Source organism: Type-D symbiont of Plautia stali (assembly GCF_001485335.1).
GTDB classification, from domain to species: Bacteria; Pseudomonadota; Gammaproteobacteria; order Enterobacterales; family Enterobacteriaceae; genus Pantoea; species Pantoea vagans_C.
In genome coordinates this window covers 57,672-115,150 of record NZ_BBOC01000002.1, presented here as the reverse complement: position 1 = coordinate 115,150, position 57,479 = coordinate 57,672, and the positions used below count along the sequence as shown (strand labels likewise).

The 57,479-nt window shown below is 53.0% G+C and carries 50 protein-coding genes, 1 tRNA gene, 4 pseudogenes and 1 riboswitch (2 of these 56 cut by a window edge); of the genes and pseudogenes, 24 read left to right on the top strand and 31 right to left on the bottom strand.

Annotation, left to right across the window (positions count from 1 at the left end):
* The 5 genes from PSSD_RS01265 to PSSD_RS01245 all read right to left on the bottom strand — a co-directional run.
* Window positions 1-2,023: the 5' portion of a virulence factor SrfB gene (locus tag PSSD_RS01265; protein WP_058968869.1), read on the bottom strand. The gene continues 1,046 nt to the left of window position 1, outside the view; 2,023 of the gene's 3,069 nt are visible here — the first part of the coding sequence; its start codon is at window positions 2,021-2,023; its stop codon lies beyond the left edge, outside the window.
* A 17-nt stretch (window positions 2,024-2,040) separates the two neighbouring features.
* The gene (locus tag PSSD_RS01260; protein WP_058968863.1) at window positions 2,041-3,531 is read right to left on the bottom strand and encodes an SrfA family protein; all 1,491 of its coding nucleotides are present in this window, start codon (window positions 3,529-3,531) and stop codon (window positions 2,041-2,043) included.
* A 49-nt stretch (window positions 3,532-3,580) separates the two neighbouring features.
* Window positions 3,581-4,720, bottom strand: a complete 1,140-nt coding sequence (locus tag PSSD_RS01255; protein WP_058968860.1) for a tellurite resistance domain protein — start codon at window positions 4,718-4,720, stop codon at window positions 3,581-3,583.
* 85 nt (window positions 4,721-4,805) lie between these two features.
* Complete coding sequence (locus PSSD_RS01250) at window positions 4,806-5,288, bottom strand: hypothetical protein (protein WP_058968858.1); 483 nt, start codon at window positions 5,286-5,288, stop codon at window positions 4,806-4,808.
* 91 nt (window positions 5,289-5,379) lie between these two features.
* The gene (locus PSSD_RS01245; protein ID WP_058968856.1) at window positions 5,380-6,120 is read right to left on the bottom strand and encodes a hypothetical protein; all 741 of its coding nucleotides are present in this window, start codon (window positions 6,118-6,120) and stop codon (window positions 5,380-5,382) included.
* Window positions 6,121-6,969: 849 nt separating this feature from the next.
* On the opposite strand from PSSD_RS01245, the gene PSSD_RS01240 reads away from it, so the two are divergent.
* A complete protein-coding gene (locus PSSD_RS01240; protein ID WP_058968944.1) occupies window positions 6,970-7,674 on the top strand; it encodes an MgtC/SapB family protein in 705 nt (234 codons plus the stop codon).
* Window positions 7,675-7,958: 284 nt separating this feature from the next.
* Here PSSD_RS01240 and PSSD_RS01235 read toward each other — a convergent pair whose 3' ends face one another.
* Window positions 7,959-8,669: a hypothetical protein gene (locus PSSD_RS01235; protein WP_058968853.1), complete on the bottom strand. Its 711-nt coding sequence runs from the start codon at window positions 8,667-8,669 to the stop codon at window positions 7,959-7,961.
* A gap of 68 nt (window positions 8,670-8,737) precedes the next feature.
* Between PSSD_RS01235 and PSSD_RS27310 the strand changes: the two genes are divergently transcribed.
* Window positions 8,738-8,989: a hypothetical protein gene (locus tag PSSD_RS27310; protein WP_064511434.1), complete on the top strand. Its 252-nt coding sequence runs from the start codon at window positions 8,738-8,740 to the stop codon at window positions 8,987-8,989.
* Between the two features lie 271 nt (window positions 8,990-9,260).
* Here the strand turns inward: PSSD_RS27310 and PSSD_RS27685 are convergent, their stop codons facing one another.
* The 6 genes and pseudogenes from PSSD_RS27685 to PSSD_RS01210 form a co-directional block, all read right to left on the bottom strand.
* Entirely contained in the window at window positions 9,261-9,419 is a 159-nt protein-coding gene (locus PSSD_RS27685) for a hypothetical protein (RefSeq protein WP_167347648.1), read from the bottom strand.
* Window positions 9,420-9,756: 337 nt separating this feature from the next.
* Window positions 9,757-10,236 (bottom strand): Hcp family type VI secretion system effector, encoded by a 480-nt coding sequence (locus PSSD_RS01225; protein WP_058968847.1) that lies wholly within the window; start codon window positions 10,234-10,236, stop codon window positions 9,757-9,759.
* A gap of 212 nt (window positions 10,237-10,448) precedes the next feature.
* On the bottom strand, window positions 10,449-11,123 hold the full coding sequence (locus PSSD_RS01220; RefSeq protein ID WP_058968844.1) for a hypothetical protein: 675 nt from the start codon (window positions 11,121-11,123) through the stop codon (window positions 10,449-10,451).
* Window positions 11,124-11,793: 670 nt separating this feature from the next.
* A pseudogene (locus PSSD_RS28035) lies at window positions 11,794-11,981 on the bottom strand (nuclease); the annotation flags it as partial.
* Between the two features lie 129 nt (window positions 11,982-12,110).
* Window positions 12,111-12,186, bottom strand: a tRNA-Ile gene (locus PSSD_RS01215).
* Between the two features lie 201 nt (window positions 12,187-12,387).
* On the bottom strand, window positions 12,388-13,170 hold the full coding sequence (locus PSSD_RS01210) for an SDR family NAD(P)-dependent oxidoreductase (protein WP_058968841.1): 783 nt from the start codon (window positions 13,168-13,170) through the stop codon (window positions 12,388-12,390).
* A 135-nt stretch (window positions 13,171-13,305) separates the two neighbouring features.
* Here PSSD_RS01210 and PSSD_RS01205 point away from each other — a divergent pair, with 135 nt between their 5' ends.
* From PSSD_RS01205 to PSSD_RS01195, 3 genes are all read left to right on the top strand, one after another.
* Window positions 13,306-13,893, top strand: coding sequence for a TetR/AcrR family transcriptional regulator (locus PSSD_RS01205; protein WP_058968837.1), 588 nt, complete (start codon window positions 13,306-13,308; stop codon window positions 13,891-13,893).
* On the top strand, window positions 13,890-14,405 hold the full coding sequence (mug, locus tag PSSD_RS01200) for a G/U mismatch-specific DNA glycosylase (protein ID WP_058968834.1): 516 nt from the start codon (window positions 13,890-13,892) through the stop codon (window positions 14,403-14,405). Before PSSD_RS01205 ends, mug begins: the two co-directional genes overlap by 4 nt.
* Before the next feature lie 84 nt (window positions 14,406-14,489).
* Complete coding sequence (locus PSSD_RS01195) at window positions 14,490-15,251, top strand: substrate-binding domain-containing protein (protein ID WP_064511433.1); 762 nt, start codon at window positions 14,490-14,492, stop codon at window positions 15,249-15,251.
* A gap of 48 nt (window positions 15,252-15,299) precedes the next feature.
* Here PSSD_RS01195 and rpoD read toward each other — a convergent pair whose 3' ends face one another.
* The 3 genes from rpoD to rpsU all read right to left on the bottom strand — a co-directional run bounded on the left by rpoD (window position 15,300) and on the right by rpsU (window position 19,580).
* Window positions 15,300-17,144 (bottom strand): RNA polymerase sigma factor RpoD, encoded by a 1,845-nt coding sequence (rpoD, locus tag PSSD_RS01190; RefSeq protein ID WP_039328543.1) that lies wholly within the window; start codon window positions 17,142-17,144, stop codon window positions 15,300-15,302.
* A gap of 356 nt (window positions 17,145-17,500) precedes the next feature.
* Window positions 17,501-19,246 carry a DNA primase gene (gene dnaG, locus PSSD_RS01185; protein WP_058968830.1) on the bottom strand — a complete coding sequence of 582 codons (1,746 nt, stop codon included), beginning with the start codon at window positions 19,244-19,246 and terminating at the stop codon, window positions 17,501-17,503.
* Window positions 19,247-19,364: 118 nt separating this feature from the next.
* Window positions 19,365-19,580, bottom strand: a complete 216-nt coding sequence (gene rpsU, locus PSSD_RS01180; RefSeq protein ID WP_001144069.1) for a 30S ribosomal protein S21 — start codon at window positions 19,578-19,580, stop codon at window positions 19,365-19,367.
* Window positions 19,581-19,859: 279 nt separating this feature from the next.
* Here rpsU and tsaD point away from each other — a divergent pair, with 279 nt between their 5' ends.
* Window positions 19,860-20,873 carry a tRNA (adenosine(37)-N6)-threonylcarbamoyltransferase complex transferase subunit TsaD gene (gene tsaD / locus PSSD_RS01175; RefSeq protein ID WP_039328546.1) on the top strand — a complete coding sequence of 338 codons (1,014 nt, stop codon included), beginning with the start codon at window positions 19,860-19,862 and terminating at the stop codon, window positions 20,871-20,873.
* 29 nt (window positions 20,874-20,902) lie between these two features.
* Here tsaD and plsY read toward each other — a convergent pair whose 3' ends face one another.
* Window positions 20,903-21,502, bottom strand: coding sequence for a glycerol-3-phosphate 1-O-acyltransferase PlsY (plsY, locus tag PSSD_RS01170; RefSeq protein ID WP_039328547.1), 600 nt, complete (start codon window positions 21,500-21,502; stop codon window positions 20,903-20,905).
* A gap of 107 nt (window positions 21,503-21,609) precedes the next feature.
* On the opposite strand from plsY, the gene folB reads away from it, so the two are divergent.
* Both folB and bacA read left to right on the top strand, forming a co-directional pair.
* Window positions 21,610-21,969: a bifunctional dihydroneopterin aldolase/7,8-dihydroneopterin epimerase gene (gene folB / locus PSSD_RS01165; protein ID WP_034828354.1), complete on the top strand. Its 360-nt coding sequence runs from the start codon at window positions 21,610-21,612 to the stop codon at window positions 21,967-21,969.
* A gap of 191 nt (window positions 21,970-22,160) precedes the next feature.
* The gene (gene bacA, locus PSSD_RS01160) at window positions 22,161-22,979 is read left to right on the top strand and encodes an undecaprenyl-diphosphate phosphatase (RefSeq protein WP_038644661.1); all 819 of its coding nucleotides are present in this window, start codon (window positions 22,161-22,163) and stop codon (window positions 22,977-22,979) included.
* 17 nt (window positions 22,980-22,996) lie between these two features.
* On the opposite strand, the pseudogene PSSD_RS01155 reads toward bacA, so the two are convergent.
* Both PSSD_RS01155 and PSSD_RS01150 read right to left on the bottom strand, forming a co-directional pair.
* Window positions 22,997-24,228: pseudogene (locus PSSD_RS01155) on the bottom strand (multifunctional CCA addition/repair protein).
* 141 nt (window positions 24,229-24,369) lie between these two features.
* Window positions 24,370-24,993, bottom strand: coding sequence for a TIGR04211 family SH3 domain-containing protein (locus tag PSSD_RS01150; RefSeq protein WP_039328553.1), 624 nt, complete (start codon window positions 24,991-24,993; stop codon window positions 24,370-24,372).
* 204 nt (window positions 24,994-25,197) lie between these two features.
* Here PSSD_RS01150 and PSSD_RS01145 point away from each other — a divergent pair, with 204 nt between their 5' ends.
* From PSSD_RS01145 to hldE, 3 genes are all read left to right on the top strand, one after another.
* Window positions 25,198-26,508, top strand: a complete 1,311-nt coding sequence (locus PSSD_RS01145; RefSeq protein ID WP_058968826.1) for a CYTH domain-containing protein — start codon at window positions 25,198-25,200, stop codon at window positions 26,506-26,508.
* Window positions 26,509-26,539: 31 nt separating this feature from the next.
* A complete protein-coding gene (glnE, locus tag PSSD_RS01140; RefSeq protein WP_058968823.1) occupies window positions 26,540-29,395 on the top strand; it encodes a bifunctional [glutamate--ammonia ligase]-adenylyl-L-tyrosine phosphorylase/[glutamate--ammonia-ligase] adenylyltransferase in 2,856 nt (951 codons plus the stop codon).
* Window positions 29,396-29,577: 182 nt separating this feature from the next.
* Complete coding sequence (gene hldE, locus PSSD_RS01135; RefSeq protein ID WP_058968819.1) at window positions 29,578-31,002, top strand: bifunctional D-glycero-beta-D-manno-heptose-7-phosphate kinase/D-glycero-beta-D-manno-heptose 1-phosphate adenylyltransferase HldE; 1,425 nt, start codon at window positions 29,578-29,580, stop codon at window positions 31,000-31,002.
* A gap of 197 nt (window positions 31,003-31,199) precedes the next feature.
* On the opposite strand, the pseudogene ubiK reads toward hldE, so the two are convergent.
* Window positions 31,200-31,504, bottom strand: a pseudogene (ubiK, locus tag PSSD_RS01130) (ubiquinone biosynthesis accessory factor UbiK).
* 171 nt (window positions 31,505-31,675) lie between these two features.
* A riboswitch (FMN riboswitch) is annotated at window positions 31,676-31,825 on the top strand.
* Window positions 31,826-31,935: 110 nt separating this feature from the next.
* On the opposite strand from ubiK, the gene ribB reads away from it, so the two are divergent.
* Window positions 31,936-32,592 carry a 3,4-dihydroxy-2-butanone-4-phosphate synthase gene (ribB, locus tag PSSD_RS01125; RefSeq protein WP_058968813.1) on the top strand — a complete coding sequence of 219 codons (657 nt, stop codon included), beginning with the start codon at window positions 31,936-31,938 and terminating at the stop codon, window positions 32,590-32,592.
* 264 nt (window positions 32,593-32,856) lie between these two features.
* A complete protein-coding gene (gene ygiD / locus PSSD_RS01120) occupies window positions 32,857-33,642 on the top strand; it encodes a 4,5-DOPA-extradiol-dioxygenase (RefSeq protein WP_058968810.1) in 786 nt (261 codons plus the stop codon).
* A gap of 37 nt (window positions 33,643-33,679) precedes the next feature.
* On the opposite strand, the gene PSSD_RS01115 is transcribed toward ygiD, so the two are convergent.
* The 3 genes from PSSD_RS01115 to tolC all read right to left on the bottom strand — a co-directional run bounded on the left by PSSD_RS01115 (window position 33,680) and on the right by tolC (window position 37,284).
* Window positions 33,680-34,843, bottom strand: coding sequence for a glutathionylspermidine synthase family protein (locus PSSD_RS01115; protein WP_058968807.1), 1,164 nt, complete (start codon window positions 34,841-34,843; stop codon window positions 33,680-33,682).
* 8 nt (window positions 34,844-34,851) lie between these two features.
* Window positions 34,852-35,544, bottom strand: coding sequence for a DUF1190 family protein (locus tag PSSD_RS01110; protein ID WP_058968804.1), 693 nt, complete (start codon window positions 35,542-35,544; stop codon window positions 34,852-34,854).
* 267 nt (window positions 35,545-35,811) lie between these two features.
* Entirely contained in the window at window positions 35,812-37,284 is a 1,473-nt protein-coding gene (gene tolC, locus PSSD_RS01105) for an outer membrane channel protein TolC (protein WP_039328571.1), read from the bottom strand.
* A gap of 212 nt (window positions 37,285-37,496) precedes the next feature.
* Between tolC and nudF the strand changes: the two are divergent.
* From nudF to parE, 5 genes and pseudogenes are all read left to right on the top strand, one after another.
* Window positions 37,497-38,131 (top strand): annotated as a pseudogene (gene nudF, locus PSSD_RS01100) (ADP-ribose diphosphatase).
* Complete coding sequence (locus PSSD_RS01095) at window positions 38,128-38,553, top strand: DUF1249 family protein (protein WP_058968800.1); 426 nt, start codon at window positions 38,128-38,130, stop codon at window positions 38,551-38,553. The pseudogene nudF and the gene PSSD_RS01095 overlap by 4 nt, the downstream one beginning before the upstream one ends.
* Before the next feature lie 30 nt (window positions 38,554-38,583).
* Window positions 38,584-39,411: a 3',5'-cyclic-AMP phosphodiesterase gene (gene cpdA / locus PSSD_RS01090; protein ID WP_058968798.1), complete on the top strand. Its 828-nt coding sequence runs from the start codon at window positions 38,584-38,586 to the stop codon at window positions 39,409-39,411.
* A gap of 3 nt (window positions 39,412-39,414) precedes the next feature.
* Window positions 39,415-39,996 carry an esterase YqiA gene (yqiA, locus tag PSSD_RS01085; RefSeq protein ID WP_039328578.1) on the top strand — a complete coding sequence of 194 codons (582 nt, stop codon included), beginning with the start codon at window positions 39,415-39,417 and terminating at the stop codon, window positions 39,994-39,996.
* A gap of 47 nt (window positions 39,997-40,043) precedes the next feature.
* Window positions 40,044-41,939, top strand: a complete 1,896-nt coding sequence (gene parE / locus PSSD_RS01080; protein ID WP_039328580.1) for a DNA topoisomerase IV subunit B — start codon at window positions 40,044-40,046, stop codon at window positions 41,937-41,939.
* A 39-nt stretch (window positions 41,940-41,978) separates the two neighbouring features.
* On the opposite strand, the gene PSSD_RS01075 is transcribed toward parE, so the two are convergent.
* Window positions 41,979-42,878: a LysR family transcriptional regulator gene (locus PSSD_RS01075; RefSeq protein WP_058968795.1), complete on the bottom strand. Its 900-nt coding sequence runs from the start codon at window positions 42,876-42,878 to the stop codon at window positions 41,979-41,981.
* Between the two features lie 538 nt (window positions 42,879-43,416).
* Between PSSD_RS01075 and PSSD_RS01070 the strand changes: the two genes are divergently transcribed.
* The 3 genes from PSSD_RS01070 (at window position 43,417) to PSSD_RS01060 (ending at window position 47,235) form a co-directional block, all read left to right on the top strand.
* Window positions 43,417-44,724 (top strand): MFS transporter, encoded by a 1,308-nt coding sequence (locus PSSD_RS01070; protein ID WP_058968792.1) that lies wholly within the window; start codon window positions 43,417-43,419, stop codon window positions 44,722-44,724.
* A 27-nt stretch (window positions 44,725-44,751) separates the two neighbouring features.
* The gene (locus PSSD_RS01065; protein ID WP_039328587.1) at window positions 44,752-46,221 is read left to right on the top strand and encodes an amidase; all 1,470 of its coding nucleotides are present in this window, start codon (window positions 44,752-44,754) and stop codon (window positions 46,219-46,221) included.
* Window positions 46,222-46,335: 114 nt separating this feature from the next.
* A complete protein-coding gene (locus PSSD_RS01060; RefSeq protein WP_039328618.1) occupies window positions 46,336-47,235 on the top strand; it encodes a LysR substrate-binding domain-containing protein in 900 nt (299 codons plus the stop codon).
* A 36-nt stretch (window positions 47,236-47,271) separates the two neighbouring features.
* On the opposite strand, the gene PSSD_RS01055 is transcribed toward PSSD_RS01060, so the two are convergent.
* Entirely contained in the window at window positions 47,272-47,580 is a 309-nt protein-coding gene (locus PSSD_RS01055) for a putative quinol monooxygenase (RefSeq protein WP_039328588.1), read from the bottom strand.
* Between the two features lie 31 nt (window positions 47,581-47,611).
* Window positions 47,612-48,193 carry an NAD(P)H-dependent oxidoreductase gene (locus PSSD_RS01050; protein WP_039328590.1) on the bottom strand — a complete coding sequence of 194 codons (582 nt, stop codon included), beginning with the start codon at window positions 48,191-48,193 and terminating at the stop codon, window positions 47,612-47,614.
* 163 nt (window positions 48,194-48,356) lie between these two features.
* Here PSSD_RS01050 and PSSD_RS01045 point away from each other — a divergent pair, with 163 nt between their 5' ends.
* The gene (locus PSSD_RS01045; protein WP_039328592.1) at window positions 48,357-49,121 is read left to right on the top strand and encodes a transporter substrate-binding domain-containing protein; all 765 of its coding nucleotides are present in this window, start codon (window positions 48,357-48,359) and stop codon (window positions 49,119-49,121) included.
* A 154-nt stretch (window positions 49,122-49,275) separates the two neighbouring features.
* Here the strand turns inward: PSSD_RS01045 and PSSD_RS01040 are convergent, their stop codons facing one another.
* The 6 genes from PSSD_RS01040 to PSSD_RS01015 all read right to left on the bottom strand — a co-directional run bounded on the left by PSSD_RS01040 (window position 49,276) and on the right by PSSD_RS01015 (window position 54,694).
* Complete coding sequence (locus tag PSSD_RS01040; RefSeq protein WP_058968789.1) at window positions 49,276-50,139, bottom strand: ketose-bisphosphate aldolase; 864 nt, start codon at window positions 50,137-50,139, stop codon at window positions 49,276-49,278.
* 201 nt (window positions 50,140-50,340) lie between these two features.
* Window positions 50,341-51,192 (bottom strand): class II fructose-bisphosphate aldolase, encoded by an 852-nt coding sequence (locus PSSD_RS01035; RefSeq protein WP_058968785.1) that lies wholly within the window; start codon window positions 51,190-51,192, stop codon window positions 50,341-50,343.
* A gap of 9 nt (window positions 51,193-51,201) precedes the next feature.
* Window positions 51,202-52,293, bottom strand: coding sequence for a PTS fructose transporter subunit IIC (locus PSSD_RS01030; protein ID WP_039328598.1), 1,092 nt, complete (start codon window positions 52,291-52,293; stop codon window positions 51,202-51,204).
* Between the two features lie 11 nt (window positions 52,294-52,304).
* Window positions 52,305-52,619, bottom strand: coding sequence for a PTS fructose transporter subunit IIB (locus PSSD_RS01025; RefSeq protein ID WP_039328600.1), 315 nt, complete (start codon window positions 52,617-52,619; stop codon window positions 52,305-52,307).
* Window positions 52,620-52,642: 23 nt separating this feature from the next.
* Window positions 52,643-53,113 (bottom strand): PTS sugar transporter subunit IIA, encoded by a 471-nt coding sequence (locus PSSD_RS01020; protein WP_039328602.1) that lies wholly within the window; start codon window positions 53,111-53,113, stop codon window positions 52,643-52,645.
* 18 nt (window positions 53,114-53,131) lie between these two features.
* Entirely contained in the window at window positions 53,132-54,694 is a 1,563-nt protein-coding gene (locus PSSD_RS01015; protein ID WP_039328603.1) for a BglG family transcription antiterminator, read from the bottom strand.
* 410 nt (window positions 54,695-55,104) lie between these two features.
* On the opposite strand from PSSD_RS01015, the gene parC reads away from it, so the two are divergent.
* Together parC and PSSD_RS01005 are read left to right on the top strand one after the other, a co-directional pair.
* Window positions 55,105-57,378 carry a DNA topoisomerase IV subunit A gene (parC, locus tag PSSD_RS01010; RefSeq protein ID WP_039328604.1) on the top strand — a complete coding sequence of 758 codons (2,274 nt, stop codon included), beginning with the start codon at window positions 55,105-55,107 and terminating at the stop codon, window positions 57,376-57,378.
* Between the two features lie 38 nt (window positions 57,379-57,416).
* A protein-coding gene (locus PSSD_RS01005) for a 1-acylglycerol-3-phosphate O-acyltransferase (protein WP_039328606.1) crosses the window boundary here: on the top strand, window positions 57,417-57,479 show its beginning. 675 nt of this gene lie beyond the right edge of the window; only the first 63 of its 738 coding nucleotides appear in the window; the start codon lies at window positions 57,417-57,419; the stop codon falls past the right edge of the window.

The following is a 57,479-nucleotide window of genomic DNA, read 5'->3' as shown; positions in this document are numbered from 1 at the left end:
GCACAAACAGCTGCAAACTGAGTTGCTGGCGCAATACTGCTTCTGCGGCACTGATATTTTGTGAACCGCACAAGTGAGACATCAGTGTTTCGACCGAGCGAACACCTGCTTCACGCAGCGACAGCTCAAAAGCCGGTAGGACGTAGCACTGAATCACATCAAGCAGAATGTCATCGCCAGCGATTTTGAAGCTGTCGCGAAAACGCTGGTGGGGGATGATATGCACGTTTGCGCCACCGCCGGACACACCATTACGATCCAGACGATAGTCAGTAATGACCAAGTCGGTTGTGCCGCCACCAATATCAATAGACGCAATCGTGAGCGTCTCGCGATCCTGGCGATCTGGACGTCCTAGCGTATTGAAAAATACTTCAGGGTGGCCGGCAAAGTTCTGATTGATCTCCGTGTAGAGATAAACCAGTTGAGCACAGGAGGCTTCATCCCACTCTACGCGGATTTTAGGCAGCGGGATCCTGATGCTGCTTTTGCTGTGCTCTGCCTGCTCATCTTCATAGGGATCATTCTCACCCGTGTGCCAGCGCAGAGATTTCCACACTAAACCGACGGCCTGGCGCATTCGAGTATCAAGGATGCAGCGTTCCGCCATCGGCATGCCTGGCGGAACCGTCAAAATGATATGACGAAGCTGGCGCGGGAGACCGGCATGGCCTTCACGAATGCGCTGCTCAGGGCTGTTGATCTGGCTGATGGCCTGGGTCAAGACCTCGGCTAACATGAAGGTCATCAGGGAACTGCGTGAGTAGCGAGGCGTGAAGACCGGGATGCGATCCATCTCATCTTCAATGGTGTGAAGCGCTTCGCCTTTCTCATCGATGAGATTCGCAAACGGGGCGGCAGTGGCAAGCGGGTTGCTCTCCTGCGCCGAGCTGTTATTGAAGCGCCAGCCCTGACCATAGAACTTTTCGTCCCACAGATACCGTTTTGGGCTGGATAAGCCAGTGGAACCTTCACTTCCACGACGGCGTGACGCTAAACGGCTGGCTTCGCCGCCAATACGGGCGATGGTTGGCCACTGAAACGCGTCGTGGCGGCCACTGCGTACTGAGTAAAGATCTTTGCCAAAAAACGCCTGCGCAAATTCGACCTTGCTTTCAAAGGGTTCGGTATAGATGTGTTCAGGCGAACTCAGATCCCGAAGTTTGAGCACATAGTTGTGCATCAACCCGGATCCTGACTGCCCGTGATCTTCAATTAAGATGCCGCAGGTACGGGAATTACCGACATCAAGAATCAGATCGACAGGGATCGGTTTAATGGCATTCACTTCCCGATTGGCGATGACCTTAAACTGCGGTAGTGCGATGACCGGTTCCGTTTCGGTCTGCAAACCTTCCAGCGGAACCGCCATCAAGGAGAGCAGATTGAGATAATGCGCCAGCGGATAGTGCTGGGCGATCTCATCCTCACGCTCGTCGATATCTTTGCCCTTGCTGGCCTCTTTAAAGATATCGACCAGCCAGTCTTTGACCCAATCCTGAGTTAAATACCAGTTGAGTGCGTAAGTGGCCGTGGCCACCGCAAAGGTCGCGCCCGCATTGACATCCTCATGATTCGGGCTGAGATCAGCTGCTGACTGTTGTTTGGCCATGATGCGGGTATCAATGGCTACCGTCATACGGTGACTATGGCCATCCATATCAGGTTCAGGCAGCTTAACGATGCGGAACCGGGCCCAGTTGAGCGGCCCTTCCTGATAGATATTGGGCAAACTAAAGCGGAACAGGGGAAGCGGCAACCATACGCTGTCCAGCATTTTCAGGCTCTGCTCAACGGGAATATCGTATTGGCTTTTGGCTTTCTCAATATTGTCAGGCGTCGGCTGATAGAAGTAGTAATCGCGCGGCTCGTTATAGATCAAACGGGTAAGAACGCCATTGGCGAGTTTGACAAACTCTCCAGCGGGCAGACGTTTGAGGTTTAACCCGAAATCCATAAACTGAATTCCGGAGTCTCCGACCAGGGTGATCTGGCGATCAAAAGAAACAATCTCAGGCAACATAATTTATTCGTCCCTGTTTAAGAATGGGGTTGCAGCATACGGATGGGGAACGTTTTATCCCCGTCATTGCTACCGACACAATCGGTGTGGCCAGAAGCGGGAGATTTGCACGCTATGGTCGGGCCGATAAAGTTTGAGTCATCGCTACATTTCATCTGCTCAGGATTGGTAATGCTGAGCGCGCCTTTTTGCACACTCCCTGCCGCTGCGCCGGTGCAGATTACGCCATTGGACTGACGAACACTGACGGTCCCCTTGCCTTGGTCAAAGTTGTATTGCAACTGCAGAGGTTTACCGGTGAATTTATCCTGGATGCCTCCGTTAACCCGCCATTGCCCATTAAGAAACTGCGCGGGGCCATCAGGTAACGCGGCAGGAAGCGTCAGTGGATCACCCTGCACGGCCTTGACCGGCGGAGCCGCTACTGCTGGGTTCTGCGGTTCACTGTTGGGTGCCTCTGGTACGGTGGCGGGCACAGTATCCGCTGCAGGTTCCGTTGCGGGCAGGGCAGGGTTAACAGGCGCTTCTGGCTGCGCGTTGGCGCCAGCGGTGTCAGTCGCCGCCGGTCCTTCTTCAATCTGCGAGCCCGTACTGTCCAGAGCCGGAGGTGTTTCAGCAGAACCTGCGGCGGGAGCCCTGTTGGCAGGGTCTACTTCACCGGTTTTAACCGGGGTATTAACGGCTGTAGCGGCAGAAGGATTGACCGCCACCGCCGGGCTATTCCCTGCATCGTTGACGGTTAGGCTGTGATGACCATCCCCCGATAATTTAGGCAAACCTGGAAGTGAAAGTGACGGAACACAGCCACGCAGCAATCCCAGAATCAGCGCGAGTGAGAGTAAAGCGACTAACAGCCAGAGTAACCAACGCCAGCTCCATCTCCTGCGCTGGGTGTGTGTCACCGTTTCAATGGTATGAGTCGGCGTGGATAGCGGCTGAGCCAAAGGTTGAGTGACGGGGTGGGTGACAGGAGCCACCTGCGTGTGCACAGACGCTGGCACTGAGCCGGGTTGCAACCAATGCATCGGGTTGCGCTGCTCGCCAGTGGGGTGAACAAAACCCCAGAACGTGATCACCAATGTCCCATTCACTAAATAGAGGAACTCATTATCTGGAAAGCTAACAGCTGATGTTAATAACTGCGCAAATACCTGCCGGTCACCGCCCGCATTGCTGCTTTCGGTATTCAACATCTTTTCGCTTAAAGCTTGCACTGACATCTGGAATTCGGTGAATTGCTGACGGGCTGAGGCACGCTCACTTTCCGTCGCTCCGCTCCAGGGAATCACATCGCCAGCAAAACTGCTGTACCAGTCCGTACGATCGCCACCTTGTTCATTTTGCGGAATGGCAAGATGACGGGCTAAATCACGGCCTGCATCAAGGCGATAGATGGCCTCACGCAATTGAAAGGCCATTTTGAATACGGGATAACCGGTTTCACCCAGCGCTTTAAACGAAGAGTTGTTCCCGGTGCGTAACAGTGGTCCCTGAATCGAATTTCGCATTGTCTAAACCTTTTAGGGCTGCTAATTAACGTGAGTCATTGGGCGGTGATTAATTTTTGCTGGCACCCGGCGTCCATTCAAAATTCCAGCCGTAATGCTTAGCCAATGACTTACGATCGGGGAAGAAGCTGTTGAGCCGCTCGACATGGAGGTCACCGTCAACGTTCTTTAATCGTGCAATTGCCGCTACTTCTTGACGTTCATCACCATTCACTAACGTTGAGGTGATTGGCGGCTGGTCTGGAACAGACAGGGTGATGGTGGCATTGAGTCCCTGCCAGTTATTCGCGCCGCCATAGATGAAGCTGTAAATCAGCACTTCATCAATCTCCTGCCATTGACTGCCGTTGATGAAGAGCCATTCCCCATCTTTATTGCCGCCGTCGCGTAGATCTGCTTGCAATAACATGAACGGGGGCTTGTCGTAGTCACCAAGGAATTTACTGAGTGCTTCTACGCCACCGTTTTTGCCATTTTTCAATCGAACGAAAGCGGCGACATCCAGGTCTACCGGCTGTTTATTTGGGCCCTGTTGCCAGGTTAAATTGACTTTGATTTGGCCAAAATCCTTGGTTTTGGCCAGATTAACGCTGGGGTTTTCCTGCGTTAATTGGGTCTTTTTCGGCGGGGTGTCGGTCACCGCAGCAGGTATTTCGCGTTGCGTGGGCAGACTGGCTGGTACGCGGTTGTGATACCACCACCATGCCACAGCCAGTAATAGCAATAACAGCAGCAAGAGCAGCCATGGCAGTAATCTCCGCCCTTGTGCGGCCGGTGTTATCTCTGCGGGTGTGTGCTGGACTGGAATAGCCCAATTGATTAATACCGGTTCCCCGCCAACGCCATAGCACGCCAAAGTCTGGGAATGGGTGAGCAACGTTTGCAGTGCTTGCGCTGGCTTTGTTTCTCCACGCGCGGCAAGTTGTTCAATCAAGCTGGCAACCGTATCTTGATACTGCTGACGCTTGAACTGAATCTGGGTTTGTTCAGCATCGCTCAGCGCTGACAGCGGCGTGGCAAGACCCTGGCGTGCTGTCCACCATTCCAGATTCCCTTCTGCGCTGCGACGCGCTGTTGCATACAACAGTGCGAGAGCAGGGGGAAGATAACGGTGGATAAGGGCAACCGTTTCTTCGTAGTTGGTGAGCGTTGCCTCATCAATTGGCGCTGATCTTGTTAATCGTTGCATGGCCCAGATTCATTTTTGGTTTTATTAGCTGTAAACGCTGATTGGCTATGTGGCGAGCGCAGAATCCCGCCACCTCAGAAACGGTTTATTGAATTGAGTTAGCCTGCTCCAGCACTTTAATCCTGTCTTTGGCGGCAGCGATTTTCTTCTCAATATCGGCAACGTCGTTGGCACTGCTAGCTTGTTGCGACTGTTTCTGGAGCTGTTCCAGTTGCGTAATTTCTTGCTGGCGCTGCTGATTATTGAATTTGCCCGATTTAAGCTTTTTCAGGGTCTGCGCCAGATCAGAACGTGCTGCTTTTAATCGCGTTTGTTCATCTGCCAGTTTCTGACTGGATGCTTGTTCCCTGATTTCGGTATCTGCCAGATTTTGTTGAGCAATTTTATTGTCACGCTGGCTTTGCAGCACATGGCGTTCTTGATCGTCGACTTTTTGTCTGTAGCCACCAGAGGTGGTGCAACTCAATTTGGTGAGAAAGCTGGGGTCTTGAGCATGCAAATCACAGTCTTGGGGAGAGGTGGCGCATCCGGCCAGGAGCAGTGAAGCAAGTAAAACGTAACGTCTCATGAAGGCATCCATGTATTCATAAAGCTGAACAGAATGTTGTATGCAGCTAAGATGTTAAAACAGGGCCGATAATAGTATCGGCCCGTCATTATTAACCCAGTGAAATAGCCTGGCGTTGGCTGTATAAACCATCCGTCTCAGATTCCAGTACGGTAATCTGATTATTGAGATCGTTATATTCAGTCTTAAGTTTGGCCAGCTGAGCTTTGTCATTCGCATTGTTGGTGGTTTGGCCACCGATTGCGACTTTATAACCGTCGCTTTTTTCTTTCATGACTTTAATTTTGTCTTTCATCACGCTGACGTTGGCGTCAACCTGGGCCAGTTCTTTTTTAGCACTGGCTTTATCAAACCCAGCCTTGTCTTTCTGGATGCTAATTTGGGTTAATGTTGCACTGTTATCATGGATGACTGCCTTCATGGCTGCGGTGGTTTTCGCAATATCGGCCGTATCTTTGTTGATGTCTTTATCCATTGCCTGCAAGCGATCGGCAGTGGTGGCGTAATCTTTTTTCAGATTATCCAGGTAGTAGTTTGCCGCTACACCGGCAGCGCATCCTGCAGCACCGCCCACAGCAGCACCCACCAGGGCTTTTTTACCATTTCCTGCCAGGGCACCGGTCAAAGCACCTAACCCTGCGCCCGCCAAGGCTCCCATACCACAACCCTGCGCGGCTGAACTGCTAAATAATTGGGATTGTTCACCGCTGGTCAGTCGTGGATCAGGTTTGGTACCTGACAAGAGAGAGCTCCCGGTATTGGCACAACCACCTAACAGCAGGGTGAGAGAAACAAGGAGACAGGTTGTACTGCGTTTAAACGTATTCGCCATTATTTTATCCTTAAAATATCGAATGGAGCAGAGCGAAGTCAGTGTGCTGTCCATCGACACTATTGCTGTTATTAATTTTAACGTTAGGACTGGTTATTGCTTCCCAGCATAAATCTTAATAAAAAACCACTACCATAAATCGCAGCAGGTTGTTGAACCTGTTCCTGCTTTAAATCATCAAATCGATGTGGAAACCACGGGTTTTAACGAGTCTTAATAGACATCGGCAGACTGAATCAAATATTTAGTGCGAAAGAGTGAAATTTATGGCTTTGGAACAAGAAATCACCTGACCGGATCGCTGATCATCGCATAAGCGCAATTTCTGTGGCTAAATCTGTAAAAAGTTAAATGCCATATCCATTATTCCGCGCCTTAAGCTATCCGATTGACACTAATAAATACATGACAAAATCATTAATGTTTCTTAACTCTAGTGGGGGTTCATCCCCTTGAAAGGTGTGGAATCTATCTTGCCACTGGATCAGCTTCATAAAGGGGAGGCCAGCTCAGCGCGCTGGGTGCCGCTGGCGCTATTGCATAAACCATTAATCAATAAAAGCGCAACTGGGTAGCATTCCACCAGTATGAGGGATACAATCCCGGCGAATTTTTACCCATGAGGATAAAAGCCTTGGACACCTGTCCCGAACGATTACAAAAGGTCCCTGCGGTAAGATAGCCCTCTACGCTGTCTTAACCGTGCGTTAAGACGGTGGATTTCCTTCCTGAATCTCCCCCTCTTTGTTGGCGTGATGCTGCTGAATTTCAGCGGTAATGGCACCGGCTGTAATCCATTTATTACCCCCTGATGTTCCGCCAGCCTGAAGCGGCGGAGTGAGGTTTATGATGGATTGGAAAATCTTTTTACTGCGCGTCACTGTCGCGCTGGTTCTGGGCGCGCTGATTGGCAGCGAACGCCAGCTTCGCCAACGTATGACCGGTTTGCGCACTAATGCGCTGGTCAGCACTGGCGCGTGTTTATTTGTATTGATGACGCAAAGCGTACCCGGCATCGCCACCGATGCCTCACGCGTGGCGGCCTATGTGGTCTCCGGTATCGGCTTTCTTGGCGGCGGCGTAATCATGCGTGATGGGCTCAACGTACGCGGACTGAATACCGCCGCAACCCTGTGGTGCACCGCCGCCGTGGGCGTGTTGTGCAGCATGGGATTGCTACTGGAAGCGGCAATCGGCTGCATGGTGATCCTCTGTGCCAACATTCTGCTGCGCGATTTGGCGCAAGGGATCAATCGCCAAAGCCTGGTGCCTGCTGAAGAGGTGGTACAGCACTACAAAGTGCAGATCATCTGTCTGGCGCAGGATGAAGTGCAGGTGCGCAGCCTGATGCTGCACAGCCTCGGCGGCAGCGGTTTGCGTCTGCAATCACTGCACAGCGAGGATATGGATCCGCCACATCGCATGGAGGTGAACGCGGAAGTATTGGGGAAACCGAGCATGACAGATCAGCTGGAAAATCTGGTGGGTAGGATCAGTCTGGAGAAGGGCGTGAGTTCGGTGCGGTGGCAGGTTTGTGGGATGGAAGGGGAGTGATGGGTTGCGATACGATTTCGTTTCCTCTCCTCTAGGTGTGGGGGAAGCTCTATCATTGATGACTTGGTTCGGAAGTTAAAATCGAGTGCTGACAGATGGTATTGAAAATATTCAATACCATCTGTTGTATTTGATGTATATGAAGGAAACAAAGATCACCCAAGATAGACTCAGAAACGCAGCATAATTTGGAATGAATCGTATGAATATGTAGATGCCTGCCACAATGGCTGCGAGGGGGATAAGATAGATAAATGACTGAATTAACCACAAAAGTGCTCTCTTCATCTTTTCAAAATCTCGTATAAAGCACCTGCAATTTTCTCTTCATTGTTATCACCTGATTTCACCTGATAGATGATTTCAGACATTTGTGGTGCAATGAGAAAGTAAAGCATTTCAATATTTTCTCTTGATAGGGCTTGATAGTATGCAGGATCTTGAAATTTTAATTGATTGGCTGCTGAGGCAGCTGTCTGTGCCTTGGCGTAAAGCGTAGCGCCATTAACAAACCATGTGGAAAATGAGTTAACGAGCTTGATATGCTTATTCTTAAAATCGGCGCTACCGAGCACCAAATTGGCAATCGTGAGTGATAGGGCCAATTTGCTGGATTTAGTTGAAGCGTGTTCTGCTGCTATCCCTAACATTTTTTGGATATGAGAGACGAGATTATTGCTTTTTTGGTCACCAAGCTTTGTGAAGGTCTTACGAAAATATATTTCGACCATATCTAATGCTACGTCTTTCCTTTTATAGATCTCACCTAACGCTAGAACTAACCTTTTGTCCTCTCTCCAGGTATCACGGCATGAGCTACGATAATATTCATTAGGGACAAAGCAGGATCCATAGTTGGTGAGCCGCTGAGCACCCATCTTGAACATATCTACAGTGGATAGCTGATCGGCATAGATCTGGTTTAATGAGTGAGTTAATGCTACCGCTAGCTGCTTATTGGACTGCATCTTCAGCTGTAAATAGGTCTGTGACATACCTTCGCTCCATGATGTATCCTTTACTCAATTTTTGATCATGTTCATTAGTAAGGGCAAGAAAGAAGATGAAAAAGGCCAAAAAAACCTTAATTTATGCATTGGTTGTTATTATTTATATTCTAATTATACCGGAGATCATTCTTCGTTCCTTTACTTCTGAACAGCTTGCTCTTCTGAGTGATTTCACTAGCTTAGGAGGTATAGTCAATCCTCTGCTTTCGCTGCTTGTATGTTTTGTCATTTTCTCTGTTGTGTTGGCAATCATTACGCTCTATGGGATAAGAAGATTTATATTAGGGGTGGATAATCCTGGGTAAAAATAAATTTTTTCATGCATTCTCTGATGTAATAGTAGGTTATTTTATTTATTCTTAGTAAATAAAATAACGGCATGTTATTGGGTTGTTCGATAAAAAAGCAGGAGCAGTTTGGTCAATATGATATGTTGGTAGCACGTTACGATGGATAGCTCACACCAGTGAGGAGGGAACTATCAGTTGATGAATGGGTAAAGACCCTTAAGAACTGAATATTTGGATACATAGCTGTGAACCGCTATTCGAGTGGGTGATGATGATATTTACCGAATTAGCGAGCTAAACCGATAGCTTTTGCCTTAACTTTGTACTGCTCAAGATTTTGCTCAATTCTCTGTACAGCTTCACCCGTTTCAATAGCCGTTGAACTAGCTACAGAGCGGTAGATTTTTTGTTTGGTGATTTTAGCGCTGGTGGCTCGACTTTGCATTATTTTATTCTCGCTGTGCTTAACGTGATTTTTATGGGCCGAGAGTGAGCTTACTTGATAGCTTATCAGAAGATGTTTGTCGAAAGATATCCCACCTTCGCGTGACTGCCGGGAAATGTAATTGGGCAAAGATATTACTAACATCGAGGGGTATTAATCAACGGGGAGCAGGTCACCCTGCGTGTTAGGGCGCATCTCGGCATAGGCATTGCCGAACATCAGAAAATCTAAGGTGAATTCGCTGAACTCCTGGTGACTCATGAGCGGGCGACCACGCCAACGTCAAGCTTGTTTCTGACGTCGCGCGGCTGAACAACGCTAGGTGATGGCTATTATATTAAGCGATCATTCGCTCGTTCCAACCATCTTTAAACTGAATATTCCCCTCAACATACTTCCATGTGATTGTTTCATAACGGATCTCGATATTTTCCATATGTGTACTTGCTATGCCTGAGGGAACCAGGGATGGGGTAATACTGGTGATTTTTACGTTTTCCAGCACAATGTTAAAGTATTCTATTTCGATTCCGGATTCGTTAATTCTGTACATTTTTATTGTTGCTGATTTAAGCGTTCTTCCTTGGCAAAGATCGCGAAATAATAAAGGTGTTGTCTGATCAAATTCTTTCTGGAACACAATCGGTGCGTGGAGTCGAGTTGCGGTTAGTCTTCCAGTATTCCTATCAGTTGGAATTGTGATGTTATGCGTTAGAGTGCGAATTTCTATTGAGCCAAGTCGCGTGGGTATCAGGCATCCACCAACGATAGGTGAACCGTTTTCATCTTTTAGCCATAAATGAGCTGGAGTTGACATAATTAAGTTCCTTTTATTTTTAACGAGGGCGGTTAAACCAGATAACAAACGCAAAGGTCAGAATTATAAAAATACCTGTTGCCTGTAGTGCGTAGGTGCGGAAGTACGTTACTGCAATAACTCCGAATGCAAGAATAAAAATAAGCGGGATGTAGCCCCAAAAAAATATGATGCCTGAGTTTTTAACCATTTCTTGAAAAAATTCCGCATGCCTACTTCACCATATTAATTATTGCTTCGGTAATGTCACTATCAAATGCTTGAGCTTTCATAAAAGTAGGCTCGACGAGGAAATACATCATTTCGAGACTTTGCATGTGAAGGGCATTATAATACATCGGTGCTTGCAGCCTAAGTCGTTCAGCACTATCAGCAGCTTGTTGTACTATGCCATACAGCCCAAGCCCGGTAGCCGTCAGTGCAGCGGCCTTACCTGTCCAGGCGACGATGGATGAGTTAAAGCCTATGCCAAGGCAGACAGTGGTTGTTATTCCAATGACAAAAGCCTGGTTGTTTAGTGTGCTGGCGGAGATGATCACGCCTGCTTTTAATAAACCAGAATTGATTGCTGCAAGTTGTTCGCGTGTTTTGAATCTGAAAATCTCTTCAAAATAGATGTGAACCAGTCTGTAGATAATGTCACGCCTTTTGACAACTTCGGCAATGCCATCAAGAAAGCGCAGATCTTCTTCTTTTAGCTTTGCACACACATCTTGATAATTATCGGTGAAGCATGATGTATAGTACATCAAACGTGTTGCACCGTCGCCAATTTTGCTGGCTTGCTGAAGAGCTTGGTCTTTGACGCCTGCCAGGGCTTTTTCAAGCTGTGACGCCATCAACTCGTCGGCTTTAATGCCTGTGAGTATCGAATCACTGTGATACATGCTGTTTCCTTACGTTTAGAAATCATCCCTTTGCGTTATTAATATGTATACATTCTAGTTGTAAGGTCAATTGAGCAGGTTTAGAACCTTTCAAATCTGTGTAGAGGTACACATTCGTTGTATAAGTGACGATACTGAATGTATCCATATGAGCTGGTTTGAGTCGTTTGGGCGAGTATGAAGCGTTTTGTAAAAGGGCTATTTTGGGGAGTTCTGTATGAGATAGCCCACCATTAAGATGGGCTGGGATACTTAGTCTTGGAGCTAGGTTCTAGCTCTTACTTCCTGCATGTTCATTCCGTGATGAAAACGCTGATGCCCACACATCCAGCATGAGCAGAAGCATGGAGTATGGTAAGCCTTGCCGATACTGGCGACTGTCACCCCTTCAGGCCAGCTGTAGGCTGCATTATGATAACGACCGCGCTTAGCTTTGAGCCTTTTCATATGATGGCGACGAAATACTCGATTTCTTGTTTGCATGGGTAATCCCCGAATTAACCGTCGGGGCAACCACACCTTCGTGTGACCGCCGGAACGTGTATTCGGAGTGGAGGATTTTATGCATTGTTAAGATCCTTATTAAAACCCATTCGCCTGAATGCCGGAAAATTTTACTCGTTCGTATTCCAGTATCTGAAGTGATTTTCAATCTTTCAACAGTGTGCCGTCACTTGGGCGTGGTAGGTTTGCAAACGGTATTTTGACTGCCGAAGAACCCGACCTCGTTCCTGGCTTCCTGCTAACTGCGGGTTTCAAGCCATTTCACTTGCACCAATACTATGACTTATCGGGATCGTCCACATTCTGGCGATGCAGTTCGCCATACTTGAGTTCGTCCATAGCGAGTTCTTCACCGGACAATTATGAACAGCTTTGAAAGGCGTGGCGGTAAAAAGCTATCGCCATTTCATCGCCACCGCAAAACACACAAACAAAAAACCACCGTGGAAGGTGGCTTAACTGAATGATTTAAATCACTAAATTTGGTGGCCCCTGCTGGGTTTGAACCAGCGACCAAGCGATTATGAGTCGCCTGCTCTAACCACTGAGCTAAGGGGCCAGCGGAGCGGGGATTATAAAGTATCTCGGATAGGCGATCCAGCGTTCGCCAATCGGTTGGTGAAAATTAGACCAATGCATGAGTCCTTGATCTCCCAACAAAAAATCCTACCCATCACCCACCCCAGCCTAATACATACGCAACCAGCGCAGTTTTTTGCGGCAAGATGCGCCACGCACCTTGCCGCAACAGACGCGCAGGTTACAAATATCGTGACGCGGGCTTGTTCAACGAGATAAATGGCAAAATAGCGAAGCGGGCGTTGTCATAGTTTTGCCACAAGCCCATATCTTCTACCGAAGGAATAGTTACTAACTCACCACTCTCCAGTCCGTGTAAGGCTGCGGCGACTAAATCTTCCACTTCCATCAGTTTATCCGCGGGCAGATCGCTGACTGATTTTCCGGAACGTTCAAAAATCTCTGTGCGGGTTAAGCCGGGTAATACCGCCTGAACACGCACACCGCTTTCGGCCAGTTCACGTTGCATGTTACGCGTCAGAGACAGCACGTAAGCTTTGCTGGCGTTATATGCGCCATTGGCACTCTCGTTAACTATGGCCAATACCGACGCGAGATTCACTATCGTTCCGTTGCCACGGCGTTGAAATGCCTGTGCAGCACTGTGTGCCAGCTGTGTCAGAGCAACGATATTCAGTGCCAGCATCGTTTGAATCGGTGCAATTTCACCCTCGACAAACTCGCCTTCAACGGTCATCCCGGCATTATTCACCAGCATCGTAATACGTTCGTTGTCAGCGAAAGTCTGCGCAACGCGCTGCAAATCTTCTGTACGAGTGAGATCCGCTGCCAGCACGCTCACCTCCACGCCATGCGCTTCCCGCAGTGATGCGGCCAGTGCGTCAAGGCGAGCTGCATCGCGCGCCACCAGAATCAGATTGCTACCGCGTGTGGCCAGCTGTTTTGCGTAAGTTGCGCCAATGCCGCTGGACGCGCCGGTGATCAAAGCCAGTTGTTGTGTCATGGTCGGTTCCTGTAAATGATGGTTGTCATATTTGATAGACTTAATATGACGATCATCATATTTAACGTCAAGCTGGAATATGATGATCGTAATAATTACACTGATTGGCATCAACGATGAGCAGGACGATGAACGATGGAAAAGCTGAGCCACAAAGCGCGTACGCGGCAGCGCATACTGGATGAAGCCGCAGTGGTGATGCGTGAATGCGGCACCGAAGGCATTGGCGTGGCGGCACTGATGAAGCGCGCCGGTCTGACCCACGGCGGGTTTTACGCGCACTTTGCCTCGCGTGAAGCGCTGGTTGAAGCGGTGATAGCTGAGATGTTTGCCGATTCGGCGCAGCGTTTCGCGGCCATTACTAGTCTGAAGGATCCAGCGGAGCGTCTGACGCAACTGATCGACAACTATCTCTCTGAACATCATCGCAATACGCCGGGTGAGGGCTGTCCGATGCCGGCGTTGGTCAGTGAGATCGCCCATCTGCCCATCGAGACGCGCACGCTGTTTTCGCAGCGTCGTGATGCCGTGAAGCAACGACTGGCGCAGGCGCTGCGTGAATTAAAGCATCCACAGGCTGATGAAGTGGCAAGTAGCATACTGGCTGAGATGGTCGGTGCCGTGGCGCTGGCACGAGCCTGTCCGGATAACGAGGAAGCCCGCACGATGCTGGCGATCAGTCGTCGTGCGGTGAAACAACGGGCAGGACTTGAGAGCATATGAGTGAACACGATATTCAGGACATCATTGCACCTGATTTACAGGTACTGTTCTGCGGCATTAATCCGGGGAAATCCTCGGCGCATACCGGCTTTCACTTTGCCCATCCGGGCAATCGTTTCTGGAAAGTGATCCATCTGGCGGGATTTACCCGTGAGTTGTTGAAGCCAGAGCAGGAGCAGCGGCTAGTGGAAACCGGCTGTGGCATCACCATGCTGGTTGAACGCCCGACGATTCAGGCCAACGAACTGGCAGGTGATGAGCTGCGTGATGGTGGGGCGCGTCTGCAGGAGAAGATCTTACGCTATCAACCGCACGCACTGGCCGTATTGGGTAAGGATGCGTTCCAGAAAGCATTTCGTCAGCGCAAGGTGGAGTGGGGCGAGCAACCACAGACGTTGGGCGAAACCAGCCTGTGGGTGCTGCCTAATCCCAGCGGTTTGAACCGCGCCTCGCTGGATGAAATGGCGGCGGCCTATCGCCAACTTCATGATTGGTTACAGATTAACGCGTGAGCTGGCTCCACTTAGCGTGGCTCTGTTGTTGTTCAATCTGCTGTTTCTGACTAAACCCAACTCTTTATGGCAAAAAGGAGAGGGATGATGAAACGCATATTCGCGCTGGCGGCGCTCGTGGTGCTGGCGCAACAGGGCGCGCAGGCAGAGACGTTAAAAGTGTTTAGCTCCGGTGGCATGTACCCGGTGATTGAGAGCTTAAAACAGGACTATCAGCAGCAAACCGGCAATACCCTGCAGCTGGAAGCGGCACCGTCGATGGGTGATACGCCGCAGGCAATCCCCAATCGATTAAAACGTAAAGACAATGCCGATGTGCTGGTGATGGTCGATTACGCCATCAAACCGCTGGAGCAGGCGAAATGGGTCGAGGGTAAAAGCCATCAGGTGCTGGCGCACTCCTATATCGCGATGGCGGTGAAGCAGGGCATGACGCCGCCGGATATCAGCACGGTGGCGAAATTCAAACAGGTATTAACTGAAGCCTCCAGCATTGCGGTGTCGGACAGCGCCAGCGGCAAATACATTCAAAGTAAGATGCTGGACAAACTGGCCTTAGGGCCGAAGACGGCGAGCAAAGTGTCGGTGATTCCGGCCACACCGGTAGGCGAGGCGGTGGCGCAGGGCAAAGCGGAGCTGGGCTTCCAGCAGAACAGCGAGCTGCAGGCGGTGAAAGGCATCACCATCGTAGGATTGATCCCGCCTGCGGTGCAGCAGGATACCCTGTACGGCGCGGTGATTACCCGCAGTACGCAGCAACCCAAGGCAGCGGCGCAGTTCGTGAAGTATCTGCAGAGCGACAAAGCGCGCAAAATGATGCAGGAGAAAGGGCTGACGCCGTTTTGAAGGCAATAAAAAACCCCGGCAAGCCGGGGTTTTTCGTCTCAACGAGGATTAATCGTCAAGGAAGCTACGCAGCACTTCAGAGCGGCTTGGGTGACGCAGCTTACGCAGCGCCTTGGCTTCGATCTGACGAATACGCTCACGGGTAACGTCAAACTGTTTGCCAACCTCTTCCAGCGTGTGGTCGGTGTTCATATCGATACCGAAACGCATACGCAGGACTTTCGCTTCACGTGCAGTCAGACCCGCCAACACATCGTGGGTGGCTGACCGCAGGCTCTCTGAGGTCGCAGAATCCAGCGGCAGCTCCAGCGTGGTGTCTTCGATAAAATCGCCCAGATGCGAATCTTCATCATCACCAATCGGCGTCTCCATGGAGATCGGCTCTTTAGCGATTTTCAGCACCTTACGGATTTTATCTTCTGGCATCAGCATACGCTCGGCCAGCTCTTCCGGCGTCGGCTCACGGCCCATCTCTTGCAGCATCTGGCGCGAAATACGGTTGAGCTTGTTGATGGTCTCAATCATATGCACCGGAATACGGATGGTACGCGCCTGGTCAGCGATAGAACGGGTGATAGCCTGACGGATCCACCAGGTCGCATAAGTTGAGAACTTATAACCACGACGGTATTCAAACTTATCAACCGCTTTCATCAGGCCGATGTTACCTTCCTGAATCAGATCGAGGAACTGCAGACCACGGTTGGTGTATTTCTTCGCGATCGAAATAACCAGACGTAAGTTTGCTTCCACCATCTCTTTCTTCGCACGACGCGCTTTCGCTTCGCCGATCGACATACGACGGTTGATGTCTTTAACCTGCTCGATAGTCAGGCCAGTTTCTTCTTCAATCTGCTGCAATTTCTGCAGTGAACGCGTTACGTCGTCTTCAACTTCCAGCAGTTTTTCAGACCACGGCTTATTCATCGCCAGCGCGGCTTTGAACCAGCTTGGGTTGGTTTCATTACCGGTAAACAGGGTGATGAAGTTCTTCTTCGGCATTTTGCACAGTTCAATACACAGTTTCATGATCAGGCGCTCTTGCGTACGCACGCGCTCCATCATCACTCGCATACTGTTCACCAGGTAATCGAATTGCTTCGGCACCAGGCGGAACTGTTTGAACACTTCAGACAGATTATTGATTTCTGCAATGGCATCAGCGTGGCTGCGGCCTTTGGCTTTGATGACAGTACGGGCGGTTTCGTACTGTACGCGCAGGTCGTTGAATTTCTCGCGCGCCAGCTCTGGATCGATAGAGTTATCGTCGTCAGAGCTGTCGTCATCGCCATCTTCGTCTTCGTCTTCGTCGTCATCACGATCTTCTTCAGACAACTCAGAACCCACGTGGGTGGCAGTAGGCGCGATATCTTCTTCGGCATTAGGATCAACAAAGCCGGTAATGATATCAGACAGACGTGCTTCGCCTGCTTCTACGCGATCGTACTGATCGAGCAGATAGTTGATGGCTTCCGGATATTCAGCAACGGAGCACTGTACCTGGTTGATACCGTCTTCGATGCGCTTAGCGATGTCGATTTCGCCTTCGCGCGTCAGCAGTTCAACGGTACCCATTTCACGCATGTACATGCGCACCGGGTCGGTGGTACGGCCAATTTCAGACTCAACGCTGGACAGCACCTGAGCGGCAGCTTCTGCGGCATCTTCGTCAGTATCGGAACTGTTTTCATTCAGCATCAGATCATCGGCATCAGGCGCTTCTTCAACAACCTGAATACCCATGTCGTTAATCATCTGGATGATGTCTTCGATCTGGTCGGAGTCGACGATATCTTCCGGCAGATGGTCATTGACCTCAGCATAGGTCAGATAGCCCTGCTCCTTACCACGGGTGACAAGCAGCTTAAGCTGTGACTGCGGGTTTTGCTCCATAAGACGGTATCCACACTTCTGTTAATTAGATTGGTGTCGGTCGGCAGCGAGCCAACTATAACAGTGAAGGCGTTGTGTTTTTGCCGCTGCCTTCAACGCGGCCAGGGTATTCACCCTTCATATATCGGCACTTAAGCCGCTTGAATTCTGTTCGGGCCTGGCTTACTCGCCATTTCCGTCCCCGGCAGTGCTCGTAATCCTCACGTACTTCAGTACGCTCCGGTTACTGCGCGCTGGCGGTGGCGAAACTGCCTTTGACGCCGACGGCCCTCGTACGGTGCGCTAAAAGCGTAGACCGGACTAACAAACCAAAACGGGGCTTTAACAGCCTTCGGCGTTCTGGTCTGGTATAAATCTTATTTTTTCGCTAATGCCTGGCTTAATGCCCAGAACTCGCGGCGTTCGGCGGCGCTCAGGCCTTCGGTTCGGTCACGCGCGATAAGCGCTTCGAGGCGCTGTTCAAGGGCAGAGTCATAAATGCTCGCCAGTGAATCATGGAAGACGGCTTCCGCTTCATCATCCACTATCATGTGGTTCCAGGTTGCCAGCGTTTCAAGGGGCTGGCTAAATTCTGTCCCGCGATATAACTCTAGTAGCTGTCCGGTCGTCAGGCCAGGATTCTCCGTACAACGACTGACTAACTCCACAAACAGCGGTAAACCCGCCATCTTTGACTGCTCAAGCCCGTCCAGCGTAGGGACGATGGCGGCAAATTGCGGATTCTGCACCAGTAACGCGATCAACACGCGCATGGTGGTGCGCTTCAACGGTGGTGCCGTTGGCGCGGTACCGCTTTCTGCCAGCTTCGGCATCAGCTTGTCTAACTGGTTATCGTCAAGAATGCCGAGTTTATTACCCAACGTTTGACGCATATAAATGCGCAGCGTTTCACCTGGGATCTGGCTAATCAACGGCAGTGCCAGCGTGGCCAGCTTGGTTTTACCATCGCGCGTGCTCAGATCGACCTGCGGCATCAGGCTGTCGAACAAAAACGTGGAGAGCGGCAGTGCCTGCTCCATCCGCGCTTCGAAGGCCTCTTTGCCCTCTTTTCGCACCAGCGTGTCCGGGTCCTCGCCATCAGGCAAAAACATAAAGCGTAGCTGACGACCGTCATTCATGTAAGGCAATGCGGTTTCCAGTGCACGCCATGCGGCTTCGCGCCCGGCACGGTCGCCGTCATAACAACAAATCACTGTGTCGGTCGAACGGAACAGCAACTGAATGTGTTCCGCCGTGGTCGAGGTGCCGAGTGAAGCAACGGCATAATCGATGCCGAATTGCGCCAACGCCACCACGTCCATATAGCCTTCCACCACCAGTAAACGCGCCGGTTGCGGGTGATTTTTTAATGCTTCATACAGGCCATACAACTGACGGCCTTTATGGAAAATCGGGGTTTCAGGGGAGTTGAGATACTTAGGCGTGTCGTTGCCCAGTACGCGTCCACCAAAGCCAATGACGCGCCCACGCTTATCGCGAATCGGGAACATCACGCGATCGCGAAAACGATCGTAAGTCCGGCCTGAATCGTTACTGACCAGCATGCCCGCTTCCATCAAGGATTCGCGGTCTTCTTTTTGCTGACCAAACCGTTTCAGTGCGTTATCCCATCCTGCGGGTGCATAACCAATAGCGAAGTGGTCGATCACTTGCTGGCTGAGACCGCGCGTGGCGAGATAATTTTGTGCAGATGTCGCTTGCGGGTTACGCAGGCTTTGCTGATAGAAACCGTCTAGGCCTTCCAACAGCTGATAAAGGCTTTGACGCTGATGGCGTTCCATTGGGCTAGGGCCGTTGCCCGCTTCATACGGCACTTCTAAGCCGTGTTGCGTAGCCAGCTCCTCAACGCTCTCAACGAAATCCAGACGATCGTGATTCATCAGGAAATCGATGGCGTTCCCTTTGGCGCCACAGCCGAAGCAGTAATAGAACTGCTTCTCACCACTTACGGTGAAAGAGGGGGTTTTCTCGTTATGAAAAGGACAGCACGCGTGATAGTTCTTACCCTGCTTCTTGAGCTTAACGCGGGCATCGATAAGATCCACGATGTCCGTGCGTGCCAGTAAGTCATTGATAAATACGCGTGGAATTCGTCCAGCCATAAGCCCCGGTTTTTCAGCTCATAAACGGCAACAAGCCGCGCTTCCTTTCGGAAAGCACGGCCTCTTACTTGACTCTGTCTGCGTTTAACACGCGGCGGAAGCGAACTTCCGAAAGAAATTAGTACAGACGAGTGCGGCGTGCGTTTTCGCGAGCCAGTTTCTTGGCGTGACGCTTAACAGCTGACGCTTTAGCGCGCTTACGTTCAGTCGTTGGTTTTTCATAAAACTCACGACGACGAACTTCAGCCAGAACGCCTGCTTTTTCGCAAGAACGCTTGAAGCGACGCAGTGCTACGTCGAAAGGCTCGTTTTCACGTACTTTAATTACCGGCATGTAACTCTTACCTCGATAAAATTCGGTTTTGCTGCTGACTGCGGCGCCAGCACTTTTAAAATGGTGCAGCATTTTACTTCAGCCGCGGCTGACTTGTAAAGCACCATGAACAATTTAGAACCAACAGAGACATGTGTCATCGCGGCTGCCGGTTTTTTCAGGCCGTGGAGTATAGCGCACTCTTTGTGCGACAGAAAAATACTTTTTCCTGGCAAACTGCTCCGGCGTGTGATTTGCCTGTGCTACACTGCGCGCCGCAAGAAGAGGGTGATAAAAGCTATGCGAGTTCTGGGTATTGAAACGTCCTGCGATGAAACCGGCATCGCGATCTATGACGATGCGTCCGGTCTTTTGGCGAATCAACTATATAGCCAGGTGAAACTGCACGCCGATTACGGCGGTGTGGTGCCCGAACTGGCATCCCGCGACCACGTGCGTAAAACCGTGCCGCTGATCCAGGCCGCGCTAAAAGAAGCCGGGCTGGCAGCGAAAGACATTGATGCAGTAGCCTATACTGCAGGCCCAGGTCTGGTGGGCGCATTGCTGGTTGGCGCCACCATTGGCCGTGCGCTGGCGTTTGCCTGGAACGTGCCGGCGGTGCCTGTCCATCATATGGAAGGCCATTTGTTAGCGCCGATGCTGGAAGAGAATCCGCCAGAATTCCCGTTTGTCGCGCTGCTGGTTTCCGGCGGTCACACGCAGTTGATTAGCGTTACCGGTGTGGGTGAATACACCTTACTGGGCGAGTCGATTGACGACGCTGCCGGTGAAGCCTTCGATAAAACCGCCAAACTGCTCGGTCTGGATTATCCCGGCGGCCCCATGCTCTCACGCATGGCGCAGCAAGGAACACCGGGCCGTTTTAAGTTCCCGCGCCCGATGACCGATCGCCCAGGGCTGGATTTCAGCTTCTCGGGGCTGAAAACCTTCGCCGCGAACACCATTCGTGAGCATAACAGCGACGAACAGGCTCGCGCAGATATCGCCCGGGCGTTTGAAGATGCGGTGGTGGATACGCTGATGATCAAGTGCAAACGCGCGCTGGAGCAGACCGGGTTTAAACGCCTGGTGATTGCCGGTGGTGTGAGTGCCAACCGTACGCTGCGTGAACGCATGGCCGAGATGATGCAAAAGCGCGGTGGCGAGGTGTTTTATGCCCGTCCGGAATTTTGCACCGATAACGGCGCGATGATTGCCTATGCTGGCATGGTGCGGCTGAAAGGCGGTACGCGTGGTGAACTCGGCGTTACCGTGCGGCCGCGCTGGCCGCTGGCTGAATTGCCCGCCATCTAAAACGAAAAACCGGCATCGCGCCGGTTTTTTTATTTCTTCTTCTTCCGCTTCCAGATCTTATTTTCCTGGCCGCGCCACAGACGCTGGATGTTGTCGTGGTGACGCAACAGTATCAAACAGGACAGCATCGAAACCGGGAAGGTGAACTGCGGTTTGAACCACCAGACGTAGAAAGGGGCAATCAGTGCGCTGACAATCGCGCCAAGTGATGAATAGCCGCTTAACAACACGGTTAAAAGCCAGGTGCCGGTCATCAACCCCGTTAAATCCCAGCCAATTGGGGCGATAGCGCCAAACGCTGTTGCGACGCCTTTTCCACCGCGAAAACGGAAAAATACCGGATAGATATGGCCAAGGCAGGCGGCTATGGCGGTCAGGCCCAGATACATTGGTGTGACGTGCAGCAGGTAGGCAATCCATACCGGCAGCATGCCCTTAGCCACATCAAATATCAGTACTGCGGCAGCAGGGACTTTGCCGCCAATGCGCAAAACGTTGGTGGCTCCAGGGTTGCCGGAACCGGCAGTACGCGGATCGGGTAAACGCGCGAGTTTACAAACCAGTATCGCACTGGAAATCGAACCGCAAAGATACGCGAAAATAATCATACCAAGCGCGATAGCACTCATAGCCTCGTACCGTTCCTTTTGGGTCGTTTTGTTCTCGATAAGCGTGGATAATACGCATAATCCGCCGGAAGTGGTATCCGGCATAGCCAAAAACAGAGACTGACATCATGGATATCGTATTTATAGAACAACTCACCGTGTTCACCACCATTGGCGTTTACGACTGGGAACAGGGCATGCAGCAGAAGCTGGTGCTCGATGTCGAAATGGCGTGGGACAACCGCCGTGCGGCGGTTAGCGACGATGTGAATGACTGTTTGAGCTACGCCGATGTCACGGAAGTGATCCTCAATCATTTGCAGGGCCAGCGCTTTGCCTTAGTGGAACGCGTAGCGGAAGAAATTGCCGATCTGTTGATGAATCGTTTCAAAACCCCCGGCGTGCGTATCAAGGTCGGTAAACCGGGTGCCGTTGCCCAGGCCGCGACCGTTGGCGTGCGTATCGAGCGCGGGACTATTCCTAAATAAACTCTCCGTGATTGCCATCACAATGAAACCAAACCAAATTATGGTGTGTCTCACTTGAGGCCGTTGCGCTAACGGGCGCGAAGTGACCGATTTTCTTAAGGTTTCCTTCAGCGTGGCGCGGGCATAATTTCAGGCGGTAGCACCTTGCGACCGCCTTTTTACTGTTTAAAACGGATAGAGGAAAAATTTTGATGGCAGATATTCATCAGCTATGGGTCGCTGCAATCCTGGGGGTTGTGGAAGGCCTCACGGAATTCCTGCCGGTCTCTTCTACTGGCCATATGATCATTGTTGGCCATCTGCTCGGCTTCGAGGGCGACAAAGCCGAAACCTTTGAAGTGGTGATTCAGCTGGGTTCAATTCTGGCGGTGGTGGTGATGTTCTGGCGTCGCCTGTTCGGATTGATTGGTATTCACTTCGGTAAAGAGCCACATGAAGGTACCGGAACCGGCAAACTGACGCTGATCCATATCCTGTTAGGCATGGTTCCGGCGGTGGTGATTGGGCTGGTATTGCACGATCAAATCAAAAGTCTGTTTAACCCAATCAACGTGATGTATGCCTTGGTGGTGGGTGGCGTGCTGCTGCTGGTGGCGGAATACTTCAAGCCGAAACAGCCAAAAGCGGTAGGTATCGATGACATCACCTATCGTCAGGCGTTTATGATTGGCTGCTTCCAGTGTCTGGCGCTGTGGCCGGGCTTCTCGCGCTCGGGTGCGACCATTTCGGGCGGTATGCTGATGGGCGTGAGCCGCTATGCTGCCTCGGAGTTCTCATTCATCCTTGCCGTACCGATGATGATTGGTGCCACCGGATTGGATCTTTACAAGAGCATGGGCTTCCTGACGATGCAGGACTTCCCCATGTTCGCTGTCGGCTTCGTGACCGCCTTTATCGTTGCATTGCTGGCGATCAAAGTGTTCCTGGAACTGATTAAGCGTATCTCGTTTGTGTCGTTCGCTATCTATCGCTTTATTGTTGCGGCGGCGGTTTACGCCATCTTCATGTAAGCGCGGCGAGCGGCCAGTTATGCTGGCCGCTCGTTAATCAACCCTTCCTGCACGGCCATCACACGACGACGCGTCAACTCTTCACGCACGGCTGGCCCTTTAAAGCCTGCAGCCACCACCTCTTTAGTCGGCACTGATTGAGCCAAGGCAAAAGCCTGGCGCAAATAATCACCTTGCGGATACGCCATGCTCTCCAACCCGGCACGACCGCGCGCATCGGCTTCACTGGTCAGCGCCATTTTCTCAACGCGGTCGGGTTTACGCCACGCATCGATACGATCAAACAATGCTATCAACGATGCCGCCGACTGACGCTCAATGGTGTGAACCACATCGTGGAATTCGGTCACGATCAATGCCAGATCGCGTACCTGATTCGGCACGCGCAAACGCTGACACAGTGCTTCAACCAGCGGTACACCGGCTAAACCATGGCCATGATGGCTCGGCCATTTTTCCGGCGGAGTCAGCGCCTTACCAACATCGTGGAACAGGGTGGCAAAGCGTACGTCCAACTCGTCTGAAAGTGCGGCGGACATCGTCAGCGTCATCAACGCATGCACACCGGTATCAATTTCCGGATGCCATTTAATCGGCGCGGGAATGCCATACAGATTATCCAGTTCTGGGAACAGCACCTGAAGTGCGCCACAGTCTCGCAACACCTGGAAATAGACTTGCGGATTGCGGGTCAACAGCGCTTTTTCGGTCTCTTTCCAGACGCGCTCTGCGGTGAGATGCGCCAGTTCGCCGCTCTCGGCCATTTCACGCATCAATAATTGGGTTTCATCTGCCACGCGGAAATTGAGATGGGCAAAGCGAGCGGCAAAACGCGCCACGCGCAGTACACGCAACGGATCTTCATTAAAGGCAGCAGAGACATGGCGCAGAGTGCGATGGGCTAAATCCTGTTGACCGTTATAGGGGTCAATCAAGGCGCCATCGTCAGCTTGAGCAATAGCATTGATGGTGAGGTCGCGGCGCTGCAAATCCTGCTCCAGCGTGACGTCCGGGGCGAATTGCGTGACAAAGCCAGTGTAGCCATTACCACTTTTACGCTCAGTGCGCGCTAGCGCATACTCTTCACGGCTACGCGGGTGCAAAAAACCGGAAAATCCCGACCAACCTGCTGATAACCTTGTTCGAGCATATTCTCGGGCGTGGCTCCCACCACCACCCAGTCTCGATCTTTTACCGGCAGGCGCAGTAAGGCATCACGCACCGCGCCACCGACCAGAAACGTCTTCACTCAACCACTCCAGAGGCAATGATAATCTGCGTGCCAGGCACGCATGTTGCGTTATTGTTGCATACTTTGGCCAAAAATCAGGCATGCCAAAAGGGGCATCTTACGATCCCCTGAAATAAAAGAACAAATCGGCGTGGTGGTTTAGTTCATCCAGCGATCGTTTTTCTTACGGCGCGGCAGCATGTGCGGCAGCAAAAGACCCAGCAGCAGACCGACACCCAACACGCCGCCACCATACATAAACCACTGCATGATGATGGTGCGCTGCTTGTCATCCAGTTGGACGTTCGCAGCGCTGACTTTCTTCTGCGCCACAATCAGCTCATTTTTCAGCTTCTGATTTTCGGCTTTCAGGCCATCAATGGTGCCATCGCTGTTCGCCACCTTGTTCTGCATTTCAGAGGTGCGCTGGTTCCAGCTGTTGTCGATATTAGCCAGTTTATCCGTCAGATCTTTAACCTGCTGCTCAAGCTGCGGCACACGGGTGCGCAGGCTGGGTTGAGCGCTGAGCTGTGACAGCGGAATCCAGTTAGTTTTGCCTTCGGCATCGCGAATCTGGCCATATTGGGAATCGTTGTTGACCTGCAACAGGGTGACTTCCTCTCCGGCATTCAGCTTGCCAATCAGGCGATATTGATCGCCCGGACCGCTGCGTACCCAAGTGGATAATTCATCGGAGATATAACGCTTTTCATCAGCAGCATGAACGGGGGCGATGGCGCTAAAAGCCAGCAAAGAAAGGGCAGCAAGTGTGATTTTTTTCATTCGATATCGTTTTTTCTTAATGGCGTAAAATTACTGGCACAGTCTGGGGACGCTTCTCAAAAATCTGAATGAGAACTATCCTGGTCTCAATCCGGTGCGAAAAGGGTCTAAAAAGCACAAGAAAGCAGAGACAGCGTGCTTCCGGTGCATTACTCTTCGCCAGATTAAACTCGTAAGTGCCAGCAGCGTATTGAATAAAAAATTATGACCATTGAAATCGAACTAAAGTTCATTGCCACACCGCAAGCCGCCGAAAAACTCGGGGAAAATCTTGCCGCATGGCCGCATCAGCACTTCGCCGCACGCGAATTGACCAACATCTATTTTGAAACCGATGACAATCAACTGCGTCGTTGGGATATGGGCCTGCGTATTCGTGGTGTTGACCAGCGCTTTGAAATGACGCTGAAAGCCGCCGGTAAAACGGTGGGCGGTCTGCATCAGCGCCCGGAATATAACGTTGATCTCAGCGAGCCGCAGTTGGATATCGCCCAACTGCCAAGCGAAATCTGGCCGCAAGGCACGGATATCGCGGCATTACAGCAGCGTTTACAACCGCTCTTCAGCACCCATTTCCAGCGCGAAGTCTGGCTGGTTCAGTATGGTGACAGCGAAATCGAAGTCGCTTTTGATCGCGGTGAAGTCGCTGCAGGTGAGTTAAGCGAACCGCTGTACGAAGTTGAGCTGGAGTTAAAGAGTGGCCAGCGCGCGGACATGCTGAAATTTGCTGAAAGCTTAATCTCCACCGGTGGCCTGCGCCTTGGCAGTTTAAGCAAAGCCGCACGCGGCTATCAGCTGGCGCAAGGCAATCCGGAGCGCCCACTGCGTGCGCTGGCGCTGCAAAAAATCGCCGCCAAAGCGACAGTGGAGCAGGGCATGGTGAACGCCATGACGGCGGCACTGAATCAGTGGCAGTACCACGAAGAAGTGTGGCTGCGCGGAAATCACGATGCCAAAGATTCTGTGGTTGAAGCACTGGAGACACTGCGTCAGGCATTCTCTCTATTTGGTGCCTTGGTGCCGCGCAAGGCCAATAGCGATCTGCGTCAAAAGCTGACTCACCTTGATGAGTTGCTGGCAGAGGCTGATATTGATGCTGAAAGCGCCTGTTTTTCCCCAGTCTCCGTTGCCGCCCAGTTATCACTCACTCACTGGCTGGTAGAGTCACAATGGCATAACTGGCTGGATGATAAGAGCAAAAGCAAACTGCAGGGTTCGTTCAAACGTTTCAGTGACATTATGCTCAGCCGCATCGCCGCCGATCTGCGCGAAACCTTTGTTGATGTGCAGCTGTTTAATGAATTTCAGGACAAGTCTACGCGCTTGAATCGCCAGCTGTTGGCCGTGCATCTGCTGGCAGGTGCTTATCCAGCGGAAGAGGTGAGTGTCTGGCTGGCGGGTTGGCAAGAGCTACAGCATGCCATTAACACTCATCAGGAGCGCGGCTTGATGCAACTGGTTAACCTGGCCATTCGGCCTGCGCCGTTCTGGCTGAATAGCGGAGTGAAACGCTAAGCCCGACGCACTATCTCATCAGGGAGGGAAGATGTTGTTACCGTTACCGGCGCTGATGCAGGCGCAGTTAGCTATCGTGGCCGAGCGCCTTAATGTGCCGCCTTCGGCCTTTACGCCAGAACAGGCGGGAGCGCTGACCTTTAGTGACTTTATTGTTGATAACCTGCAGCAGCACCCGGAATGGTGGCAACAACTTCAGCAGCAACCACCGGTGGCTGATGAGTGGCAGAATTATTCGACCTGGCTGAAGGGTGCGCTGCAATCGGTTGAGAATGAAGCCTCGCTGATGCGCGAACTGCGTCTGTTCCGTCGTCATATGCTGGTGCGTATTGCATGGATGCAGGCGCTGCAACACGCCAATACTGAACAGAGCCTGACGCAACTCAGCACCCTGGCGGAGATTCTTATCGCTGCCGCGCGTGACTGGGTATGGCAGGACTGCAGCCGCGACTTTGGCACCCCGACCAATGACGCCGGCGAAGCGCAGCCGATGCTGATACTGGGCATGGGCAAGCTGGGTGGCGGCGAACTCAACTTCTCCTCTGATATCGATCTGATCTTCGCGTGGCCGGAAAACGGCGTGACGCAGGGTGGGCGGCGTGAACTCGACAACGCGCAGTTCTTTACCCGCATGGGCCAACGCCTGATTAAGGTGCTGGATCAGCCCACCGTGGATGGCTTTGTCTATCGCGTGGATATGCGCCTGCGCCCCTTTGGCGACAGCGGCCCACTGGTGCTGAGCTTTGCAGCGCTGGAGGATTACTACCAGGAACAAGGCCGCGACTGGGAACGCTACGCGATGGTGAAAGCGCGGCTGATGGGCGACGATCACGGCCACTGGAGCCAGGAGCTGCAGCAAATGCTGCGTCCCTTCGTTTATCGCCGCTACATTGATTTCAGCGTGATTCAGTCGTTGCGTAACATGAAAGGCATGATCGCCCGTGAAGTGCGTCGTCGTGGCCTGAAAGACAACATCAAACTCGGGGCAGGCGGTATTCGCGAAACCGAGTTTATAGTGCAGGTGTTCCAGTTGATTCGTGGTGGACGTGAGCGCTCACTACAACTCAGGTCCCTGTTACCTACGCTGAAGGCGATTGGTGAACTGGCATTATTGACCTCACAGCAGGTCGAGCATTTGCACAACGCTTACCTGTTCCTGCGTCGCCTGGAAAACCTGCTGCAAAGCATCAATGACGAGCAGACGCAAACGCTGCCAGAAAACCCACTCGACCGTCAACGCCTGGCGTGGGCGATGGGTGCAGCGGACTGGGATGCACTGATGCAGCAACTTGAGCAGCAAATGGCGGGTGTGCGCCGTATCTTTGATGAACTGATTGGCGATGATGCGCCAGACGTAGACGACCAACCGCAGCTGGCGGAATTTGCCGGCTTGTGGCAGGACACGCTGGAAGAGAGTGATTTAATTCCTGTGGTGCCGCAGTTGGATGAAGCGCAACGCCACGCGCTGTTTAACGCGCTGAACAGCTTCCGTCAGGACGTGGGTCGTCGCACGATTGGCCCGCGTGGCCGCCTCGCACTTGATCAATTGATGCCGCGCTTGCTCAGTGAAGTGTGTCCGCGCGAAGATGCAGATGTGGTGTTAGGGCGTCTGACACCGCTGCTGCTGGGCGTTTTAACCCGCAGTACCTATCTGGAGCTGCTGACGGAGTACCATGGCGCGTTGCGTCATCTCATCCGCTTGTGCGCCGCCTCGCCGATGATCGCCAGCCAGCTGGCGCGCTATCCGCTGCTGCTGGATGAATTACTCGATCCCGCCACGCTGTATCAACCCACCGCGACCGATGCCTATCGCGATGAACTGCGTCAGTATCTGCTGCGCATTCCCACCGACGACGAAGAGCAACAGCTGGAAGCACTGCGTCAGTTTAAGCAGGCGCAACATCTGCGCATCGCCGCGGCTGACATCGCAGAAACGCTGCCGGTGATGAAAGTGAGCGATCACTTAACCTGGCTGGCGGAAGCCATCATTGAATCGGTAGTGCAGCAAGCCTGGCAAATGATGGTGCAGCGTTATGGCCGCCCCTCGCATCTGACCAGCGACAATGAGCGTGGTTTTGCCGTGGTCGGCTACGGCAAACTGGGCGGCTGGGAATTGGGTTACAGTTCCGATCTGGATTTGGTATTTCTGCATGACTGTCCGGATGATGCGGAGACCGACGGCGAACGCGTCATCGATGGCCGCCAGTTCTACCTGCGTCTGGCTCAGCGCGTGATGCACCTGTTCAGCACGCGCACCTCGTCCGGTATTTTGTATGAAGTGGATGCACGTCTGCGTCCTTCTGGCGCAGCGGGAATGCTGGTCAGTACCTTTGCCGCCTTCGATGAATATCAGCGCAATGAAGCCTGGACTTGGGAGCACCAAGCGCTGGTGCGCGCCCGCATTGTGTTTGGTGAGACCACACTGTGCGACAGATTCAATGAGATCCGTCGTGGCATTCTCTGCCTGCCGCGTGAGCGCAATACGCTGCAAAAAGAAGTGCGTGAGATGCGCGAGAAGATGCGTGCACATCTCAGCAACAAGCACAAAGGGCGCTGGGAAATTAAGACCGATGAAGGCGGGATAACCGATATTGAATTCATCGCGCAATATCTTGTCTTAGGCTACGCGGCCGAACAGCCTGCGTTGACGCGCTGGTCGGACAATGTGCGCATTTTTGAATTGATGGCGCGTCAGGACATCATGCAGGCAGAAGAAGCGCAGGCGCTTACCCATGCCTACGTGACGCTGCGAGATGCCCTGCACCATTTGGCATTGCAGGAGCTTCCGGGGCATGTTGCGCCAGAGTCCTTTGCCGCCGAACGCGCTGCTGTACATCACAGCTGGCAGCGTTGGCTGGCCGCCACCGAATCTGATGGCGCGGAGTAGTCGTTCACAAGCTAACCCGAGATAATTTGGGCTGTAGTAGGGCGGCAAGTGTGTCAATCCCTTGAGCTTACAAGGCTGGGGTAAACAGGCGTTGCCAACGCACCAGTGGCTCGAAGTATGCTGGCTTTATGCTACTATCCGCGCAATATTTTGACTGAAGTACGAAGTCTGGAGTCTTTGGAATGAAAGTAACGCTGCCTGCTTTTGGCAAAGCCGCTGTGCTGGTTGTCGGCGATGTGATGTTAGATCGCTACTGGTATGGTCCTACAAGCCGTATTTCTCCGGAAGCGCCGGTGCCAGTGGTGAAAGTGGACACCATTGAAGAACGTCCGGGCGGCGCGGCAAACGTGGCCATGAACATCGCTGCACTGGGTGCGGTATCGCGTTTGATTGGCCTGACCGGTGAAGACGATGCGGCTCGCGTACTGAGCGACACGCTGGAAAAGGTGAAGGTTGACTGTGATTTCGTTGCGGTGAAAAGTCACCCCACCATCACGAAGTTACGCGTGCTGTCGCGTAACCAGCAGTTGATCCGCCTCGATTTCGAAGAAGGTTTCGAACAGGTTGATCCACAGCCGATCCACGATCGTATGCGTCAGTCGCTGGCGCAGGCCGGTGCGCTGGTGCTGTCAGACTACGCCAAAGGCGCGTTAAGCAGCGTCGAAACCATGATTCAGCTGGCTCGTGAAGCCAAGGTTCCGGTGCTGATCGACCCGAAAGGCACCGACTTTGAACGCTATCGTGGCGCAACCTTACTGACCCCAAATCTGTCTGAATTCGAGGCGGTGGTCGGTAAGTGTAAAACCGTCGAAGAGATTGTCAGCCGTGGCATGCAGCTAATCGCTGACTACGACCTCTCTGCGTTGCTGGTCACTCGTTCAGAGAACGGCATGACCTTACTGCAACCGGGCAAAGCGCCATTGCACCTGCCAACACAAGCGCAGGAAGTGTATGACGTCACCGGTGCGGGCGATACGGTGATTGGCGTGTTAGCGGCAGTGCTGGCGGCGGGCGATAGCCTGGAAGAGGCCTGCTTCCTCGCCAATGCGGCAGCCGGTGTCGTTGTCGGTAAGTTGGGTACTTCGACTGTCAGCACGGTTGAGCTGGAAAATGCCATTCATGCGCGCCCGGACAGTGGATTTGGCGTGATGACGGAATCTGAGCTTAAAGCGGCCGTTGCCCAGGCGCGTCAGCGTGGTGAAAAAGTCGTGATGACCAATGGCGTGTTCGACATCCTGCACGCTGGCCACGTTTCCTACCTGGCGAATGCGCGCAAGCTGGGCGATCGTTTGATCGTTGCAGTGAACAGTGATGCTTCCACCAAACGTCTGAAAGGCGAAACACGCCCGGTTAACCCACAAGAAAACCGTATGATCGTGTTGGGCGCGCTGGAAGCGGTTGACTGGGTGGTGCTGTTTGAAGAGGACACGCCGCAGCGTTTGATCGCTGAAGTGCTCCCCGATCTGCTGGTGAAAGGGGGGGATTACAAACCGGAAGATATCGCGGGCAGCAAAGAAGTGTGGGCCAACGGCGGCGATGTGCGTGTGCTTAACTTTGAAGACGGTATTTCTACCACCAATATCATCAAAACCATCCGCAGCCATTGATGCTGTCGGGGCGACCTTAAGGCCTGATTGTTGTCATTCAGGCGCATTTGGGTCGCCATAAATGGCAACCCTACGATGATCGTGCGCGGTTTCGTAGGGTGCGCATTTAGGTGCACCGGCGTGAAAATGCCCTAAGCGGCATTAGGGCCTTCAGGCCGGCCGATGCTATTGCGCGCGTGCCAAGGCACGCCGCAACCTCACTGAGGTGTATCGATTTTACCCGCTGGATCCGGTGTCACCACCGCAGGAGCCGGAGCGGCAGGGCTCTCACTCTCCAGTTTTGCCAGACGCTGTTCCAGTGCGGCCAGTTTCTCACGCGTGCGCAGTAACACCTGCGTCTGCACATCAAATTCTTCCCGATTAACCAAATCCATGCGGGTTAATTGCGCCTGCAATACCTGACGAATTTTCTTTTCGACATCGTCGCCAAAGTCGCGAATGCCTTTCGGCATAGCTTCATGTACCTGGCGAGCCAGTTGTTCAATTTTTTCGTGTCGATCATGGTAATTTCCTGGTTGCGGTGGCTGATAACAGCGCGTGTTCCGACTCAACAAAGGGTAAGTGTAATGCCTGAACCGAAAAGGTTAAACCTGAATTGCGCAACGCAGGAAATGCAAAAGCATTTGCACTTTTGGCGATTGCCCGTCCAGATGATTGGCGTTATAGTGACCTCGCTTATTCTCAGGGCGGGGCGAAATTCCCCACCGGCGGTAAATCAGCTTCGGCTGAAAGCCCGCGAGCGCTTTCGCTGTTCAGTGAAGGGTCAGCAGATCCGGTGTAATTCCGGGGCCGACGGTTAGAGTCCGGATGGGAGAGGGTAACGACATCAGCCGGGCTTACGCCCGCGTCACGTTTTTGCCATGTGTTTTTTTGCGCACTCCTAAGCACGCCCTGGTTCTGGTAACTCATATATTTTTTATAAGGTTTTTTACCATGAATCAGACGCTTCTTTCTGAATTTGGCACGCCTGAACAGCGTGTAGAACGCGCCATCGATGCGCTGCGTAACGCTCGCGGTGTAATGGTGCTTGACGATGAAAATCGTGAAAACGAAGGCGACATGATCTTTGCCGCCGAAACCATGACCGTAGAGCAGATGGCGCTAACCATTCGCCACGGCAGCGGCATTGTCTGCCTGTGCATCACTGAAGAGCGCCGTCAGCAGTTGGATCTGCCAATGATGGTGGAAACCAACACCAGCTCTTATGGCACTGGCTTCACCGTGACCATCGAAGCGGCTGCGGGTGTGACAACCGGCGTATCTGCAGCAGACCGTATCACCACCATTCGCGCTGCGATTGCCGATGGTGCTAAACCAAGCGATCTCAATCGTCCAGGCCACGTCTTCCCACTGCGCGCCCGCGAAGGCGGTGTGCTTTCTCGTGGTGGTCACACGGAAGCCACGATCGATCTGGTCACACTGGCGGGATTCAAATCCGCTGGCGTGCTGTGTGAACTCACCAACGACGACGGCAGCATGGCGCATGCGCCGGAAGCCATTGTGTTTGCTAAGCAACACAATATGCCGGTCGTGACCATCGAAGACCTGGTGGCTTACCGCCGCGAGCGCGAGACACGTCAGGCAAGCTAAACCTGTCGGGGCCGCCATTCAACGACTTCGGGTGCACCAAGGCGTTGACGGGCAAATAACCGTAGCGGCGCGATTTATCGCGCGTGTCTAAAGCGGCAATGCTGCTGAAAGATACGCAATGAATTGCGCCGTCCATCATCATCACACCTTCACATTCTTATTCAAATTCCCTGACAGACATCATCACCGTTATCAGCGTTAATCCCGGCACGAAAGCGCGTATCGTAGCGATTAATAAAGCGACACTTCGTCAGAGGAACCCTCATGAGCCACAACCGAATGCCCGCCCTGTTTTTAGGTCACGGCAGCCCGATGAACGTACTGGAAGACAACCCTTATACCCGCGCATGGCAGCATTTGGGTGCAACTTTGCCGCGTCCGCGCGCCATTCTGGCGGTGTCGGCACACTGGTACACTCGTGGTACCTCGGTGACGGCGATGAATAATCCACGCACCATTCACGACTTTGGAGGGTTCCCGCAGGCGTTGTTTGATGTGCGTTACCCAGCGCCAGGATCACCCGAACTGGCGCAGGAAGTGATCGATCTGCTGGCACCAATTGACGTGCATGCCGATCACGATTGGGGATTTGATCACGGCTCATGGGGCGTATTAGCCAAAATGTACCCGGACGCGGATATCCCAGTGGTGCAGTTGAGTATTGATGGTACCCAGCCCGCTGAGTGGCACTTCGAGTTGGGCCGCAAACTGGCGACGCTGCGTGATGAAGGGGTGATGATCGTTGCCAGCGGCAACGTGGTACACAATTTGCGTATGCTGCGCTGGCAAGGCGCGGCGACAGCCTATCCGTGGGCTGAGAGCTTCAATGAATATGTGCGTGAGAACCTGAATTTTGAAGGCGCAGTCGCGGATCACCCATTGGTGAATTACCTGCAGCACGAAGGTGCAGAGCTGTCGAACCCCACACCCGAGCACTATCTGCCGTTGCTGTATATCCTTGGCGCTCGTGCCGATGAAGAATCTATTACGATTCCGATCGAAGGTATGGAGATGGGGGCGATCAGTATGATGTCTGTGCAGATCGGCTAACGCTTTGGCCGCCCGAGTGTTTCGGGCGGCACAGCGATCATTCGATAAAGGTGTGCGGGTAGAAGCGAGACAGATCCTGGGTGATCAGGGCGCGATCTTCACGAATACCGATACCGGCTGGTTGATCGTCAATCAGCCAGCTACCAATCAGCGTGTAGCTATCGCCAAATTTAGGCAGCGGATGGAACTGCTGAATAATCATCCCTTCTTCGCCATACGGGCCGTCAGCACGCGCGATTTCCTGACCATTTTCGATGATGCGGATGTTGGCACCCTCACGAGAAAACAGCGGTTTCACCACGTACTTGTCCATCTGCGGGGCATTCTTGTCATCAGCAAAATAGGCGGGCAGCAAGTTAGGGTGATTCGGGAACATCTCCCACAACAGGGGCAGCAGCGCTTTATTCGAGATAATGCTCTTCCAGGCTGGCTCTAACCAGCGCACACCCGCATCGGCAAGCTTAGTGGAGAACACTTCGCGCAGCATGAACTCCCACGGATAGAGCTTGAACAGGTTGCTGATCACTTGATCCTGCGGATCGGTGAACTGGCCTTTCTCACCCAACCCAATCTCATCGATGTAGAGGAATTCGTTTGGCAGGCCCGCTTCGGTGGCACAATCCTGCATATATTGCACCGTAGCACGATCTTCTTCGGTGTCCTGGCAGCAGGCGAAGTGCAGCAGGTTAAAACCATGCTCTTGATGCAGCACAGCGAAGCGCTCAATCAGCTTTTCCTGCAGGCTGTTGAACTGGTCACTGCCTTGCGGCAGGTTGCCTGCACGCACCTGATCTTCCAGCCAGATCCACTGGAAAAACGCCGCCTCATACAGCGAGGTGGGCGTATCGGCGTTATTCTCCAGCAGCTTGGCATCGCCTTTGCCATCCCAGGCTAAATCCAGGCGCGAGTAGAGCGAAGGCTGGCGCAATTTCCAGGAATCACGTACGAAATCCCAGGTATGTTTCGGGATGCAGAAGCGGGCGAGCAGTTCATCACTGTTCACCACTTTCTCGACGGCCTGCAAGCACATTTGATGCAGTTCGGCGGTGGTCTCTTCTAACTGCTCAACTTGCGCCAGCGTGAACTGGTAGTAAGCCTCTTCACACCAGTAAGGCTCGCCGTACATGGTGTGAAACTGGAAACCGTATTCGTTGGCCTTTTCACGCCAGTCCGGGCGTTCGCTGATGGCAATGCGTTGCATACTGCGGCTTAGCCTCCCATCGAACGGCTGCTGCCGGTGCTGCTGCGGTTGGTGCTGGTAGCATTACTGCGCTGCATGGTGTTTTGCTTCGCGACCGTTTCACCAAAGCCACCACGGGTAATCGTGGAGGTGGTAGCGGGTTTCGGTGCCATGGCGGTTTTCGGCACGTTCATGGTACGGCCTGAAGTGGCAGCACCGTAGTTTTTGCCTGAGGCATCAACAAACTGACCGTTGGCTGGGCTGTTCGGTGTTTTCGGTGAGAACAGCGGCTGCTGCGCGAAGCCTGCGCCACCGCCCATCATACGGCCCATCATGTAACCGGCCATCAGTGGCATCCAGAAGCTACCGCTCTGTTGTGCTTCAGCATTGTTGGCAGTGGTACCAACGCCGGCCTGTGCTGGCGTCTGCTGGCATTGGTTCTCACCAAATTCCGCCACGCAATCTTCACGGGTAGCGTATTTCGGTGCGGTGCGCTCAGCTTCTTTCACTGCGTTGTTATACGCCGTGGTGCATTGTGCGCTCTGGCTTGGATTGGCTTTCGCACAATCATCCGCATTTTGATACAGCGAGACTGTTTCATCGCTCTGTTCGCAGCCCGCCAGCATAAACACCGCGGTCACGGCGAGTGCAACCGGCGTTAAGTGGCGAGCCTGCCAGCTTTTACGAAAAGCGGCATGACGAATATTTTTAGTCCGTTTCATTTTGTTTCATCCTGTGCCCAAAGGTGTGGCTTAGGATAGGTGATGAGTGGTGGAAAATGAAGCGAGAAGCCGGATGGCTGGGGGATCTTTACGTTGTTATACACTAAATTATTCACGATGCAGCAAGGCGGCAAACGAGGGAGTTCCGATGAGCTTACAAAAGTAAGTGATTCGGGTGAGCGAGAGCAGCCAACGCCGCTGTAGCTTGAATGATGACGTGTATATACGTTTGAATGCGAAAGGGGCCGTAAGCGGCCCCTTAACAGATTAATTACCGAATGGATTTCCACTGCTGTGAGCGGCTGCCGGACGGGTTTTCGCCGCGGCTGAAGCGGTAGTGGCTTTTGGACCATTATCCACGCGTGAAGCCTGCTGGCTGTTTTCCGGAGCAACCACTTCAGGTGCGGTGGTCACTTCTTTGCCCAGCGAGCTGTTCAGCACCTGCAAATCCTGCTCGTTCAGCGTACCCAGCGCATATTTGATGTTCAGCTGGTTAATCAGATAGCTGTAACGTGCATCAGAGAGCTGCTGCTTGGCGTTGAACAGCGTGGTGGTCGCATCCAACACATCAACGATAGTGCGCGTACCCACCTGATAGCCGGCTTCCATCGCATCCAGTGAGCTCTGCGCAGACACAACGGCCTGTTTGTAAGCATCAATGCTACTGATAGAGGCGTTAACGTTATTGAAGGATGAACGCACGGTCTGGATGGCGCTGCGATGCGCACCTTCCAGCTGTTCACTGGCGGCAACAAAGTTATATTGCGCCTGCTTCACCTGAGAGGTCACCGAACCACCGCTGTACAGCGGCAGTGAGAAGCTCAGACCAACCTGGTTGGATCCCGTGATGGAATCGGTGGTACCTGAACTCTGATTCGCACGGCTGCCGCCATATTTGCTGTTAGACATGCCCGTTGAAGCGGTCAGATCCAGCGTTGGCATATGGCCAGATTCAGCAGAACGAATCTGTTCACGCGCCAGATCCTGGCTCAAACGAGCAGATAACAGATTGAGGTTACGGCTTTCAGCCTGCTTCAGCAGTGTTGCTACTGCATCTGGACGAGCGGTTTTGAAGCGATCGATGTTCAGTGATGCCAGTGCCAGATAATCCATCCCGGTGATCTGGCGCAGAGATTCCACCGCGTTATCGAGGTTGTTACGCGCCGTCACTTCGTTGGCCAGCACGCTGTCATATTGCGCACGGGCGTTCTGCACATCGGTGATGGCAACCAGTCCAACGTTAAAACGCTGAGTGGTTTGATCCAGTTCACGGTAGATCGACTGTTTCTGCGCTTCTGTGTAAGAAAGGGTATCAATCGCCTTCAACACGTTGAAATACGCGGTTGCAGTGTTCAGGATCAAATCCTGTTGGGCAACCTGATAGGTGACGTCCTGAATCCCGGCTGTTTTTTCCTGCAGCGACAGAGCGCGCCATTTCGACATGTCGAAAATAGTTTGAGTTAATTGCAGAGAAGCGCTGGTCGTGTTGGAATGGAGACCGCTGCTGTCACGGTAACCGTTGTTATAGGTGTAATCTGCGCCTAAACCCAGCTGTGGTAATAAAGGACTACGCGCTTCGTTAATTTTCTCAAAGGCTGCATCGCGGTCAGCGGCTGAAGCACGCAGATCCGGGTTGCTAAGGCGCGCCTGCTGGTAAACCTGCAACAGGTTTTCTGCCTGGCTGGCAAGGCTAAATCCGCCCAGGCTCAACCCAATAAAAAGTGGGAGCAGTTTTTTCATTTGCATTCCTTTTGTTGCAGCAAATTGCACTGGTAGTGCTGCAGGTAAGCCAAAAAATAATCGCCGATTCTACAGAGGCGGCGTCAGAGATAAGTTGGCTGAACGTGCCTTCTTCCCCTAATTTACGTAAATAATTCAGAAAGAACCACTCGGACGGAGCACAAGGGTTGGCTTTTCTTCGCTCCATCCCAATCTGCATAAGGAGCCAGATGATGGCGGGTGAAAAAAAATCCCCTGTGACTTTCACAAAAAACGATGTAGAAATTATTGCACGTGAAACACGTTACGATGGTTTTTTTCCATCGTCAGCTACCGTTTCCGTCACCGCCGCTTTAACGGCGATATGAGTGGTGAAGTGGTGCGCGAAGTTTTTGAGCGCGGACACGCCGCCGTGCTGTTACCCTATGATCCCAAACGCGATGAAGTGGTATTGATCGAACAGATCCGTATCCCGGCTTTTGATTCCAGCCCAACGCCCTGGCTGCTGGAGATGGTGGCCGGTATCATTGAACCGGGCGAAACCCCAGAAGATGTCGCGCGTCGTGAGGCGGTAGAAGAAGCTGGCCTCAAGGTGGGGCGCATTAAACCGATAGTGAATTACTTAGCCAGCCCAGGCGGAACGTCTGAACGTTTGTCGGTGCTGGTGGGCGAAGTGGATGCCAGCCTGGCAGAAGGAAATCACGGGCTGGAGGAAGAGAATGAGGATATTCTTGTCCATGTGGTGAGCCGCGAACAGGCTTATCGCTGGGTGGAAGAGGGGATTATTGATAACGCGGCATCTGTCATCGCCCTGCAATGGCTGGCGTTGCACCATGAGAAACTACGACAAGAGTGGAAGCTAAAATGAAACAGCGCTATACCCCTGACTTTCCCGAAATGATGCGTCTGTGCGAAACCAATTTCGCACAGCTGCGTCGCCTGCTGCCGCGAAATGACGAGGCAGGCGCGTCGGTGATCTATCAGGTGAACGGCGCCAGTTATCAGCTCACCATCCAAGAGTCGACGCGTTATACCACGCTGGTGGAGGTTCGCCAGGTGGCCCCTGCGGTCAGTTACTGGAGCCTGCCATCGATGTCGGTGCGGCTCTACCATGATGCGATGGTCGCTGAAGTGTGTTCCACTCAGCAGATCTATCGTTTCAAAGCGCGCTATGATTATCCTAATAAAAAACTGCATCAGCGCGATGAAAAACATCAGATTAACCAGTTCCTTGCCGATTGGTTGCGATATTGTCTGGCGCACGGTGCTGTGGCCGTGCCGGTTTGCTGATAACAATGGCGTGGAGATAAAGGAAACGCTTTGGATAGCCTGCTCACTCTTCCTGCGGCAAATGGGGCCGATATCAGGATTTTACAAATCACGGATACCCATCTTTTTGCAGGAAAACATCAATCGCTGCTTGGGGTAAATACCTGGTCGAGTTTTGATGCGGTGCTGGACGCCATCACGGCGCAACAGCACGATTACGATCTGATTATCGCCACTGGCGATCTCGCCCAGGATCACACCGTCGAAGCTTATCAACACTTCGTAGCGGGTATTACACGCCTGCCGAAGCCGTGCGTCTGGCTGCCGGGAAATCACGATTTTCAACCTGCCATGGTCGATACGCTGGCCGAAGCGGGTATCGCCTCTGACAAACATGTTTTGCTGGGGGAACACTGGCAGTTGGTGTTGCTGGATAGCCAGGTGTTTGGCGTACCGCATGGCATGCTGAGTGAATACCAACTGGAATGGCTGGACAACGCGCTGCGCAAACATCCTGAGCGTCACACGCTGGTGCTGCTGCACCATCATCCGGTGGCATCAGGATGTACCTGGCTGGATCAACATAGCCTGCGCAATCCGCATCAGTTAGAAGCGGTGTTGCAACACTTCCCGCGAGCACGCAACCTGGTTTGTGGTCACATTCATCAGGAACTGGATCTCGACTGGCATGGTCGCCGTGTACTGGCTTCGCCGTCGACCTGTGTGCAGTTCAAACCGCATTGCACCAGCTTTACCATTGATAATGTGGCGCCTGGCTGGCGCTGGTTAACGCTGAAAGCGGATGGCGTGCTGGAAACCGAAGTGAACCGTCTGCAAAGTGATATGTTCCGCCCTGACCTTGATTCCGAGGGCTACTAAACGATGGCGGCGCTGATCTATCTGCATGGATTCAACAGTTCACCGCAATCGGCTAAAGCCACGCAACTGCAACAGTGGGTACATGAGCACCATCCCCACCTCAATGTGCTGGTGCCGCAACTGCCCACGTTTCCGGCAGAAGCAGCCAGCATGCTGGAAGAGTTGGTGATGCAGTATGCAGGTGAACCGCTGGGTTTAGTGGGATCCTCTCTCGGCGGTTACTTCGCCACCTGGCTGTCGCAATGTTTTATGCTGCCTGCGGTGGTGGTCAATCCTGCCGTGCGGCCGTTTGAACTGCTGGTGGATTATCTCGGCGAAAACCGGAATCCCTACACTGGCCAGCAATATGTGTTAGAGTCTCGCCACATTTACGATCTGAAAGTGATGCAGATTGACCCGCTTGAAGCGCCCGATTTACTCTGGTTGCTGCAACAAACTGGCGATGAAGTGCTCGACTACCGCCAGGCGCTGGAATATTACAGCGCGTGCCGCCAGACGGTCGAAGAAGGCGGCAATCATGCCTATATCGGATTCGAACGCCATTTTGCGCAGATGATTGATTTCCTGGGATTAAATGCTCCCTGATTGCTGCGGGATGGGCCCATTTTCATATTGCTAATCAGACAGTTACGATGAGCCAATCAAGCTATAATGCCGATGCGATTGAGGTCTTAACCGGCCTTGAACCGGTGCGTCGTCGTCCGGGGATGTACACCGATACCACGCGTCCTAACCATTTAGGACAAGAAGTGATCGATAACAGCGTCGATGAGGCTCTGGCCGGTCACGCTAAACGCGTGGAAGTGATTCTTCATGCTGACCAGTCGCTGGAAGTGATCGACGACGGCCGTGGCATGCCGGTGGATATCCACCCAGAAGAAGGCGTACCCGCCGTTGAGCTGATCCTCTGCCGTTTACATGCGGGCGGTAAATTCTCCAACAAAAACTACCAGTTCTCAGGCGGCCTGCACGGCGTAGGGATCTCGGTGGTGAACGCCCTGTCAAAACGCGTAGAAGTCACGGTGCGTCGTAATGGCGAAGTGTATGACATCGCCTTTGAAAATGGCGATAAAGTGCAGGATCTCACCGTTACCGGTACGGTAGGCAAGCGCAACACCGGCACGCGTGTCCATTTCTGGCCAGATGAAAGTTTCTTCGACAGCCCACGCTTTTCCGTTTCTCGTCTGACACATGTGCTGAAAGCCAAAGCCGTGCTCTGTCCGGGCGTGGAAATTGTCTTCAAAGATAAAGTCAACGATACCGAGCAGACCTGGCTCTACCAGGATGGCCTCACCGATTATTTGGGCGAAGCGGTCAACGGTCTGCCCACGCTGCCAGAGAAGCCTTTTGTCGGTAGCTTTGCCGGTGATGTGGAAGCGGTGGATTGGGCGCTGCTGTGGCTGCCGGAAGGTGGTGAACTGCTGACGGAAAGCTACGTCAACCTGATCCCCACCATGCAAGGCGGTACCCACGTTAATGGTTTACGCCAGGGCCTGCTGGATGCGATGCGCGAGTTCTGCGAATTCCGCAACATTCTGCCACGCGGTGTGAAACTGTCGGCGGAAGATATCTGGGATCGATGTGCCTACGTCTTGTCGGTGAAAATGCAGGACCCGCAGTTTGCCGGTCAGACCAAAGAGCGCCTGTCTTCACGCCAGTGCGCGGCCTTTGTTTCTGCGGTGGTTAAAGATGCCTTCAGCCTTTGGCTGAACCAAAACGTACAGGCTGCAGAAATGCTGGCCGAGCTGGCGATCTCCAGCGCACAGCGCCGTATGCGCGCCGCCAAGAAAGTGGTGCGTAAAAAGCTGACCAGCGGCCCAGCGCTGCCTGGCAAACTGGCGGACTGTACCGCGCAGGATTTGAACCGAACCGAACTGTTCCTGGTGGAAGGGGACTCCGCGGGTGGGTCGGCCAAACAGGCGCGCGATCGTGAATATCAGGCGATCATGCCGCTCAAAGGTAAGATCCTGAATACCTGGGAAGTGTCGTCCGATGAAGTGCTGGCATCGCAGGAAGTGCACGATATTTCTGTGGCGATCGGTATCGATCCAGACAGTGAAGATCTGAGCCAACTGCGTTACGGCAAGATCTGTATTCTTGCGGATGCGGACTCCGATGGCCTGCATATTGCCACCTTGTTGTGCGCGCTGTTTGTGAAGCACTTCCGTACGCTGGTACAACATGGTCACGTTTACGTCGCCATGCCGCCGCTGTATCGCATCGATCTCGGTAAGGAAGTCTTTTACGCACTGGATGAAGATGAGAAAGAGGGCGTGCTGGAGCAGCTGAAGCGTAAAAAGGGCAAGCCTAACGTTCAGCGCTTCAAAGGTCTGGGTGAAATGAACCCGTTGCAGCTGCGTGAAACCACACTCGATCCCAACACGCGCCGGTTAGTCCAACTGACGGTCAGCGATGACGATGTAGAGCAAACGCTGCGTGTCATGGACATGCTGCTGGCGAAGAAACGTTCGGAAGATCGTCGTAACTGGCTGCAGGAAAAAGGCGACCTCGCCGACCTGGAAGCTTAATTGCTGTGCGCTTGCCATCACCATGATGGCAAGCGCCTGTTAAGCGTTTTGTGCATTAATCCGCTTCGCCAGCATCTCATGAAAAATCTTTGTCGCCATTGATAGCGTGCGCTGTCTTGGCAAGCCCAGATCCACTTTTACCGTTCCCATTACGCTATCACTCAGCGCGACCGCGATGAGCTTTTCCTGATCGCTGATATCGCCCACATTGAGCTGCGGTAATATCAGCAGGGCCATACCCAACATCGCCAGTCGTTTCTGTACTTCAATCGAATTGGTCACGAAGCGCATATCCAAAACCAGATTTTCTCGCTTGGCTGCCGACTCCAGCAACTGCCTGACGGAAAAATTCGAGGGCGGAATGGCGAGAGGATGTTGTGCGATGTCCCGCAGTGTCAGCACGTTCTTACTGGAAAGACGATGGCTGGGTGCCATCAATATCTTGTGTTTGAGCGAACAGGAGTGCGTCACCTGCAATTCGGCACTGACGGGCATGTAAAAAGTCAGGGCAACGTCCGCTTTATCGGTAATTAACGCCTCGGCAATATGCGGTGCACTGCCGACGTCAATATCGAAACAGACGCCGGGATGTAGCCGCTGGAAGTCATTAATCGTAGGAGCAATAAAAGGCGCAATCAGGCTTTCAGCTGAACAGATGCGAATACAGCCAGACACGATGCTTTGTGATGAAGCGATTTTCTCTTTCACCCCTTCTAATTCCCGCAGCGTTGCCTGCACGGCTTGCGCCAGGTATTCCCCTTCACGCGTCAGTTTTATTCCGCGTGGGCTGCGCTCAATCAGTGAGGCACCATAATGATGTTCCAGTAATTCAATCTGTCGTGTCACCGCTGTGGGGGTGACAAACAGCTTATCGGCAGCTTCGCGGAGTGAGGCTGACTTCGCCACTTGACTAAAATATTTCAGTGCTCTGAGCTGCATATTCCCTCTTATTCACTTTGCGGTGCTCCATAATCAGGCGCACTGGCGTTGTTATTGTGCAAATGTCATTTCATTAGCTCTCAAATAAGAAAAATGGTTTTTTATCAACGCTATAGATTTTGTTTTTTCTGCACCAATAATGTCGAATATTGATCTGGTGCACACATTTAGTGCCGTAATGGTTTTTTTTCTGATGCCAGATAAAGCGGTGTTGCAGAAGGGGTTGATTGGAAAATACTATAAATCATAGGGATGGCGTTTATGATACTTTTTGCTTATGCATGAGAGAGCCGCAACAGTGCTCACATTTAGTAGACACTAAAAGCGCAGATTGGTGATAGTGGCGCCCTCTGCGCTTTGTTATATCTCTGTAACCAAGATGAGTCCTAAAGCATTAACCGTGATGGCACAGGACGACGTTAATACCTCATCACATCCTACTGACCGTAATTAATATTCTTTCATTTGGGAGCGAGATAATTTGTTCTCAAAGGAATTCTGGTGGCTGGCTTGAGTACAACATTGAGGATGGCCTGAAATGTCGAATCATATTCAAACCCACACGGGTGAAAAAAGAGCAACGCCAAAAGAAGTGTTGGCCGTCGTGCTGGGTGCGGCGGTCGAGTTTTTTGATTTCAGTGCCTACGCGACATTTGCTGTGTTAATTGGCAATGCGTTTTTCCCTTCACACGATCCCTTTTTGAGTTTGCTATTATCCGTTTCCATCTTCGGCATCGGTTTTGTGGTGCGGCCACTGGGGGCGATCTTTATTGGCAGCTACGCAGACCGCGTGGGGCGTAAACCCGCGATGTTGCTGACCATGGTATTTATGACGATCGGCACCGGGGGATTGGTTATTCTGCCGGGCTATGAAACGCTTGGGGTTGCCGCACCGATTTTACTGGTTCTGGTGCGCCTGCTGCAGGGGCTGGCATGGGGCGGAGAAGCGGGCCCAGCGACCACCTTTATTATGGAAGCGGCACCGCACGGCAAGCGCGCCTTTTTCGCCAGCTGGCAGATTGTGGCGCAGGGCCTCGCGGGCATTACCGCTGGGTTGATTGGCTATCTGCTGACACAACTGCTGACGCCGGAACAACTGGCCAGTTGGGGCTGGCGCATTCCCTTCGCCTTTGGTTTGATTATTCTGCCTATCGCGCTCTATCTGCGCCGCAATCTGCGCGAAACCTTTAACAGCGACAACACCGCAGTGACCAAGACCACGGGTAGCCTGCTGTCTGAAGTCGTTAAAAATTATCGTGGCTTGATCCTGCTCGGTATCTTCATGCTGTCAGGCAGCACCATCACCCAATATTTTCTCAATTACATGACCACATACGCGCTGAATGAGTTGCACTTTGCCTCCAGCACGGCAATGGCCTCGACCATGTTGATAGGCGTGTGCGTGGTGATTTTCTCGCTGGTTGGCGGCTGGATGGCCGATCGCTTTGGCCGCAAGATCACCATCATCGCGCCGCGCGTGTTACTGCTCATCTTGCTGCTCCCGGGTCTGGAACTCATCAACACCTGGCGAAGCGATACGGTATTTTTCAGTGTGATTGCGGTGTTCGCCGCCTTGCAGTGCATCAGTGGTTCTGGCGTGTTGGTGGTGCTGTGTGAAAACTTCCCACGCTATGTGCGTTCTACCGGTTTCTCCATCGCTTATGCCTTTGGCATTACGCTGTTTGGCGGTACGGCACAAATCATCTTCTCCTGGCTGATTAAGGCCACGGGCAATCCGGTGTCACCGGGTTACTACCTGATTGCCGCCAATCTCTTGTGTATTGCTTCGGTGCTGTTGATTCGTGAACGCCAGCGTCATGCCACCCCCGTGACGGTGAAAACCTGATTAAGAGACGCGAAAGGAGCTAACAACATGAATACCATCATGAGTTGGGAAGAGTGGGTCGATTGTGATGCCACTGACTTGGCCATCCTGGTCAAACGCGGCGAGGTATCTGCACAGGAGCTGGCTTCACAGGCCAAAGCGGCCGTCGAAAAAGTGAATCCGCACATCAGTTCCGTGGTTGAGATGTTTGATGATGCCATCGCCCATCCTGCCGACAATACGAACCTTGATGGCCCGTTTTGCGGCGTGCCAATGTTGATCAAAGATCTTGGCCCCACGCTGAAAGGGCGGCTGCAAGAGCAGGGCTCGAAATTTATGCAGGGCAACCGCGCAACTGAGGATGCGTTTCTCACCGAAAAAATTCGTGCCGCAGGGTTGAACCTGATTGGCCGTTCAGCAACGCCTGAGTTTGGTGTGGCGGGTTCGGCAGAAAATCCCGATATCTATGTTGTTCGTAACCCGTGGAATACCGATTACACCACCTTTGGTTCCTCGGCGGGAGCGGCGTCATCCGTGGCGGCAGGTGTGTTGCCGTTAGCGCATGCGACTGACGGCGGGGGATCGATTCGCATTCCGGCAGGTTCACATGGCTTGATTGGTTTGAAAAGCACGCGCGGGGTGTTTTCCATCGCGCCGGGTCTGTCAGATATAACTGGCTATGTGTCGACACAGGGCTGCGTAAGCCGCTCGGTGCGTGACTCCGCGCTGTTTATTGACCGCTGCCGTGGCGGCGCGCCCGGTGAGTTTATGCCTTACTGGCAGCCCGATATCCCTTATGGTGACCTGATTCAGCGCGATCCCGCCCCGCTGAAAATTGCCGTCTCACATCAGTGGGGCGATTATCATGCTGCTCCACACTTTGTGCAGCAGTTAGAACAAACGGTGCGGCTATTGCAGGAGCTAGGGCATCAGGTGGAGTGGGTGACGCCTGACATCGATTTTGCCGCTGCATTTGAGGCGCAAACGACCTGCTATATCAGCAACTTCGCAGAATCTATTCAGCGTTTGCTGGAGAAAAGAGGTCTGCAAGCCCCGCCAGAGGATCAGTTTGAGCCCATCAACATCAAAATCTGGCAGAAAGGGCGCGAGATGTCCTACCACCAGCGCTGGCTGATGCAGGATGTGTTCAACACCACATCACGCAAACTTGGCCAGTTTTATCAGGAGTGGGACATGATTTTGACCCCTACTTTCTCCGGCCCCACACCTTTGCTGGGAGACAAACGTTATCTGACTCTGAGTGACAACCCAGATGTTCTGGACTGGTTTTATGGCTTATGGGAATTGTTCTCCTACACACCGTTGGCCAGCTTGACGGGCACGCCGGGTATCTCGATTCCTTTGGCCTGGCAGGAATCCGGTATTCCTCTTGGCATGCATTTCCAGACGCGTCAGGAAAATGATGGCGCACTGTTGCAGTTGGCGGCACAGCTTGAACGTGCTGTGGGCGGACGCTTCAATCGCCAGTCCATTCCCGCTGTTTCTGTTTTACGTTGAGCCTGTCCTCCGTGTTTAACCCGTCGCTGGCCGTGGCAGTCGAAGCATTGTGCTATGCTGCCGCAGACAAATGTTGCGCATGCCAAGCTGGGTATAGCTCTGAGGACAGGAATTTTGAAAATCACGCTGGAAGAGTTACGCGCCTGGGTGGCGGTGGTGGATACGGGATCGATCACCGCAGCCGCCGATCATCTCGAACAAACCAGTTCTGGCATCAGTCGGGCGCTCAGCCGCCTGGAATCCAAGCTGCAAACCACCTTACTGCATCGCACCACCCGGCGGCTGGCGCTGACTGAGGAGGGGCTGATCTTCCTCGATCATGCGCGGCAGATCCTCTCATCGGTGGAGCTGGCAGAAGAGCAGATTGCCCAACGCCGCGATATCCCTTCTGGCCGCTTGCGGGTGAATGCTAACGCTCCCTTTATGCTGCATGTGATTGTGCCGCTGGTGGCGGAGTTTCGGCAGCGTTTTCCGCAAATCCAGTTGGAGTTAAACACTGACGACATCATGATCGATCTGCTGGAACAGCAGACCGATATTGCGATTCGCGTTGGGGAACTGCGTGATTCGACGCTGCGCGCCCGCGTGCTGGGCAGCAGTGCGACGCGTTTAGTGGCCAGCCCAGGTTATCTGCAACATCACGGCACGCCGGTCAATGTGGAGGCACTGTCTGCCCACCAGCGGCTCGGCTTTAGTCAGTTAGATGCGCACAATGTCTGGCCGGTGTGGCAGCGGGAGGGGGAGTTTTTACAGGTCAAACCCACGCTGTTAGCTTCCAGCGGAGAGACGCTGAGACAACTGGCGTTAGCGGGGCAGGGCATTGCGCGCTTATCCGATTTTGTCACCCGTGAGGATCGTGCGCGCGGTGATTTGGTGCAGGTACTGGAGAGTGACACGCGTGAGTTGCGTCTGCCGATCCATGCGGTGTATTACCGTAATCAGTCTCTCACTTCACGCATTACCTGCTTTCTTGATTTTCTGCGCGAGAAGATTGAGCAAAACCAACTGCTGTAATAAAAAAGCCTCTGCCAGGGCAGAGGCGCGAGCGGATCAGCGAACCGGCTCCAGCACCAGGATCTTCACATCCACCACATCATCTTTAATCAGGGCGCGATGCGCATCCATATGCGGCATCTGTTGATGTTGCTCCAGATGGCGCAACGATTCCCACTGTTCCAGCATAAAGATCGAGTCCGGTGAATTGTGCTTCCACGGCACCTGCGCCTGGTGATCGACCAGCGCATCGTACTGATGGCAACCTTCCTCTTCCAGCACGGTAGGGATCAGTTTGTTGATGGCTTCCAGCACCACATGACGACGGCCTGGCTTGATACAAATCTCTGCAACGACAGTTAACATAGCGCTTCCTCTTTTCCCGGTGTGCTTAAAGTTAAGCAAAGATTTGGCTGAGATGAGTCCGATAACGCTCAATATCGCGTGGCACGTCTGGCATTTTGATCACATCGTTACAGATAAAGGTGGGCAGGCCTTCCATACCGAGGAACTGATTGGCTTTGTGGAAGTGCAGGTACAGGCCGTCAACGCCGACACCTTCAAAGAACTGCTCGGGATCGGTAAAGGCTTCCAGCGGGGCGTTCCAGGTCAGCGACAGCATATATTTTTTGCCCTGAATCAGGCCGCCTGAGCCGTATTTTTTACTGGCATCGCTGCGGCTGCGGCCATCGCTGGCATACAGTGCGCCGTGGCCTTCGGTAAACACATCATCGATGTACTTTTTCACGGTCCAGGGTTCGCCCATCCACCAGCCTGGCATCTGGTAGATCACCACGTCACTGTCGAGATATTTCTGCACTTCTTCTGCCACGTTGTAATCGCTGTCAGCCACCGTCACCACAACGTTATGGCCGAGGTCACGCAACTGGCTGGCGGCGACGTCCGTCAGCGTGTGGTTCAGCTCGCCTTTTGAGTGGGCGAAGGTTTTACCGCCATCGATAATTAAAATATTGCTCATGGATGATTCGCTCCGTTATTCGTTAATGGCGCACACTCTACGCGCGCAGGCGAAGCAGAAAAATGCGTGATTGATCACAAGACTTTTGCTAATAAAGCAATAATGCGGCGCTTCATGAAACAATCCGCAGGCAAACCAACATCAACACAATAAAGAAGAATCCATGAAAACCGCGATACTGAGTGCATTACTTCTGGTGACAGGCACGGCTTCGGCGCAGTCTCACCTCGATGAAATTCGTAGCAGTAAAACCCTGAAAGTCTGTACCACCGGTGACTACAAACCCTATAGCTATCTGCGCAGCGACGGTCAGTATGAAGGGCTGGATATCAGCATGGCGCAGTCACTGGCAGCAAGCTTAGGGGCCAAAGTGCAGTGGGTGCCCACCACGTGGAAAACCATGAGCGACGATTTTGTCGCGAAGCAGTGCGATATCGCCCTCGGTGGGGTGTCCGTCACGCTGAAGCGCCAGCAGATTGCCTGGTTCGCCGAACCGTTGGGTGTGGATGGAAAAATCCCGCTGGTACGCTGCGATGACAAAGACAAATACCAGACCGTTGAGCAGATTAACCAACCCAGCGTCCGCGTGATTGAACCGGCTGGCGGCACCAATGAAGCCTTTGTGCACAGCCATTTGCCACACTCGACGCTGCAACTGGCCGACAACGTGGGCATTTTCCAGCAGCTGGTGGATAAAAAAGCCGATGTGATGATCACCGATGCGTCAGAAGCCCTGTTCCAGATGAAGCACTATCCGACGCTGTGCGCCATCAATCCGGACAAGCCCATGCAGTATGGTGAGAAGGCTTATATGATCCCGCGTGATGATATGAGCTGGAAGCTGTATGTCGATCAGTGGCTGCATCTCAGCACCGCGACCGGTGAATATGCGCAGATTGCGCAGCAGTGGTTGGGTGTGATCAAGTAAACAACGAGGTCGCCATAAATGGCGACCCTACAAAAACCGTGCTCGACCGTCGTAGGGTTGCTATTTATGGCGACCGAAAGCGCTAAACTGGCGAGCACTATGCCAGAAATCGCGACCATAAATGTAGGGTGCGCATTTATGCGCACCAGGACATTTAACGATACAGCCCCGCTTTCCCCAAGCCACCAAACAGATTCATCTTGTAGCGAATCACCGCTTTGGCGGCAGCAATCGCGTCCGGGTAAATCATGTTGGGATCCCACCAGGTTTCGCGCGCCAGAATCTCACGCAGTTTGGCGAAGTAAGCGTATTTCATATCGCTGGAGATATTGATTTTACCCACGCCCAGCGTCACCGCTTCGGCAATCTCTGCATCCGGGTTGGCTGAACCGCCATGCAACACCAGTGGAATGGTCACACGCTGCGAAATATCTTTCAGGATATGCATCTGCAACTCTGGCTTCATGTCTTTCGGATAGATACCGTGCGCGGTACCGATGGCCACCGCCAGCGTATCGACGCCGGTGCGCTGCACAAAATCTTCTGCCTGCGCCGGTTCGGTGTAGATCACTTTACTTACGCCGCCCTCCACCGTGGTACCGGTATCGCCAATGGTGCCGAGTTCACCTTCCACCGAAACCCCCACCGAGTGCGCCAGTTTCACTACCTCTTTGGTCAGCGCCACGTTCTCTTCATAAGGCAGCAATGAGCCATCAATCATCACGGAGGTGAAGCCGCATTGGATTGCCCGCAGCACCTGGGCAATCGATGCGCCGTGGTCGAGGTGGATAGTGAAGGGCACGCGGCTTTTCAACGTGCGTTCACGCACATAGCCAAAGAATTCATCGGTGACAAACTCCAGCTCGCTTGGGTGAATCGAGATGATTGCCGGGGTGTTAGTGGCTTCGGCTTCTTCTACCACTGCGCGGATAAAGCAGCTGTCTGCCACGTTGAATGCGCCAATAGCAAAGCGATGTTCACGAGCCGGTGACAACATTTCTTTCATTGAAATCAACATGTTAATATTTCCTTAACGTGAGTTTTACCAGAGCCGACGCGCGCGCCGACCCGATGATGGATATAGAAAAGTGGTATTTAAATTTTGATGCGTCTCACTGCGTTAATGACGTGCGCCTGTTTAACCGGTGCGCATATGCGCACCCTACGGGCAGAGTCATTACCCTGTAGGGTCGCCATTTATGGCGACCAGACGCGCGTATTACGCCTTGCCAGCCGATCCCGACCAGCTCAAATACTCAATCACCACCTCGCGGCAGGCTGATTCCATTAGCCCGAGCAAATCGGCCAGCTCCGCGTGTGGATGCTGCTTGAGCGCCTGTTCAACGGCATTTTTACCGGCATCAAATACCGCCGCGCCCACGTTAATTTTGGCCACGCCATATTGACTGACACGGCGAATATCTTCGGCCGGCGTACCCGATCCGCCGTGCAGCGCCAAGGGGCGTGTGGAAACCGCATGCAGCTCCTGCAAACGCTGGAAATCGATCTTCGGCTTCACTCCGGCAGGATAAAGGCCATGCGCGGTGCCGACGGAAATTGCCAGCAAATCAATCTCGGTCTGCTCGATAAACGGCAGCACATCCGCAACCTGCGTCATCTTCACCGAGGCATCCGCCAGCTCGTAAGTGGGTGCATCCGCAATGTGGCCCAACTCACCTTCAACACAGACGCCCGCCGTGTGCGCCATCTTCACCACTGCCGCAGTCTGGCGAATGTTCTCAGCCAGCGGATCGGCAGAGGCATCGATCATCAGCCCGGTAAACCCGGCGCGAAACGCCTGGCCGATCAGAGGGAAGGCTTTGCCGTGATCCAGTGCCAGCGCCACCGGCACGGTTGCGGCACCGGCCAGCGCCTGTACTAATGGCACGGCCACTGCGGGTGGAAAATGCGTACTGTGCCCCTGATACACATTGAGGATCAGCGGGGCGCGCTGCTGTTCCGCGGCTAGAATCGCCGCACGTGCGGTTTCAAGGTTAAAGCAGTTGATCGCCAGGACTGCGTACTGCTGTTTGGCGGCGGCCTGAATCAGGTCATTCATCATGGCAAACATGGTGGCTCCTTATTCCAGTGTGAATTTGATCTCTTCATCGCGGACGCCGGGGGCTTCCACGTCATCGAACTCTTCATCGGCCTGCGTCACCGGTTTTTTCATCAGCGACAGCATCACGCCACACACAGCCGTACCGATACCCAGTGCCAGACAGAACATCAGGGGTTTGGTGAACAGTGGCACCACAAACATCCCACCGTGCGGCACTGGCGCTTCTACGCCCCACACCATGATCAGGCCCCCGGCGATGGCAGAGGCCACCACACAGCTGGCGACCACGCGCAGCAGGTCACGTGCAGCAATCGGGATCACGCCTTCGGTAATCATGCAGATGCCCATCGGGAAGGCGGCCTTCAACGCCTCTTTTTCCGCTTTGGTGTACTTATGACGTGTCAGCAGATACGACAGCGTGATACCAAACGGTGGGATCATCGAGCCGACAAACTTCACCGCTTCCGGGCCGTAGATGCCATCAACCAACATGCCGTCGGCGAACAGCGACATGGTTTTATTGATGGGGCCGCCGAAGTCAAAGGTCGCCATCGCGCCCAATACCGCGCCCAGCACAAATTTTGATCCGCCCTGCATGGATTCCAGCAAGTGAATCAGCGCCTTCTGTAGCCAGACAATCGGCTGACCGATAAAGGTCATCATCAACAACCCGGCGATGATGGTGCTCAGCACCGGCAGCACCATAATCGGCATCAACCCCTGCATCGACTGCGGCAGCTTGATCGTGCGGCGCAGCAGCAGCACGGTGTAACCGACGAGGAAGCCGCCCAGCATACCGCCGATAAAACCCGTACCAATCTGGCCGCAAATAAAGCCGACAATTAAACCGGGTGCAAAGCCGGGTCGATCGGCAATTGAGTAGGCGATCGCCGCACTGATCAACGGCACGATCAGCCCCATGCCCCAGCCGCCGATCTGGTTCAACATCCAGGCGATAGTGCCAGGATGCTTACCAACATCCGGGCCGCCGATCACCTGGCCGAGCGCGATACAGATCCCGGCGGCGACGATCAGCGGGATCATCCACGAAATCCCGGTGAGCAAGTGGCCTTTGATCTCCTGGCCATACTGACGTTTGTTCTCGTTCATGGTGGATCTCCTCAGGCACGCGCCAGTGAATCCGCCACTTTTTCGAGGAATTTCACCGGTGACTTAATCACCACTTCGGTTTTCACTCGTACGATGGGTTTGCCCTGGAAGCGTTCTTCGCCTTTGATCTTCACGTCAATGGCGAGGATCACCACATCAGCGGCGTCAATGTCTTCACGCGTCAGCGCCGTTTCAGTACCAATGGTGCCTTGGGTTTCGACGTGGATGGTGTGGCCCAGCGCGTGAGCCCCTTTAATCAGTTTTTCGCGCGCAATATAGGTATGCGCGATGCCTGCCGTGCAGGCCGCTACACAGACAATATTCATGTGTCACCTCAGAGAGTTGGGTGTTAACAGAGGTCGGTTTCGGCGTACTGACTAAACAGCCGGATGATATTGCTGGGGTCGTTTTCCACCAGCAATTGGGCTATCACCTCATCATCGGCCAGCGCGCTGGCCACCTGCGACAACAGGCGAATATGGGTGGTGTTCTGATCTTCCAGTCGCACAGCGAACAGGATGATGCAGCGCACCTGGCTGCCATCAAGCGTTTCCCACGGGATATCCTGTTGGGTACGACCAATGGCGAGCGTGGTGTGGAGAACCGCAGAAGATTTGCCGTGCGGAATGGCGACGTGGTTTTCAAAACCGGTCGACCCTTCGGCCTCACGCAGCCAGACGTCTTCAATAAAGGCTGCACGATCGGTGATGGCACCGTCCTGATACAACAAATCGGTGAGTTCATTAATCACCTCTTCTTTAGTGGTCGCGGTCAGCGCCAGATTAACGCGGCGTGGCGTGAGAATGCGGGAAATATCCATGGGTGCTACCTCATTCAATTAATGTTCAGCCAAGGCGCAGGGCGCGCCGTCCGGCAGCTGGCTGCCAATCATGGCGTCAGTCACTCGCCGAATATCGTCATCGTTAAAAAATGCACTGACATACACCGCCGGAATCGCGCCGGCGTCGAGATGAATCGTGGTAATCACTAAATCCACCGTTTGGTTCTGGCAAAACGCCGCGTGATTACTGGCAGAGACCACGCCGGCAATTTCCCAGTCTGGGAAGGCACGCAAAATACGGCTTTTCAGTAGATGAGAGGTCCCCACGCCGCTGGAGCACACCACCAGAATGCGTTTATGGGCAATTTGCCGCTCCAGCGCTGCCTGGAAATGTACGCAGAGGTAGCCGATTTCATCATCTGCCACGGGCGAAAGGGCATGCGTCCGGGCGGTTAATTGCATCGCCTGTTGGGTCAGGGAAAATATTCCCTTCATTTCCTGCTGAATATCCTCCAGCAGGGGATTACGAATGTGAATATGATATTTGAGTCGATTTAATAATGGCTTTATATGTACCAGCAGTCCGTCGAATAATAACCGGTCCTGTGCTAAATCTTGCTGAATAAAAGCGGAAAACCGATCAATTAATTCACAGGTTATTTTTACGGACTCTGCGGTGGAAAACTGATTATGCACCGGGGCATTATCCCCACGCTCTTCCACCACAATGCCGGATGAAACGATATATTGATAAATAAATCCGACTTCATCTTTAGGCAGCGCGCAGCACATCCGCTGCTCAATCTGCACCACCATCTGCTGCGCGATAATCAGGATGCGCTGGTCGAGATCCTGCGCGGTGGTTGAGGTAGCAAGGGCGAGCGCGTTGCCCTGCGCCATACGATGCATCATGATCAGAATATGCGTGCAGAGATTCAGGTACCAGGCATCGCCCAGTGGGTAACTCAGCTGCTGCTCCATCTGCTGTAGCAGCGCCTGCACAAAAGCCACATCCTCATCGCCAAAATAATGCACCAACGCTTGCTGGCTACCGGGATCGAGCCGGGGTAGCAGCGGCGTTCCGGCGACATTTTGCTGCATCACGTCATTAATCAGTGACACCATTGCCTGACGCAGCGTGTGTTCATCCCCTTCGATGTGCGTACCGCCAGGCCCGCGCTGCAGCGTTAGCCCCAAAGGTTGCAGCCACTCCTCGATCACTTTCAGATCATTCACGATCGAAGCGTGGCTGATAAAATAGCGCTCTGACAGCTTGCTGATGGAGGTGGCGCGTGGCGCATCGCTCAACAGCTGTGAGGCAATCTTCACTCTGCGGCTGTTTTGCCCCAGCGCATCGGCGCTGCTCTCATCGCCGTTTAACTGCTGCTCCAGCTGCAAGCGTTGCTGAATGTCATCAACCCGCAGACGTACGCCGCGTCCCGGCGTCTTTTCCAGCACCATTGACCATCCACTTAGCCAGCTCTCCAGCCACTGCAAATCGCGTTGAATGGTTTTCTCTGACACGCCAAGTTGTAAAGCTAACGCTTTGGTCGGCTGCGGTGCAGCGTGTTGCAACAGCATTTTGACTAAACGGTGTTGTCGCGAAGTCAGTATTTGCATTCGGTCACCCTTTATTTTGGCTAATCGTTTTTAAGATTATTTCCTCGATATATTTATTTGGTGCCAGAAATCAGGAGCGCAAAAAATTTTTTTTGTTGAGTGTAAATTTAGAAAAGGATGGCGTAAGCAACAATACTAAATGTTGTCCATGGATGCGGACAGTATTAATACGCTTCTCATGTGAGATATTTAATTGCGATCCTGCTCACAATTTATTACGGATATTAATTGTGATGCTGCTCTCATTCCTTTTTATTTTTCTAACCAATGTCACGTTATTTAAACTCACAGGTTTCTCTTCTCCACCACTGGCTTCCCTGTGACTAACTCGCACGAATAAGGTACTATCCTCGCCAAATGACCGCCGGATGTCCCGCCGTTGCGGGCCACGAAGTGAGGATGCGAGCTTAATGAGCGAATTGACGCAGGATGGTGCAGAGCGTCTTGCCCTGCACAAGTTTACGGAAAACGCGTACCTGAATTACTCCATGTACGTGATCATGGACCGCGCACTGCCGTATATCGGTGATGGCCTCAAGCCAGTGCAGCGCCGTATCGTGTATGCGATGTCAGAGTTGGGCCTCAACGCGAGTGCCAAATTCAAGAAATCGGCGCGTACCGTGGGTGACGTATTAGGTAAATACCATCCGCACGGCGACAGCGCCTGCTATGAAGCGATGGTGTTGATGGCGCAGCCCTTCTCCTATCGTTATCCGCTGGTGGACGGGCAAGGCAACTGGGGCGCACCGGATGACCCCAAATCCTTCGCCGCGATGCGTTACACCGAATCGCGTCTGTCGAAATATGCGGAAGTCCTGCTGGGTGAACTGGGGCAGGGAACGGTCGATTACATTCCCAACTTCGATGGCACCATGCAGGAGCCGAAAATGTTGCCGGCGCGTCTGCCGAACATCCTGCTCAACGGCACCACCGGCATCGCGGTGGGCATGGCCACTGACATTCCTCCGCACAACCTGCGGGAAGTGGCGGAAGCCGCCGTGCGCCTGATTGATAAACCCAATACCACGCTTGATGAGCTGCTGGATATTGTGCAAGGCCCGGATTATCCGACCGAAGCGGAGATCATCACGCCACGCGACGAAATTCGTAAGATTTACCAGAACGGTCGCGGATCGATTCGCCAGCGCGCGGTGTGGAAAAAGGAAGATGGCGATGTGGTGATCACCGCACTGCCGCACCAGGTATCCGGTGCACGCGTGCTGGAGCAGATTGCTGCGCAGATGCGTAACAAAAAGCTGCCGATGGTAGAAGACCTGCGTGATGAATCCGATCACGAGAACCCAACGCGTCTGGTCATCGTGCCGCGTTCCAATCGTGTTGATCTGGAGCAGGTGATGAACCACCTGTTTGCCACCACCGATCTGGAAAAAAGCTATCGCGTTAATCTGAATATGATCGGGCTGGATAACCGCCCGGCGGTGAAAAACCTGCTGGAAATTCTGTCTGAGTGGCTGGTGTATCGCCGTGATACCGTGACGCGCCGCCTGAATTACCGCCTGGATCGCGTATTGCGTCGCCTGCATATTTTGGAAGGCTTGTTGGTCGCGTTCCTCAATATCGATGAAGTCATCCACATCATTCGCACAGAGGACGAGCCGAAGCAAGTCTTGATGTCGCGCTTTGAGCTGACCGACACCCAGGCCGAATCGATCCTGGAATTAAAACTGCGCCATCTCGCCAAACTGGAAGAGATGAAAATTCGTGGTGAGCAAGCGGAACTGGAAAAAGAGCGTGATCAGCTGCAGGCGATTCTGGCATCCGAACGCAAGATGAGTAACCTGCTGAAGAAAGAGTTGCTGGCTGACAGCCAAACCTATGGCGACGATCGTCGTTCGCCATTGCATGAGCGTGAAGAAGCCAAGGCATTGAGCGAAAACGAGCTGGTAAGCGCCGAGCCGGTGACCATCGTACTGTCACAAATGGGCTGGGTGCGCAGCGCCAAAGGCCATGATATCGATGCGGCAGGCTTGAGCTACAAAGCCGGTGACAGCTACCTGGCCGCAGCACGCGGTAAGAGTAACCAGCCGGTGGCGTTTATCGACTCCACTGGACGCAGCTACACGCTGGATCCGACTTCATTGCCGTCCGCACGCGGGCAGGGCGAGCCGTTAACCGGTAAGCTCACGCCACCACCGGGCGCGGCATTTGAACAGGTGCTGATGGAGCCAGACGATCAAAAACTGCTGATGGCTTCGGATGCCGGTTACGGCTTTATCTGTACCTTCGCGGATTTGATTTCACGTAACCGTGCGGGTAAAGCGCTGCTGACGTTGCCAGATAACGCCAAAGTGATGACGCCAATGGCGGTGCATTCGGGCGATGACATGCTGCTGGCGATTACCCAGGCTGGCCGTATGTTGATGTTCCCGGTGGGCGATTTGCCACAAATGTCGAAAGGCAAAGGCAATAAAATTATCTCGATTCCATCCGCAGATGCCGCAGCGGGCCTGGATAAACTGCAATGGTTGCTGATTCTGCCTCCGGGCAGTTCCATCACCATCCATGTTGGCAAGCGCAAGTTAATTATGCGTGATGAAGACCTACAGAAGGTGCGTGCCGATCGTGGCCGTCGCGGTAGTGTGTCGCGTGGCTTGCAGCGTATTGATAGCGTGGAAGTGAATGCGCCTGCGCGCCCAAAGAGTGACGCGAGTAGCGAAGAATAATACTGACCAGGCGATGGAATGCCAACTTTGAGGAAGCTATGTTACTAATTTTACGTACGATTATTGTTATCGTTTATTCGATTTTGGTCTGTATCTTCGGC

Bases quoted from the DNA above. Each gene is read 5' to 3' on its own strand.
- PSSD_RS01260 (WP_058968863.1), bottom strand. From the start codon at position 3,531: ATGCGAAATTCGATTCAGGGACCACTGTTACGCACCGGGAACAACTCT.
- PSSD_RS01255 (WP_058968860.1), bottom strand. From the start codon at position 4,720: ATGCAACGATTAACAAGATCAGCGCCAATTGATGAGGCAACGCTCACC.
- PSSD_RS01250 (WP_058968858.1), bottom strand. From the start codon at position 5,288: ATGAGACGTTACGTTTTACTTGCTTCACTGCTCCTGGCCGGATGCGCC.
- PSSD_RS01245 (WP_058968856.1), bottom strand. From the start codon at position 6,120: ATGGCGAATACGTTTAAACGCAGTACAACCTGTCTCCTTGTTTCTCTC.
- PSSD_RS01240 (WP_058968944.1), top strand. From the start codon at position 6,970: ATGGATTGGAAAATCTTTTTACTGCGCGTCACTGTCGCGCTGGTTCTG.
- PSSD_RS01235 (WP_058968853.1), bottom strand. From the start codon at position 8,669: ATGTCACAGACCTATTTACAGCTGAAGATGCAGTCCAATAAGCAGCTA.
- PSSD_RS27310 (WP_064511434.1), top strand. From the start codon at position 8,738: ATGAAAAAGGCCAAAAAAACCTTAATTTATGCATTGGTTGTTATTATT.
- PSSD_RS27685 (WP_167347648.1), bottom strand. From the start codon at position 9,419: ATGCAAAGTCGAGCCACCAGCGCTAAAATCACCAAACAAAAAATCTAC.
- PSSD_RS01225 (WP_058968847.1), bottom strand. From the start codon at position 10,236: ATGTCAACTCCAGCTCATTTATGGCTAAAAGATGAAAACGGTTCACCT.
- PSSD_RS01220 (WP_058968844.1), bottom strand. From the start codon at position 11,123: ATGTATCACAGTGATTCGATACTCACAGGCATTAAAGCCGACGAGTTG.
- PSSD_RS01210 (WP_058968841.1), bottom strand. From the start codon at position 13,170: ATGACACAACAACTGGCTTTGATCACCGGCGCGTCCAGCGGCATTGGC.
- PSSD_RS01205 (WP_058968837.1), top strand. From the start codon at position 13,306: ATGGAAAAGCTGAGCCACAAAGCGCGTACGCGGCAGCGCATACTGGAT.
- mug (WP_058968834.1), top strand. From the start codon at position 13,890: ATGAGTGAACACGATATTCAGGACATCATTGCACCTGATTTACAGGTA.
- PSSD_RS01195 (WP_064511433.1), top strand. From the start codon at position 14,490: ATGATGAAACGCATATTCGCGCTGGCGGCGCTCGTGGTGCTGGCGCAA.
- rpoD (WP_039328543.1), bottom strand. From the start codon at position 17,144: ATGGAGCAAAACCCGCAGTCACAGCTTAAGCTGCTTGTCACCCGTGGT.
- dnaG (WP_058968830.1), bottom strand. From the start codon at position 19,246: ATGGCTGGACGAATTCCACGCGTATTTATCAATGACTTACTGGCACGC.
- rpsU (WP_001144069.1), bottom strand. From the start codon at position 19,580: ATGCCGGTAATTAAAGTACGTGAAAACGAGCCTTTCGACGTAGCACTG.
- tsaD (WP_039328546.1), top strand. From the start codon at position 19,860: ATGCGAGTTCTGGGTATTGAAACGTCCTGCGATGAAACCGGCATCGCG.
- plsY (WP_039328547.1), bottom strand. From the start codon at position 21,502: ATGAGTGCTATCGCGCTTGGTATGATTATTTTCGCGTATCTTTGCGGT.
- folB (WP_034828354.1), top strand. From the start codon at position 21,610: ATGGATATCGTATTTATAGAACAACTCACCGTGTTCACCACCATTGGC.
- bacA (WP_038644661.1), top strand. From the start codon at position 22,161: ATGGCAGATATTCATCAGCTATGGGTCGCTGCAATCCTGGGGGTTGTG.
- PSSD_RS01150 (WP_039328553.1), bottom strand. From the start codon at position 24,993: ATGAAAAAAATCACACTTGCTGCCCTTTCTTTGCTGGCTTTTAGCGCC.
- PSSD_RS01145 (WP_058968826.1), top strand. From the start codon at position 25,198: ATGACCATTGAAATCGAACTAAAGTTCATTGCCACACCGCAAGCCGCC.
- glnE (WP_058968823.1), top strand. From the start codon at position 26,540: ATGTTGTTACCGTTACCGGCGCTGATGCAGGCGCAGTTAGCTATCGTG.
- hldE (WP_058968819.1), top strand. From the start codon at position 29,578: ATGAAAGTAACGCTGCCTGCTTTTGGCAAAGCCGCTGTGCTGGTTGTC.
- ribB (WP_058968813.1), top strand. From the start codon at position 31,936: ATGAATCAGACGCTTCTTTCTGAATTTGGCACGCCTGAACAGCGTGTA.
- ygiD (WP_058968810.1), top strand. From the start codon at position 32,857: ATGAGCCACAACCGAATGCCCGCCCTGTTTTTAGGTCACGGCAGCCCG.
- PSSD_RS01115 (WP_058968807.1), bottom strand. From the start codon at position 34,843: ATGCAACGCATTGCCATCAGCGAACGCCCGGACTGGCGTGAAAAGGCC.
- PSSD_RS01110 (WP_058968804.1), bottom strand. From the start codon at position 35,544: ATGAAACGGACTAAAAATATTCGTCATGCCGCTTTTCGTAAAAGCTGG.
- tolC (WP_039328571.1), bottom strand. From the start codon at position 37,284: ATGAAAAAACTGCTCCCACTTTTTATTGGGTTGAGCCTGGGCGGATTT.
- PSSD_RS01095 (WP_058968800.1), top strand. From the start codon at position 38,128: ATGAAACAGCGCTATACCCCTGACTTTCCCGAAATGATGCGTCTGTGC.
- yqiA (WP_039328578.1), top strand. From the start codon at position 39,415: ATGGCGGCGCTGATCTATCTGCATGGATTCAACAGTTCACCGCAATCG.
- parE (WP_039328580.1), top strand. From the start codon at position 40,044: ATGAGCCAATCAAGCTATAATGCCGATGCGATTGAGGTCTTAACCGGC.
- PSSD_RS01075 (WP_058968795.1), bottom strand. From the start codon at position 42,878: ATGCAGCTCAGAGCACTGAAATATTTTAGTCAAGTGGCGAAGTCAGCC.
- PSSD_RS01070 (WP_058968792.1), top strand. From the start codon at position 43,417: ATGTCGAATCATATTCAAACCCACACGGGTGAAAAAAGAGCAACGCCA.
- PSSD_RS01065 (WP_039328587.1), top strand. From the start codon at position 44,752: ATGAATACCATCATGAGTTGGGAAGAGTGGGTCGATTGTGATGCCACT.
- PSSD_RS01055 (WP_039328588.1), bottom strand. From the start codon at position 47,580: ATGTTAACTGTCGTTGCAGAGATTTGTATCAAGCCAGGCCGTCGTCAT.
- PSSD_RS01050 (WP_039328590.1), bottom strand. From the start codon at position 48,193: ATGAGCAATATTTTAATTATCGATGGCGGTAAAACCTTCGCCCACTCA.
- PSSD_RS01045 (WP_039328592.1), top strand. From the start codon at position 48,357: ATGAAAACCGCGATACTGAGTGCATTACTTCTGGTGACAGGCACGGCT.
- PSSD_RS01040 (WP_058968789.1), bottom strand. From the start codon at position 50,139: ATGTTGATTTCAATGAAAGAAATGTTGTCACCGGCTCGTGAACATCGC.
- PSSD_RS01035 (WP_058968785.1), bottom strand. From the start codon at position 51,192: ATGTTTGCCATGATGAATGACCTGATTCAGGCCGCCGCCAAACAGCAG.
- PSSD_RS01030 (WP_039328598.1), bottom strand. From the start codon at position 52,293: ATGAACGAGAACAAACGTCAGTATGGCCAGGAGATCAAAGGCCACTTG.
- PSSD_RS01025 (WP_039328600.1), bottom strand. From the start codon at position 52,619: ATGAATATTGTCTGTGTAGCGGCCTGCACGGCAGGCATCGCGCATACC.
- PSSD_RS01020 (WP_039328602.1), bottom strand. From the start codon at position 53,113: ATGGATATTTCCCGCATTCTCACGCCACGCCGCGTTAATCTGGCGCTG.
- PSSD_RS01015 (WP_039328603.1), bottom strand. From the start codon at position 54,694: ATGCAAATACTGACTTCGCGACAACACCGTTTAGTCAAAATGCTGTTG.
- parC (WP_039328604.1), top strand. From the start codon at position 55,105: ATGAGCGAATTGACGCAGGATGGTGCAGAGCGTCTTGCCCTGCACAAG.